This window comes from Acidimicrobiales bacterium, from assembly GCA_041394185.1.
In the GTDB taxonomy this organism is placed as follows: Bacteria; Actinomycetota; Acidimicrobiia; order Acidimicrobiales; family Poriferisodalaceae; genus JAAETH01.
In genome coordinates this window covers 115,343-171,691 of record JAWKIQ010000005.1, presented here as the reverse complement: position 1 = coordinate 171,691, position 56,349 = coordinate 115,343, and the positions used below count along the sequence as shown (strand labels likewise).

At 65.3% G+C, this 56,349-nt stretch carries 56 protein-coding genes, 1 tRNA gene and 2 pseudogenes (2 of these 59 only partly in view); 39 read left to right on the top strand and 20 right to left on the bottom strand.

Annotated elements, in window-relative coordinates; translation table 11 throughout:
• The 3 genes in view from R2770_20905 to R2770_20895 are tightly spaced (at most 11 nt apart) and all read right to left on the bottom strand, a layout consistent with a single transcriptional unit that may run on beyond the window.
• Positions 1–1,252, bottom strand: the 5' portion of a protein-coding gene (locus R2770_20905) for a flavohemoglobin expression-modulating QEGLA motif protein (GenBank protein MEZ5282924.1). The gene continues 32 nt to the left of window position 1, outside the view; 1,252 of the gene's 1,284 nt are visible here — the first part of the coding sequence; its start codon is at positions 1,250–1,252; the stop codon falls past the left edge of the window.
• 11 nt (positions 1,253–1,263) lie between these two features.
• A complete protein-coding gene (gene trpS / locus R2770_20900) occupies positions 1,264–2,253 on the bottom strand; it encodes a tryptophan--tRNA ligase (GenBank protein ID MEZ5282923.1) in 990 nt (329 codons plus the stop codon).
• A complete protein-coding gene (locus R2770_20895) occupies positions 2,250–2,834 on the bottom strand; it encodes a hypothetical protein (protein ID MEZ5282922.1) in 585 nt (194 codons plus the stop codon). Before R2770_20895 ends, trpS begins: the two co-directional genes overlap by 4 nt.
• An 84-nt stretch (positions 2,835–2,918) precedes the next feature.
• Between R2770_20895 and R2770_20890 the strand changes: the two genes are divergently transcribed.
• Genes R2770_20890 through R2770_20855 form a run of 8 tightly spaced genes read left to right on the top strand, consistent with a single transcriptional unit; the run spans position 2,919 to position 9,314 of the window.
• Positions 2,919–3,713 carry a ScpA family protein gene (locus R2770_20890; GenBank protein ID MEZ5282921.1) on the top strand — a complete coding sequence of 265 codons (795 nt, stop codon included), beginning with the start codon at positions 2,919–2,921 and terminating at the stop codon, positions 3,711–3,713.
• 4 nt (positions 3,714–3,717) lie between these two features.
• A complete protein-coding gene (gene scpB, locus R2770_20885; GenBank protein ID MEZ5282920.1) occupies positions 3,718–4,353 on the top strand; it encodes an SMC-Scp complex subunit ScpB in 636 nt (211 codons plus the stop codon).
• A complete protein-coding gene (locus R2770_20880; GenBank protein ID MEZ5282919.1) occupies positions 4,350–4,883 on the top strand; it encodes a pseudouridine synthase in 534 nt (177 codons plus the stop codon). The genes scpB and R2770_20880 overlap by 4 nt, the downstream gene beginning before the upstream one ends.
• On the top strand, positions 4,846–5,079 hold the full coding sequence (locus R2770_20875; GenBank protein ID MEZ5282918.1) for a hypothetical protein: 234 nt from the start codon (positions 4,846–4,848) through the stop codon (positions 5,077–5,079). Before R2770_20880 ends, R2770_20875 begins: the two co-directional genes overlap by 38 nt.
• 17 nt (positions 5,080–5,096) lie before the next feature.
• Positions 5,097–5,480 (top strand): chorismate mutase, encoded by a 384-nt coding sequence (gene aroH, locus R2770_20870; GenBank protein MEZ5282917.1) that lies wholly within the window; start codon positions 5,097–5,099, stop codon positions 5,478–5,480.
• Complete coding sequence (locus R2770_20865; protein ID MEZ5282916.1) at positions 5,477–6,553, top strand: prephenate dehydrogenase/arogenate dehydrogenase family protein; 1,077 nt, start codon at positions 5,477–5,479, stop codon at positions 6,551–6,553. Before aroH ends, R2770_20865 begins: the two co-directional genes overlap by 4 nt.
• The gene (aroA, locus tag R2770_20860) at positions 6,550–8,571 is read left to right on the top strand and encodes a 3-phosphoshikimate 1-carboxyvinyltransferase (GenBank protein MEZ5282915.1); all 2,022 of its coding nucleotides are present in this window, start codon (positions 6,550–6,552) and stop codon (positions 8,569–8,571) included. The genes R2770_20865 and aroA overlap by 4 nt, the downstream gene beginning before the upstream one ends.
• A complete protein-coding gene (locus R2770_20855; protein MEZ5282914.1) occupies positions 8,568–9,314 on the top strand; it encodes a lysophospholipid acyltransferase family protein in 747 nt (248 codons plus the stop codon). The genes aroA and R2770_20855 overlap by 4 nt, the downstream gene beginning before the upstream one ends.
• Here R2770_20855 and R2770_20850 read toward each other — a convergent pair.
• Positions 9,311–9,754: a hypothetical protein gene (locus R2770_20850; GenBank protein MEZ5282913.1), complete on the bottom strand. Its 444-nt coding sequence runs from the start codon at positions 9,752–9,754 to the stop codon at positions 9,311–9,313. The two genes, R2770_20855 and R2770_20850, sit on opposite strands and share 4 nt — an antisense overlap.
• A 110-nt stretch (positions 9,755–9,864) precedes the next feature.
• Here R2770_20850 and R2770_20845 point away from each other — a divergent pair, with 110 nt between their 5' ends.
• From R2770_20845 to R2770_20835, 3 genes are all read left to right on the top strand, one after another.
• Positions 9,865–10,353, top strand: coding sequence for an HTH domain-containing protein (locus tag R2770_20845; protein ID MEZ5282912.1), 489 nt, complete (start codon positions 9,865–9,867; stop codon positions 10,351–10,353).
• On the top strand, positions 10,350–11,309 hold the full coding sequence (locus R2770_20840; GenBank protein ID MEZ5282911.1) for an amidohydrolase family protein: 960 nt from the start codon (positions 10,350–10,352) through the stop codon (positions 11,307–11,309). The genes R2770_20845 and R2770_20840 overlap by 4 nt, the downstream gene beginning before the upstream one ends.
• Positions 11,310–11,393: 84 nt before the next feature.
• The gene (locus R2770_20835; protein ID MEZ5282910.1) at positions 11,394–12,383 is read left to right on the top strand and encodes a M48 family metallopeptidase; all 990 of its coding nucleotides are present in this window, start codon (positions 11,394–11,396) and stop codon (positions 12,381–12,383) included.
• A gap of 32 nt (positions 12,384–12,415) precedes the next feature.
• Here R2770_20835 and ispH read toward each other — a convergent pair whose 3' ends face one another.
• A complete protein-coding gene (ispH, locus tag R2770_20830; protein ID MEZ5282909.1) occupies positions 12,416–13,444 on the bottom strand; it encodes a 4-hydroxy-3-methylbut-2-enyl diphosphate reductase in 1,029 nt (342 codons plus the stop codon).
• Positions 13,445–13,483: 39 nt separating this feature from the next.
• Between ispH and R2770_20825 the strand changes: the two genes are divergently transcribed.
• The gene (locus R2770_20825; protein ID MEZ5282908.1) at positions 13,484–14,977 is read left to right on the top strand and encodes a DUF512 domain-containing protein; all 1,494 of its coding nucleotides are present in this window, start codon (positions 13,484–13,486) and stop codon (positions 14,975–14,977) included.
• On the opposite strand, the gene R2770_20820 is transcribed toward R2770_20825, so the two are convergent.
• Together R2770_20820 and R2770_20815 are read right to left on the bottom strand one after the other, a co-directional pair.
• Positions 14,954–15,622: an RES family NAD+ phosphorylase gene (locus R2770_20820; protein ID MEZ5282907.1), complete on the bottom strand. Its 669-nt coding sequence runs from the start codon at positions 15,620–15,622 to the stop codon at positions 14,954–14,956. The two genes, R2770_20825 and R2770_20820, sit on opposite strands and share 24 nt — an antisense overlap.
• A gap of 94 nt (positions 15,623–15,716) precedes the next feature.
• Positions 15,717–16,307, bottom strand: a complete 591-nt coding sequence (locus R2770_20815) for a hypothetical protein (protein MEZ5282906.1) — start codon at positions 16,305–16,307, stop codon at positions 15,717–15,719.
• A 112-nt stretch (positions 16,308–16,419) separates the two neighbouring features.
• Between R2770_20815 and der the strand changes: the two genes are divergently transcribed.
• Positions 16,420–17,763: a ribosome biogenesis GTPase Der gene (gene der, locus R2770_20810; GenBank protein ID MEZ5282905.1), complete on the top strand. Its 1,344-nt coding sequence runs from the start codon at positions 16,420–16,422 to the stop codon at positions 17,761–17,763.
• A 25-nt stretch (positions 17,764–17,788) separates the two neighbouring features.
• On the opposite strand, the gene R2770_20805 is transcribed toward der, so the two are convergent.
• The gene (locus R2770_20805) at positions 17,789–19,117 is read right to left on the bottom strand and encodes an EAL domain-containing protein (GenBank protein MEZ5282904.1); all 1,329 of its coding nucleotides are present in this window, start codon (positions 19,115–19,117) and stop codon (positions 17,789–17,791) included.
• A gap of 73 nt (positions 19,118–19,190) precedes the next feature.
• Between R2770_20805 and R2770_20800 the strand changes: the two genes are divergently transcribed.
• On the top strand, positions 19,191–19,415 hold the full coding sequence (locus R2770_20800) for a hypothetical protein (protein MEZ5282903.1): 225 nt from the start codon (positions 19,191–19,193) through the stop codon (positions 19,413–19,415).
• Between the two features lie 49 nt (positions 19,416–19,464).
• Entirely contained in the window at positions 19,465–21,084 is a 1,620-nt protein-coding gene (locus R2770_20795; GenBank protein MEZ5282902.1) for a long-chain fatty acid--CoA ligase, read from the top strand.
• 19 nt (positions 21,085–21,103) lie between these two features.
• Here R2770_20795 and R2770_20790 read toward each other — a convergent pair whose 3' ends face one another.
• From R2770_20790 to R2770_20780, 3 genes are read right to left on the bottom strand one after another with little or no spacing between them, the layout of a single operon-like run.
• Positions 21,104–22,612 carry a cryptochrome/photolyase family protein gene (locus tag R2770_20790; GenBank protein ID MEZ5282901.1) on the bottom strand — a complete coding sequence of 503 codons (1,509 nt, stop codon included), beginning with the start codon at positions 22,610–22,612 and terminating at the stop codon, positions 21,104–21,106.
• Complete coding sequence (locus R2770_20785; GenBank protein MEZ5282900.1) at positions 22,605–23,090, bottom strand: SRPBCC family protein; 486 nt, start codon at positions 23,088–23,090, stop codon at positions 22,605–22,607. The genes R2770_20790 and R2770_20785 overlap by 8 nt, the downstream gene beginning before the upstream one ends.
• A gap of 36 nt (positions 23,091–23,126) precedes the next feature.
• Positions 23,127–23,570, bottom strand: a complete 444-nt coding sequence (locus tag R2770_20780; GenBank protein MEZ5282899.1) for a hypothetical protein — start codon at positions 23,568–23,570, stop codon at positions 23,127–23,129.
• Positions 23,571–23,694: 124 nt separating this feature from the next.
• On the opposite strand from R2770_20780, the gene R2770_20775 reads away from it, so the two are divergent.
• Positions 23,695–23,772, top strand: a tRNA-Pro gene (locus R2770_20775).
• A 117-nt stretch (positions 23,773–23,889) separates the two neighbouring features.
• Entirely contained in the window at positions 23,890–24,333 is a 444-nt protein-coding gene (locus tag R2770_20770) for a hypothetical protein (protein MEZ5282898.1), read from the top strand.
• Between the two features lie 540 nt (positions 24,334–24,873).
• Here R2770_20770 and R2770_20765 read toward each other — a convergent pair.
• The 4 genes from R2770_20765 to R2770_20750 form a co-directional block, all read right to left on the bottom strand.
• Complete coding sequence (locus tag R2770_20765) at positions 24,874–26,208, bottom strand: HNH endonuclease signature motif containing protein (protein ID MEZ5282897.1); 1,335 nt, start codon at positions 26,206–26,208, stop codon at positions 24,874–24,876.
• A 69-nt stretch (positions 26,209–26,277) separates the two neighbouring features.
• Complete coding sequence (locus R2770_20760; GenBank protein MEZ5282896.1) at positions 26,278–27,852, bottom strand: ATP-binding cassette domain-containing protein; 1,575 nt, start codon at positions 27,850–27,852, stop codon at positions 26,278–26,280.
• Between the two features lie 730 nt (positions 27,853–28,582).
• The gene (locus tag R2770_20755; GenBank protein MEZ5282895.1) at positions 28,583–29,092 is read right to left on the bottom strand and encodes an iron-containing alcohol dehydrogenase; all 510 of its coding nucleotides are present in this window, start codon (positions 29,090–29,092) and stop codon (positions 28,583–28,585) included.
• A gap of 65 nt (positions 29,093–29,157) precedes the next feature.
• On the bottom strand, positions 29,158–30,555 hold the full coding sequence (locus tag R2770_20750; GenBank protein MEZ5282894.1) for an NAD(P)/FAD-dependent oxidoreductase: 1,398 nt from the start codon (positions 30,553–30,555) through the stop codon (positions 29,158–29,160).
• Positions 30,556–30,632: 77 nt separating this feature from the next.
• Here R2770_20750 and R2770_20745 point away from each other — a divergent pair, with 77 nt between their 5' ends.
• From R2770_20745 to R2770_20720, 6 genes are read left to right on the top strand one after another with little or no spacing between them, the layout of a single operon-like run.
• Positions 30,633–31,481: a fumarylacetoacetate hydrolase family protein gene (locus R2770_20745; protein ID MEZ5282893.1), complete on the top strand. Its 849-nt coding sequence runs from the start codon at positions 30,633–30,635 to the stop codon at positions 31,479–31,481.
• The gene (locus R2770_20740) at positions 31,481–32,257 is read left to right on the top strand and encodes a fumarylacetoacetate hydrolase family protein (GenBank protein MEZ5282892.1); all 777 of its coding nucleotides are present in this window, start codon (positions 31,481–31,483) and stop codon (positions 32,255–32,257) included. Before R2770_20745 ends, R2770_20740 begins: the two co-directional genes overlap by 1 nt.
• Positions 32,258–32,272: 15 nt before the next feature.
• On the top strand, positions 32,273–33,265 hold the full coding sequence (locus R2770_20735) for a D-2-hydroxyacid dehydrogenase (protein ID MEZ5282891.1): 993 nt from the start codon (positions 32,273–32,275) through the stop codon (positions 33,263–33,265).
• 59 nt (positions 33,266–33,324) lie between these two features.
• On the top strand, positions 33,325–34,446 hold the full coding sequence (locus R2770_20730; GenBank protein MEZ5282890.1) for an amidohydrolase family protein: 1,122 nt from the start codon (positions 33,325–33,327) through the stop codon (positions 34,444–34,446).
• A 45-nt stretch (positions 34,447–34,491) separates the two neighbouring features.
• The gene (locus R2770_20725; GenBank protein ID MEZ5282889.1) at positions 34,492–35,328 is read left to right on the top strand and encodes an isocitrate lyase/phosphoenolpyruvate mutase family protein; all 837 of its coding nucleotides are present in this window, start codon (positions 34,492–34,494) and stop codon (positions 35,326–35,328) included.
• A 33-nt stretch (positions 35,329–35,361) separates the two neighbouring features.
• On the top strand, positions 35,362–36,309 hold the full coding sequence (locus tag R2770_20720; protein ID MEZ5282888.1) for a DUF1214 domain-containing protein: 948 nt from the start codon (positions 35,362–35,364) through the stop codon (positions 36,307–36,309).
• A gap of 12 nt (positions 36,310–36,321) precedes the next feature.
• Here R2770_20720 and R2770_20715 read toward each other — a convergent pair whose 3' ends face one another.
• The 3 genes from R2770_20715 to R2770_20705 are packed head-to-tail and all read right to left on the bottom strand — an operon-like array spanning position 36,322 to position 39,121.
• On the bottom strand, positions 36,322–37,308 hold the full coding sequence (locus R2770_20715; GenBank protein MEZ5282887.1) for an NAD(P)-dependent oxidoreductase: 987 nt from the start codon (positions 37,306–37,308) through the stop codon (positions 36,322–36,324).
• Positions 37,305–37,940: a phosphohydrolase gene (locus R2770_20710; protein MEZ5282886.1), complete on the bottom strand. Its 636-nt coding sequence runs from the start codon at positions 37,938–37,940 to the stop codon at positions 37,305–37,307. Before R2770_20710 ends, R2770_20715 begins: the two co-directional genes overlap by 4 nt.
• Positions 37,937–39,121 (bottom strand): TauD/TfdA family dioxygenase, encoded by a 1,185-nt coding sequence (locus R2770_20705; protein ID MEZ5282885.1) that lies wholly within the window; start codon positions 39,119–39,121, stop codon positions 37,937–37,939. The genes R2770_20710 and R2770_20705 overlap by 4 nt, the downstream gene beginning before the upstream one ends.
• Before the next feature lie 98 nt (positions 39,122–39,219).
• Between R2770_20705 and R2770_20700 the strand changes: the two genes are divergently transcribed.
• The 7 genes from R2770_20700 (at position 39,220) to R2770_20670 (ending at position 45,320) form a co-directional block, all read left to right on the top strand.
• Complete coding sequence (locus R2770_20700) at positions 39,220–40,116, top strand: LysR substrate-binding domain-containing protein (protein MEZ5282884.1); 897 nt, start codon at positions 39,220–39,222, stop codon at positions 40,114–40,116.
• Between the two features lie 133 nt (positions 40,117–40,249).
• A complete protein-coding gene (locus R2770_20695; GenBank protein ID MEZ5282883.1) occupies positions 40,250–41,344 on the top strand; it encodes a Zn-dependent alcohol dehydrogenase in 1,095 nt (364 codons plus the stop codon).
• Positions 41,345–41,419: 75 nt separating this feature from the next.
• Positions 41,420–42,661, top strand: a complete 1,242-nt coding sequence (locus tag R2770_20690) for a thiamine pyrophosphate-dependent dehydrogenase E1 component subunit alpha (protein MEZ5282882.1) — start codon at positions 41,420–41,422, stop codon at positions 42,659–42,661.
• 28 nt (positions 42,662–42,689) lie between these two features.
• Positions 42,690–43,694 (top strand): alpha-ketoacid dehydrogenase subunit beta, encoded by a 1,005-nt coding sequence (locus R2770_20685; GenBank protein MEZ5282881.1) that lies wholly within the window; start codon positions 42,690–42,692, stop codon positions 43,692–43,694.
• A 13-nt stretch (positions 43,695–43,707) separates the two neighbouring features.
• Positions 43,708–44,151, top strand: a complete 444-nt coding sequence (locus R2770_20680; protein ID MEZ5282880.1) for a biotin/lipoyl-containing protein — start codon at positions 43,708–43,710, stop codon at positions 44,149–44,151.
• Between the two features lie 5 nt (positions 44,152–44,156).
• Entirely contained in the window at positions 44,157–44,930 is a 774-nt protein-coding gene (locus R2770_20675; GenBank protein ID MEZ5282879.1) for a dihydrolipoamide acetyltransferase family protein, read from the top strand.
• A gap of 63 nt (positions 44,931–44,993) precedes the next feature.
• On the top strand, positions 44,994–45,320 hold the full coding sequence (locus R2770_20670; GenBank protein ID MEZ5282878.1) for a hypothetical protein: 327 nt from the start codon (positions 44,994–44,996) through the stop codon (positions 45,318–45,320).
• 375 nt (positions 45,321–45,695) lie between these two features.
• On the opposite strand, the gene R2770_20665 is transcribed toward R2770_20670, so the two are convergent.
• Positions 45,696–46,433: an ABC transporter permease gene (locus R2770_20665; protein MEZ5282877.1), complete on the bottom strand. Its 738-nt coding sequence runs from the start codon at positions 46,431–46,433 to the stop codon at positions 45,696–45,698.
• The gene (locus R2770_20660) at positions 46,430–47,386 is read right to left on the bottom strand and encodes an ATP-binding cassette domain-containing protein (GenBank protein MEZ5282876.1); all 957 of its coding nucleotides are present in this window, start codon (positions 47,384–47,386) and stop codon (positions 46,430–46,432) included. The genes R2770_20665 and R2770_20660 overlap by 4 nt, the downstream gene beginning before the upstream one ends.
• 132 nt (positions 47,387–47,518) lie before the next feature.
• Here R2770_20660 and R2770_20655 point away from each other — a divergent pair, with 132 nt between their 5' ends.
• The 9 genes and pseudogenes from R2770_20655 to R2770_20615 all read left to right on the top strand — a co-directional run.
• Positions 47,519–48,673 (top strand): sensor histidine kinase, encoded by a 1,155-nt coding sequence (locus tag R2770_20655; protein MEZ5282875.1) that lies wholly within the window; start codon positions 47,519–47,521, stop codon positions 48,671–48,673.
• 31 nt (positions 48,674–48,704) lie between these two features.
• Positions 48,705–49,370: a response regulator transcription factor gene (locus tag R2770_20650; GenBank protein MEZ5282874.1), complete on the top strand. Its 666-nt coding sequence runs from the start codon at positions 48,705–48,707 to the stop codon at positions 49,368–49,370.
• Between the two features lie 81 nt (positions 49,371–49,451).
• Complete coding sequence (gene gnd / locus R2770_20645; GenBank protein ID MEZ5282873.1) at positions 49,452–50,327, top strand: decarboxylating 6-phosphogluconate dehydrogenase; 876 nt, start codon at positions 49,452–49,454, stop codon at positions 50,325–50,327.
• Between the two features lies 1 nt (position 50,328).
• The gene (gene zwf / locus R2770_20640) at positions 50,329–51,705 is read left to right on the top strand and encodes a glucose-6-phosphate dehydrogenase (GenBank protein MEZ5282872.1); all 1,377 of its coding nucleotides are present in this window, start codon (positions 50,329–50,331) and stop codon (positions 51,703–51,705) included.
• Positions 51,702–52,367: a 6-phosphogluconolactonase gene (gene pgl / locus R2770_20635; GenBank protein MEZ5282871.1), complete on the top strand. Its 666-nt coding sequence runs from the start codon at positions 51,702–51,704 to the stop codon at positions 52,365–52,367. Before zwf ends, pgl begins: the two co-directional genes overlap by 4 nt.
• A gap of 88 nt (positions 52,368–52,455) precedes the next feature.
• On the top strand, positions 52,456–53,937 hold the full coding sequence (locus tag R2770_20630) for a hypothetical protein (GenBank protein ID MEZ5282870.1): 1,482 nt from the start codon (positions 52,456–52,458) through the stop codon (positions 53,935–53,937).
• Between the two features lie 250 nt (positions 53,938–54,187).
• Positions 54,188–54,502: pseudogene (locus tag R2770_20625) on the top strand (transposase).
• Positions 54,503–54,609: 107 nt separating this feature from the next.
• Positions 54,610–55,851: an ISL3 family transposase gene (locus R2770_20620; GenBank protein MEZ5282869.1), complete on the top strand. Its 1,242-nt coding sequence runs from the start codon at positions 54,610–54,612 to the stop codon at positions 55,849–55,851.
• 16 nt (positions 55,852–55,867) lie between these two features.
• Positions 55,868–56,349, top strand: a pseudogene (locus R2770_20615) (transposase) (it continues 433 nt past the right edge of the window).

Below are 56,349 nucleotides of genomic sequence, written 5' to 3'. Positions count from 1 at the left end.
TCGCAGCCAGGTCTATCCGGTTCAGCAGGTTCGAGAAGGCCAGCCACGCGGCCAGCGCCGAAACATCGGAGACGTTGGGCGGCAGGATCGCCGGCCTGGCGACCACACCTTGTTCGGTTAGCCGCGAGAAGAGGCCCAGCTCGCGGATGGCCAGCTTGCCCACCCACAACAGCGGCAGCCGGTCGAGCAGACCTTTCCTGACTGCGAGGCGCATCGCGTCGTAGACCTCGAGAAAGCCGCGGATGTAGACCAGGTCCTTGGTGAAGGGGCCGCCGGTGGGGGTGCTGCCCCTGAACACGCGCACAGCCGAGGTCCAAGCGTTGGCGTCGTCGAGGCCCTCGTCGATGAACCATCGATAGACGTCGAGGAAGGTCGCCCCCGAGGCCGCCATGCCGATGGCGTGCATGCGTCGCGTGATCTTGGCGAGGCGGCTGGGGGTAGACGAAAGGGTGGTTATCTCGGAGAAAACGGCCAGCCCCTCCTGGGTGACCGTGGTGGACGGGGTTCCCTTGCCCAGGAACGTGCACCACGGCTGGCGCCGGCCGTTCAGCGAGGTGGCCACGTGCACCCACCCTTCGTGAACCTCGAGCACCCGCAGGTCTCGGTCTGTGAACTCGGCGTCGGCCCGCAGCTTGATGTAATCGGAGCCCGCAGCCGCGTCGGCGACGATGCCGTCGTCGAGGATCACGCTTATCTGTTCGTCTCCCCAGACCGAGGACAGGCGCCGGCCCAGGATCTTGACGGCCACCGACGCGTCGAAGCTGCGCCCTTCGGGGGCTTCCCAAGGTCCGTCGGCGATGCTGGTGAGGGCGTCGTCCATGATCTCGCCGAGTTCGAGCAGGGAGGGGCCACCGGGGTGCGTCAGGTCGTTGACGCCGCCGTACAACCCGGTCGACAGGGGAGTGAAGGCCGTGGTTCCACGAGCGCCCAGCATCTCGATGACCGTCATGTACTCGTCGACCCGGCTGGTCATCAGCGAACCCACCGCTGAATCGCCCATCTGGTTCGTGATGCGCGCCCTCAGTGCCTCGAATCCGGCGATCTGGGATTGCGGGTCGAACCCCAGAGCCCGGTTCTGCAGGTAGTAGTCGCGGTCTACCTGGGGTTGAGAGCCGGCCCCAGCGGCGAAGAACCTGGCCCGCACCGAGTCGTCCCACGCCACCGCGTCCAACACCCGGATTGGCCTCTGAAGCTCGACCAGAGCATCCGAGAGTTCTCTGATGGTCTCGAGCGGAACCTCGGTGGGGTCCATCGCCGTCTTGTTCAGCCCCGGGGAAGGAAACCCATGGCGTCGCGTGCCCGGTCCATCGCCCCGGCGGCGACCTCTTGGGCCTTCGCAGCGCCGATCTCGATGAGCCGAGAGAGCTCGGCAGGGTCGGCCAGCAGCTCGGCCCGTCGAGCCTGTATCGGTTCGAGCACGGCCACGACGGCGTCGGCGGTTGCGACCTTGAGGTCTCCGTAACGCGTGTATTCGGCGGCTGCGGCCTGGGGTTCGGTGCCGGTGGCGGCCGCCAGGATCGACAGCAGGTTGGAGACGCCCGGCTTGGTCTCGGGGTCGAAGCGCACCTCGGTGTCAGAGTCGGTGACCGCCCGCTTGAACTTCTTGGTGATGGCCGAAGGTTCCTCGAACACCAGCACACATCCGGCCATGGTGTCTGCAGACTTGGACATCTTGTTCTCGGGGGCCTGGAGGTCCATGACCCGCGCTGCGGTCTTGGGGATTGTGGCCTCGGGCACCACGAACGTGTCGCCGTATCTCGAGTTGAATCGAATGGCGACGTCGCGCGCCAGCTCGAGGTGTTGGCGCTGGTCGTCGCCCACCGGCACGAAGTTGGTGTCGTAGAGCAGGATGTCGGCGGCCATCAAAGCCGGGTAGGTGAACAGGCCGGCCGATACGAAGTCGCCCGACTGGCGAGCCGACTTGTCCTTGAACTGGGTCATGCGGCTGAGTTCGCCGAACGACACGGTGCACTCGAGCAGCCAAGCCAGGTCGGTGTGCTCGTGCACGTGGCTCTGGACGAACAGGATGCAGACCTCGGGGTCGAGGCCGGCTGCAATGAGGCCGGCGACGGTCTCGAGCGTCTTGGTACGAAGCTCGGCCGGGTCTTGCTGGGTGGTCACTGCGTGAAGGTCGACGGCGCAGAAGATCGAGTCGTGAACGTGCTGATCGACCACCCACTGGCGAACGGCCCCGAGATAGTTGCCCAGATGCATTTCGCCCGTTGGTTGTATGCCAGAGAACACTCGAGTCATGAGGCGTCACCGTAGCGAAGTGAGGCGGCCATGACGTCCAGTTTCTTGCGGTCGGGCACCAACAGCCAGAGCTGGTCGTCGTGGGTGCCGGTGATGGTCATGCCGGCTCCGTGGCGGCCCAGATCGACCAGCTCGATGTCGACGATGTCTGTTGCGGGCATTCGGGCCACATCGACGGAGGTGCTTGATCGCCCGGGCCCCTCCGGTGTCGGCTGCCAAAGGACCTCGACGGTCGACATGCGCAGCCAGCCGTCGGGGAATCCGGTGACGAACTCGGTCTTCAAGAGCTTGCGGTGCAGGGGCTGACCTGCCCTCAGCCCTGGTGAGGTCTTTGCCACCACCATCTTCGCCTGACCCGCCCACTCGAAGTCGGTCACCTGGCTGTGCCTCTCGAGGCGCTCGGGCGGTCCATCTCGGCCGGCGATGCGGGCAACCGCCTTTCGGGCCAGGCGCGCCTGAACCCTGAAGACCGCTATTGCGCGATCGGCGCGTATGATGCGGTCCCACGCCTGAGCGGTCTCGTTTGTGGCGTTCAGTCGTTGGTCGGCTGGGAAGGGCTTTCGGAACCGGTCGAGCACCATTCCATCCACTGTCCCATGCAGCCGGCCCGCCAGCCCTAATTACAGGGGTGGAATTCGGTCCTGGGGCGGAGATAGGGTGTTTCGATGCCGTATGCGGTCCAAACAGAGGTCTTCGAGGGACCGTTCGATCTGCTTCTTCACCTGATCTTGCGTGAAGAGGTCGATCTGTACGAGATCCAGCTCTCGGCTGTTGTCGACGCGTACCTGGTCGAACTCGACAAGATGACCGAGGCCAGCACCGAACTAGACCTCGAGATCGCCACCGAGTTCTTGTTGATCGCCGCCACCCTCGTCGAGCTCAAGACCCGCCGTTTGTTGCCGTCGGCCGCCGACATCGATCTCGACGACGAGTTGATGCTTTGGGAGGAACGAGATCTCCTTCTGGCGCGCCTCATCGAGTGCAAGACGTTCAAGAACGCGGCCGCGGCCATGCGAGCCATCGCCGACGACGCGTCGCTTTGTTTCCCCAGAGTGGCGGGCCCAGACGAGCGTTTCCACGAGCTCACCCCCGATCTGTTGGCCAACGTCGTTCCAGACGATCTGCGCCGGGCATTCGTACGGGCTATCACTCCAAAGCCTGTAGCGAAGGTGGAGACCGATCACATCGCACCCATCCGTGTATCGGTCACCGATGCTGTGCGCGAGCTCGCCGACGAGTTGCCCAGACTGGGCCGGGTGACGTTTCGCACCCTCACCGACAGCCTCGTTGCCCGCCTCGACATCGTGGTGAGGTTCCTCGCTGTGCTCGAGCTGTTCAAAGCCGGGCTGGTCGAGCTCGCCCAGGTGCGCAACTTCGGAGACCTCGAAATCGAATGGACCGGCAAGTCCGATGACGACCCCGCCGACCTATCGTTCGATGTCGATGTCTACAGCGGATAGTCACATGAACATGCCCAATCAGCCGCCCCTCGAGATTCGGGCGGCTCTCGAGGCGGTGCTCATCGCCGCAGACCAGCCAGTCGATCCCAACCTGTTGGCCCAGTTGCTCGAGGTGTCGACGGCCACCGTCGAGCAGATGTGCCGCGATCTCGCCGCCGAGTATCGCCAGCAGGGCAGGGGTTTCACGATCGCCCGGGTGGCGGGCGGCTACCGATATCAGACGTCGGCCGAGCAGGTTGCATACGTAGAGCGCTTCGTGCTGGAGGGACAGTCGGCACGGCTCTCGGCCGCTGCGATGGAGACCCTCGCCATCGTGGCCTACAAGCAGCCGATCTCGCGGGCCCAGGTGGCCGCCATCCGGGGAGTCAACGTCGACGGCGTCATGCGCTCGCTCGAGACCAGGGGATATGTCGCCGAGGTCGGCCGCGACGCCGGCCCGGGCCAGGCGGTGCTGTACGGCACCACCGCCCTGTTCCTCGAGAAGCTGGGCCTCGACACCCCAGACGACCTGCCGCCGCTGGGCGGGTTCGTGCCAGAGGGCGACATCGTGGAGGCCCTCGAGAAGGGTCTTCGTACCCCCGACGAGCAGCAAGCGGCTCGCGAGGCGGTCACCAAGGGCCTCGACGGCCACCGGACATGACCGATTCGCACGATCCGCAGGGCGAGCGACTTCAAAAGGTGCTGGCCCGGTTGGGCATCGGCAGCCGGCGGGTTTGCGAAGACCTGATCGCCGCCGAGCGCGTCACCGTCAATGGAGGCGTCGCGAGCCTGGGCCAACGCATCGATCTCGAGACAGCCGTGGTCGAGATCGACGGCAACCGGGTACCTGTGAAACCCGACCTGGTCTACCGGCTCTTGAACAAGCCGGCCAAGGTCGTGTCGACCGCGAACGATCCCGAGGGTCGCAAGACCGTTGTCGATCTGGTTCCCGCCGAACCTCGCGTCTTTCCGGTCGGTCGCCTCGACTTCGAAACCGAAGGTCTGATCATCATGACCAACGACGGCGACCTAACCCATCGCCTGACCCACCCGTCGTTCGGCGTCGACAAGGAGTATCTGGCCCACGTCGAGGGAACGCCGTCCAGGGGTGTGGTTGCGGCGTCTGCGCGAGGGCGTCGAACTCGACGACGGCATGACCGCTCCGGCAAAGGTCTCACAGCCCGGCCCTGACCTGCTGAAGCTGGTCATCCACGAAGGCCGCAACCGCCAGGTCAGGCGGATGTGCGAGTCGGTCGGTCATCCTGTCAAGCGGCTGGTGCGCACGCGTATAGGCCCCCTGACCGACCCCAAACTCAAGCCAGGCCAGTGGCGCGAGCTGACCTCAGAAGAGGTGCGCAGCTTGTACGCCGCCGCCCAGCCACGTTGACACTACGATCGTCGGCCGTGAGATCTGTCAGAGCCGCCCGAGGGGCGACGACCGTCGATGCCGACACCGCCGCCGATCTGAGCGAGCGCGTACCCGAGTTGGTGATGGAGGTCATGCGCCGCAACGACATCGCCAACCCCGACATCGTGTCGATCCTGTTCACCGCCACACCCGACATTTCGAGCATGCACCCCGCAACGGCTGCACGCCACGGCGTCGATCTGGCGGGTGTGCCCATGACGGGCGCCCAAGAGCTCGACGTCGACGGCTCGGTTCCGCTGTGTGTCAGGTTGATGATGCACTTCGAGACCGACCTAACCCGTGACCAGGTCAGCCACGTGTATCTCCACGGAGCGCAGGTCCTGCGGCCCGATCTGGTGGTCGAGGATCAGGCCAGGTGACGCTCGATCCGGGAGCAGACAGGTCGGCCAACGTCGTCGGTTTGGGGCTGATCGGCGGCTCGGTCGCTTTGGCGCTGGCCCAGTCGGGTTGGCGTGTGCACGGAACCGACGCGGTAGACGCTCGTGAGTCAGAAGCCGTCGAGCGAGGCATCGTCTCGGCGGTGGGTCTCGACCCCGATGCCCGGATCACGTTCATCGCCACTCCGGCTTCGTCCGTGCCGTCGGTGGCCGCGGACGTGCTGGCTTCGACCCGGGGCCTGGTGACCGATGTGGCGTCGGTCAAGGGGCGCATCGTCACGGCCATCGACGACCCGAGGTTCGTCGGTGGCCACCCGATGGCCGGCAGCGAGCAGGAGGGCCTCAGCGGCAGCCGCTCCGACATGTTCAACGGCGCCGTGTGGGTGCTGACACCCAACCCCACAACCGCAGACGACACAGTCGCCGATGTGGCCTCGGTGGTGCGTGCCTTCGGGTCTGATGTGCTGGCCATCGAGGCGTCGCGCCACGACGAGATAGTCGCAGTCGTCAGCCACGTGCCGCACTTGACCGCCGCCGCGCTGATGCGTCTGGCCGACGCTCGCTCTGTCGACCACGCGGCCCTGTTGCGTTTGGCCGCTGGCGGTTTCCGAGACATGACCCGCATCGCGGCCGGGCACCCGGCCATCTGGCCGGACATCTGTGTCGAGAACCAGTCGGCCATCGTGGGTGTCATCGATGCGCTGGTGGGCGAACTGCAGGCGCTCAAGCTCAGCGTCGCCCAGTCCGATCGCAACGCGATCTTCGAGTCGCTGAACAAGGCCAGGGCGGCCCGCACCAACCTGCCTTCTTCGGCCCCGCCGGCCGAGAACCTGGCCGAGATGCGCATTCCCATTCCGGATCGACCAGGCGCAGCTGCCGAGGTGTTCACCCTGGCCGGCGAGCTGCTGGTGAACGTCTACGACTTCGAGGTTGCCCACTCACCCGAGGGCGACTTCGGCGTGATGGTGATGGTGATCGCCCTCGATCAGGTCGATCTGTTCAGGGGTGGCCTGATCGCCCGTGGGTTCCGCCCGGGCGTGCGGAGCCTGGCATGACGGGTACTCGAGGTCTGCCTACAGGCGGGCCAGGTACCTATCGGGTGCTGCCTGTCTTCCGGCCAATCGACACGGTGGCCCACCTGCCCGGCTCGAAGAGCATCACCAACCGGGCCCTGTTGCTGGCGGCGCTGGCCGAGGGCACAAGCGTGCTGAAAGGGGTGCTGTTCGCCGACGACACCGAGGCCATGCTCGACGCCGTCGCCAGGCTGGGTGCAGATCTCGACATAGACCGCGCCGGCTGCACGGTGAGCGTCACCGGCATCGGAGGTTTGGCGTCGTCGCGGCCCCAGCACGCCGAGCTGTTCGCCAACCAGAGCGGCACCACCAGCCGGTTCTTATTGCCGGTGCTGGCCGCGTTGCCCGGCGTGTGGACATTGGACGGTGACCCCCAGCTACGGGCCAGGCCATTCGACGATCAGATAGTTGCACTCGAGCGTCTGGGTGGCAGGGTCGAAGCGCTCGGCGAACCAGGGCGGCTGCCCATGTCGATTCCTGGCGCATCGCTGGGCGGTGGTGTGGTCGAGGTCGCCGGAGATGCGTCCAGCCAGTTCTTGTCCGGCCTACTGATGGCTGGTCCGCTGTTCTCCCAGGGGTTGGTGCTGCGCGTCGGCACCGAGTTGGTCAGCCGTCCGTACGTGGATATGACCGTGGCGGTGATGAGAGCCTTCGGCGCCGATGTGACCGATTCGGGCCCGCATGGCACCGAGTGGATCGTGGCTGCCGGCGGTTACTGCGGCACCGACTACGAGGTCGAGCCAGACGCATCGGCCGCGTCGTACGCTTTCGCTGCCGCTGCGGTCACCAGGGGACGGGTAGCTGTGCCCGGGCTGTCGCACCGGTCGTTGCAGGGCGATGTCGGCTTCGTCGACGTGTTGGCCCAGATGGGTGCAACCGTCATCGACGACGGCACATCGATAGTGGTCGATTGCAGTGACGAGGACGCCGCCTATCTGGAGGGTGTGGACGTCGACATGTCGCAGGTGTCCGACACCGCTCAGACCCTGGCCGTGGTGGCGGCGACGGCCGAAGGGCCGACCTGTATGTCGGGCATCGGGTTCATCAGGCGCAAGGAGACCGACCGCATCTCTGCGGTGGTCACGGAGTTGAACCGTTTGGGTGTCGAGGCCACAGACGATGGTGACGGGCTCACCGTGGTGCCGGGTGACGTCACGCCGGGTGTGGTTCAGACCTACGACGACCACCGCATGGCCATGAGCTTTGCCCTCCTGGGCTTGGTGAACAGCGGTATCGAGATCGCAAACCCCGACTGCGTGCGCAAGACCTTCCCGGGCTATTGGGGTTTCCTCGAAGGGCTCGGCGTGTCGACCTCGCGCATCGTCGCCGTTGACGGACCAGCGGGGTCGGGCAAGTCGACGGTGTCGCGAGCGGTGGCCCAGGCGCTGGGCGTCGACCACTTCGACACCGGAGCCATGTATCGAGCGGTCGCATGGGCCACCCTCGACCGGGGGATAGACCCCAACGATTCCGAGGTGGTTGCGGCAATGGCGCGCACCCTGGTCATCGACGTAGGGCAAACGGTCACCGTCGACGGCGTCGACGTGACCAGGGCCATTCGAACACCTGAGGTCACCGCTGTGGTCTCGACCGTTTCGGCGGTGCCAGCCGTACGGCGAGAGCTGGTGCAGCTGCAACGCCGCTTTGCCCTCGACCGCGACGGCTGTGTGCTGGAGGGTCGAGACATCGGCACGGTGGTGTTTCCCGACGCTCCGATCAAGATCTACCTGACCGCCCGTGTGGACGTGCGGGCCAGCCGTCGCCTGGCCGAGATGCAGGCCAAGGGCCTCACCGGCCCCGACGCAGCCACTCTCGACGAGATCGCGGCCGACATCGAGCGCCGCGACCTGGCCGACAGCAGTCGCAAGGACAGCCCGCTGCGCGCCGCCGACGACGCGGTCACGATCGACACCAGCGATCGCACGGTGGAAGATCTGGTGTCAGAGATCGCCAGCCGCGCCCGGGCTATCTGGGCCGAGCAAGAGGAGCCGAACCAGTGAAGGTCGATTCCGACGGTGTGTACCGTCCCTCGGGCGAGGGGTTCTTCTCGGGCGAAGGGCTGCCCGCCCGGGCGCTTTACCGCTTCTGCCAGGCGTTTGTGTGGGTTGCGTTCAAGCTGTGGTTCAGGCTGACCATCGAGGGCACCCACAACATTCCCAAGCACGGTGCGTTCGTGCTTGCACCGGTTCATCGCTCGTACCTCGACACCCCGCTGCAGGCCGTGTTCCCGCGTCGGCTTCGCTTCATGGGAAAGGACTCGATGTGGAAGAACAAGTACGCAGCATGGGCCCTGTCGGCGCTCGGCGGGTTCCCGGTCAGCCGCGAACAGGCCGATCGTGAGGCCCTTCAGACCACCATCGATGTCATCGAGCGTGGCGAACCGGCCGTGTTGTTTCCCGAGGGCGAACGCAAGCGGGGGCCCAGGGTCTATCCGTTGAAGGACGGAGCGGTCTATGTCGCCGCCCGCTGCGGTGTGCCGATTGTGCCGATGGGCATCGGCGGGTCCGAGAACGCAATGCCCAAGGGCCGCAACTTCATCTACCCGGTGAAGGTGCACCTGGTGGTCGGCGAGCCGATAATGCCGCCCGCCCGCAAGGAATCTGGCAGGGTGTCGCGCAAGGCGGTGCAGCAGACCACCCTCGAACTGCGAGAGGTCCTGCAGGACCTCTACGACAAGGCGCAGGTTCGCGCCGGCAACCAGAACCAGTACGACCGGGCGGTCGAGCCGCCCCCGATGGACTAGGTCAACTGGGCACCATCTGGCGACGCGATGGCCCTCATTCGGTTGTTGCGGGCGTTGTGCTCGACCTCGGCAAGACCCAACGCCTCCAACACCGGCGGCACATAGTTGCCGAATCGACCCCGATAGCCCTTGCGCAGGCCATACCAGCCGCCAACCGGGTTGTCGTCTGACCGTGCCCATTCTTCGACGGTTCCGGGCTTGGCGGCCTTCTGTTCGTCGGCGTTGCCCAGCGGCATCCAGTCGCCGTGTTCGGTCAGCATCTGGTGGAGGTCGGCGATGCAACGCAAGTGGTAGCTCAGCTTGGTGGACCCGACCCTTATCACCAGCGCCGGTGGATCGGCCTGCTCGTCGCGCCAGGCATCGAACTCGGACTGACCTGGTGGGGTGGTGAGGATCCAGGGGTCGTCCTCGGTTCCGGCTCCTTCGATGTGGTGTTGCATGACGTCTCCAGCGATCGGATGTGGGTTGCGTGAACTGTCGCATCCAATTCCTGACACCATATGTCGTGAATGTTTGAGACGTCGCTGTGAGGGCCGGCCGGCTTTTGAACTTGCTGTTGCTCCTGCGCAACGGCGGCCGGTTGACCGCGCGCGAGTTGGCAGAGCGACTGGAGGTGTCTCAGCGCACGGTTCTGCGCGATATCGAGGCCTTGAGTGGTTCGGGTGTGCCCGTGTTTGCGGTGCGCGGCCCGGGTGGCGGATTCGAGTTGCTCGACACATTCGACCAGCAAATCCCGAGTCTGCCGTCGGGGATGGCCGAGGGTCGGGGTCGGCTGCGTCGGGTTCGTGTGCGCGTTTCGCCCGCGGCGCTGCAGACCGCGCTGGTGGTCGGGCGGCCCAGCGGCTGGCGGCAGCGGCCCACATTCGAACCTCCTGCCGACCGAGCCGATTGGCTCGAGGGGTCGTTCCGGTTCGAGTCCTACGATGCGGCCGTGCGAGAGTTGATGGCGCTGGGTCCAGAGTTCGAGGTCTTGTTGCCCGTCGAGCTCAGGAACGCACTAGCCGAAATCGGAACGAGGCTTGCGGAGATGCACCGATGACGAACCACAGTGCGGTCGAGGAAATCGTCGATGCCCACCATCATCTCTGGGACTATGACTCGCCCTATGGCCGCTACGACCTGCCCGAGCTTCTGGCCGACACGGCCGGTGTCGACGGTGTGACCGAAACCGTGTTCATCGACTGTGGATCGAACTATCGAACCGAGGGGCCCGAGGCTCTGAAGCCCGTCGGTGAAACCGAGTGGGTCGCCGGTCGGTGCGACGCCAGCGACGGCGGCGGCGCAGCTCGCATCGCCGCAATCGTCGGCCACGCCAACCTGATGCTGGGCGCGGCGGTCGGCCAGGTGCTCGACGCCCACATCGACGCAGGTGGCGGGCGCTTCAGGGGCATCCGCCATTCCGGTGCCCGTTCTGGAACACCCGAAGTGGTCTCGAATCGAGGCGAACCTCCGGCCGATCTGTACCGCCGCGACGAGTTTGTCGCCGGGGCGCGGCAACTGTGCGACCGTGGGCTGAGCTTCGAGGCCTGGCAGTATCACCACCAGCTGGGCGAGGTGGTTGCGCTCGCACGCGAGGTTCCCGACCTCCAGATCGTCGTCAACCACCTGGGAGGCCCCATCGGAGTTGGCGTGTGGGCCGGCCGTTGGGACGAAGTGCACAGCGATCTGCGCCGCTCGTATGTCGATCTGGCCGCATGCCCCAACGTGTGGATGAAGCTGGGCGGCATCGGCATGAGCCGGTTCGGTGCCGTCTATCGCTCGGGGCGTCCCGGTGCCGAGGAGGTCGCAGAGGTTTGGGGCGACACCATCAGGGCGGCAATCGATGCGTTGGGGCCGGATCGTTGCCTGTTCGAGTCGAACTATCCCGTCGACGGCCAGACCATCGACTATGCGGTGTTGTGGCAGGCGTTCGACTTGGTGTCGGCCGACTATTCACCCTCCGAGCGGGCCGATCTGTTCGCCGGGTCGGCCCGCAGGGTCTATCGCCTGGGCTGACCCCCGCCGCGATCTGGAGGCGACCTTGCCCCGAAAACCGGCGCAAACCAGCCTCCAAATCGCAACGGACTATCGTCAGCGTCGATGTCAGGTGGATCCAATCATGACCGCCAGTTGATGGCGCGCCTGGTGGCCGTGGCAGTGTTGTCGATGTGGCTGTTGTTGGCTGCCAGCTCGCTCCTTCTGCTGGCGGTGGCCTGGCCCGACTGGTTGGGCGTCCTGTTGGCTGCAGCGCTCGCGTGGTTCGTGTTCGCCAGCCGACCACGATTCGACGGCCTGCCACCGGGCGTGGACCTCGCTCCTGCCGAGGCGCCGCATCTCTTTGCCCTATTGGAACGATTGGCGCGAGAAATGGACGCGCCACTGCCAGACTCGATTCTGATCACCTCCGACTTCAACGCGTTTGCCCGCATGTCACCTTGGCGACGCCGTCGGGTCGTCGGATTCGGCTGGCCTGCGTGGGTCGCCCTCGACCGCGACCAGCGCGTTGCGGTTCTGGCCCATGAGCTGGCCCATCTGCACTCTGACGTCGAGCGGTCGATACCACTCCAGTTGTCGATGGCGACCTTGTATCGGTGGCACGAAACGCTCAAGCCAGCCCCCTGGCAGACGCTCGGCGCCAGAACCGGGTTGGCCGCCGTCATCGGCTGGTTGTACGGGGTACAGGCCAGGTCCTACCTGAGGGCGAGTCAACCGGCCGAAATCAGTGCGAATCGCCGAGCCGCCGAAGTTGTCGGGTCGCGAACCGTGATCTCTGCGCTCGAAACCATGACCCTCGGCGAGGTGGCAACCGGGGCGATGTCTCGTGCCAGGATGCAAAGGACCGATCTCTGGGAGGGCGTGTCCGAAGCGTTCGACCGTCTCGATCCACGACGCCGCCAATCAATCGCCACAGAGGCTGTTCGAGTGGGCGGACACGTCTTATCGACCCACCCGCCCCTCGGAATGGTGTTGTCAGATCTCGCCAAGCTCGGGTCGTCGGCGTCGTTTGAGGTTGCCGACGAGGATTGGAAGGCTCTCGAGACCGAGTTTCGTACCCACGCTGGCAAGCTCTGGCGAAGCGATCAGCCCTGAGGTGAAAGCGCCACAGCAGCGCCACCGTGGCGTCAGGCCAGCGCTTCGAGAACGGCTGACGCGGCTACGTCGCGGTCGATGTGTGGGGCGCCGGCGCCCGTTGCGCCCAGGGTCACCGAAGCTGCCAGCTCGATGGCCGCAAGCAGATCGCGAAGCTCGCGCGGGGGAGGGAAGTATTCGTCCTCGGTGGTGATGGAGACCTCGGTGACGCCGTTGGCCGGCGCCAGGCGCGAGATGACCTCGGCGACGAGCTCCTCGGGGGCCGATGCGCCCGCGGTGACCCCCACCACGCCGGCGAGATCGTCTGGCAGCTCACCAGCAGAGTTGACCCGGAACACTCTGGGGGCTCCGGCTTCGACGGCCAACCGCTCGAGCGCCCGGGTGTTGGACGAATTGGCGCTGCCGATGACCACGACCACATCGCACTTCTCGGCAATCTCGGCCAGGGCGCTCTGCCGGTTCGTGGTGGCGAAACACAGGTCGCTGCGCCCGGGTGTCCACACGTCGGGGAAGCGGTTGCGAACCTCGTCGAGAATGTCGCTCCAGTCGCGGTGCGACAGCGTGGTCTGGGCCAACAGAGCGGTGGGTGTGTCGAAGTCGGGCAGCTCGGCCACCTGCTGCGTGGTCTCGACCAGGTGGATGGCGTCGGGTGCCACGGCCATCGTGCCGACGGCTTCCTCGTGGCCCTCGTGGCCGATGTAGACGATCTGGTAACCCTTGCCGGCCCTTACCCGCACTTCGTGATGAACCTTGGTGACCAGGGGGCACACCGCATTGACGACATAGCCACCCTGGTCTTTGGCGGCCTGAACGACCTCGGGTGCAGAACCGTGGGCGCTGAGCATGATGGGGCGCCCTGCCGGCACCTCGGCGATGTCGTCGACGAACACCACACCGAGCTGTTCGAAGCGGCCCACCACGATCTGGTTGTGGACGATCTCGTGATAGCAGTAGACAGGCGGCTCGAACGTGCGCACCATCCACGCCAGCGCCTTGATGGCCATCTCGACCCCGGCGCAAAAGCCCCGCGGTGCGGCCAGCAGTACCCGGTCGACGTTCACGATGGTTGATGCTAGCGACGGGCTCGTATCGTTTGCGGTGTGCAATCTCGTCCTCGCATAGTTGCGGTAACTCCCGGCTCGGCCGCCGAACGCGCCGATCTGCAGGTGGGCGACGAGATCGTATCGATCGACGGTGAGGTGCCCCGAGACGTGATCCGCTGGCAGCACCTCGTCGACGAGCCCGACATCGAGGTCGAGATAGATCGGGGCGGCATGGTTTTCACCACCGTCGTCGAGAAGCTCGCGGGCGAGGTGTTGGGTGCCGAGGTCGATGCGGCCCTGTTCGACAGGGTGCGCACATGCGACAACCACTGCCCGTTCTGTTTCATCTACCAACTGCCGAAGGGCATGCGCCGCAGCCTGTACCTCAAAGACGACGACTACAGGCTGTCGTTCCTCTACGGCAACTTCACCACCCTCACCCGGTTCACCGAAGCCGACCTCGAGCGGGTGATCACAGAGGGCCTGTCGCCGCTGTACGTGTCGATCCACGCGACCGACCCCCAGGTGCGGGCCGAGTTGCTCCGCAACAGGCGTGGGGCCATGAGCCTGCGCTGGCTGCGCGCCCTGCTCGACCATGGGGTCGAAGTGCACGGGCAGCTGGTGATATGCCCTGGTATCAACGACGGCGACGTGCTTGAGCAGACGTTGCGCGACATCCTCGACGTCTATCCCGAGATGGCTTCGGTGGCCGCCGTGCCGCTGGGTATCTCGAAGTTCTCGAACGAACCCACCATGAGGCCCCACACACTGCAAGAGGCGGCGGCCGTCGTAGACACCGTCGAGTCGTGGCAGCCGCTGTTCATGGAGCTGTTGGGCAGGCCGATGATCTTCGCCGCCGACGAGTACTACCTGCTCGCCGGTCGGCCGTTTCCGGATGGGTCAGTGTACGGCGCCTTCGACATGCACGAGGACGGCATCGGCATGGCGCGGGCGTTCGAGCGCGAGTTCCGGGGCCAAACCGACGACACCATCGGAGTTCAGAGCGGGTTCTTCCACTGGGTCGACGGCGCGCCGGCCGAGGGCTACCGGGCGCCGCGCACAGCCGGTGGTCACCTTGGCGGGTGCGACGTGGCGCCAGGCCTGCTGGAAGGTCTAGACGACGACGCGTTCGGTGGCAGCGACAAGGGCTCGGTGCAGCCGGTGGATATCTCGCCCAGGCGGCCCACCCCATCCGTTGCGGCCGACGACGCCCCAACCGCCATCCTCACCGGCGAATACGGGGCGATGGTGTTGGCACCATTGGTCGACGAGTTGGGTCGCTCCGACGTTCGTGTGCTGCCGGTGCCCAACGAGTTCTTCGGTGGCAACATCGCCGTCACCGGCCTGATGACAGGTGCCGATCTGTGCCGCGTGCTCGACGGCGAGCCGGCGGATCACCGCTATCTGCTGCCCGATGTGTGTCTCACCGGCGGCCGATTCCTCGACGGGTTGACACCAGATGACCTGCCCAGGCCAGTGCAGGTCGTGGCCACCGACGGGGTGTCGCTGCGCCGGGCGCTCGAACGGTCAGTCGTCGACGAGACCGCCTAGCTGGTTGACCACCAGATCTCTTACGAGGTCGAGGCCACTGCCCGCGGCCAGCGTCGCATGCAAATCGACGACGCTGTAGTCGAGGCCCACGCCGCCCTTGCCGCCACGCTCGATCCGGTCGGCCCACAGCACACAGACCTCGCTGGCGTCGCTGTCGAGCAGAGCAGCGACGGTCGGACGGGCCAGATCTCCCGCCAGCTCGGCAACCCGCGAGTTCCATAGGATCCCGGCCAACGGTCGACCCCCGGGACGCATGGCCCTGACCCGCACGGCCCATTCGCGGGTGCACGGGTAGTGAGCGGCTGAGGTGCTGGCGATCTGGTCTCTGGACAGCCCGATTCGTTCGAGCGCAGTGTCGCGGAGATCTGCGAGCAGGAGGCGCTTTGGCGCCTCGAATCGGCGCAGTCCGCGGCCGGCCAGGTCGGACGAGCTCGAGACCCGCCTCGAAGCAGGCCGCAGCTCGTGGAGCGCCGTTTCGAGTAGAGCGCCGACAGGGTTGCGCGCACCGTACAGGTGGGCCACCGGTGTGCCGTCGTCGAATATGGGCGAGAAGCGGGCGTCGCCACCTCCGGACCCGTTGAAGAGGTGATGACTCCATGCGAGCCCGTAGACGGTGTACAGCGAAGTGCCTGGCTCTAGAGCCACGGTAGGCAGGAGCGTCGAGCCGACCGGGTCGGGTACCGGGCAATGATTGCGGTTCTGACAGTTTGGCGCGGTCACGGGAGGGTGGATCGCGATGTCAGGTCTGTTCGGCAGCGTTGGCCCGGCGGGTGGCCGCGGTGAGCACCGCCTGCGGGTCGTCGTTGATGACGTCAACAGGAGCGCGATCGTCGAGCCACGTGCTGGGAAGCATGGCCCACGCCAGCATGCCCCACCCCTTCTCACCGGCCCGGTCGAGCCGTTCTATGACAGGCTGCCACTCGGGTCTCGGGTCGAAGGCTTCGTCCAGCAGGAAGCCCGGCACCAGGACCTTGTTCGACTCGCTCTCGTTCACGCTGAAGAGACGATGAGCGGTTCGGTTGCGGTTGAGCCATGCCCGCACGGCACCAGGTGTGGTGCGGCGTCCTCTGACCAGATGATCGATGTCGAGTGCCATCGATCGGGTGATCAGTTCGCTGCGCAGCTGGTTGACTCTTACGGCGTTGACCACGACTGCTTCGATGGCCGGGTCGGTTCGGTATTCGACCTGCGAGATGCGGTCGGCGACCCTCAGCGCACGATGTTTGGCCAGAGCGCTCGCGAGCACCTGTTCTAAGTCGTAAGGAGTGTCTGGGTCGCCTGGTCTGACGTCGAACACCTTGCCGTCGACTGTGACCTGAAGACCGCTCATGCTCTGAGTGTAATAACCATACTGTGGTGCTACAACCTATACGGGTGATACGAATCGTCCTGAGGGGAGAAGCGAGCAGCCCGTCCTTCGACGCCTCCGTTAGCCTTGTGAGGTGCCCACCCCTACCAGCGAGCTGCCGACCATAGCCATCGTCGGCCGACCCAACGTCGGCAAGTCGACCCTGTTCAACCGCATTGTCGGCAGACGGGTCGCCATCGTCGAAGAGAGGCCCGGCGTCACCCGCGACCGCAAGCAGGTCGAGGCAGAGTGGCAAGGGCGTCCGTTTGTGCTGGTCGACACCGGCGGCTGGATGCCCGGAGGCACCGCACTCGACTCGAAGGTTTCGCAACAGTCCGAGCGGGCCATGGCCGAGGCCGACCTGGTGGTGATGGTCGTCGACGCAACCACTGGTGTCACCGAGGAGGACGACCAGTTCGCCGCGTTGTTGCGCCGCCTCGATGTGCCCCACCTGCTGTTGGTGAACAAGGTCGACAACTCCGACCGCGAACACCTGATCTGGGACTTCCTGGGCCTGGGGCTGGGCGAACCGGTACCGGCCTCGGCATTGCACGGGCGAGCCACCGGTGACCTGCTCGACCTCATGATGTCGATGCTGCCCCCCGAGCCCGAAGCCGATCCGCTCGACGGCCAAGGCGACGAAGATGGCGTCGACGGCACGAGCGACGACGATGTGCCCTCGGTGGCCATTGTCGGGCGTCCCAACGTTGGCAAGTCGACCCTGTTCAACCGCCTCATCGGCGACGAGCGTTCGGTTGTACACGACATGGCCGGAACCACCCGCGACTCGGTCGACACCATCGTCGAGACCGAGTGGGGCAAGATCCGCTTCGTCGACACCGCCGGCATGCGCCGCAAGTCGCGCATCGACGAGGGAACCGAGTACTACTCGATGGTCAGGGCGCTGCAATCGGTCGACTCGGCCGACGTCGCACTGTTGGTCATCGATGCAACAGAGGGTGTCACCCACCAAGACCAGCGCCTGGCCGAGCGGGTCGATGCTGCGGGCTCGCCCATCGTCGTGCTGCTCAACAAATGGGAGCTGCTCGACGCCGACCAGAAAGAAGACGTCACCTATCAGATGCAGCACAAGCTGCACTTCTTGGGCGAGTCGCCGGTGTTGCGAATCTCGGCCATGTCGGGGCGTGGCGTTCACCGCTTGTTGCCCGCCATCGCAGACTCGATCGACGCCTATCGTCGGCGCATCCCGACCCGCCAGGTCAACCAGGTGATCCAGCTGGCCCAATCGGCCCAACCTGCCCCTCACGGCGGCCGGGTGCTGTACGCAACCCAGGGCGCCACCGACCCGCCCACGTTCACCCTGTTCGTCAACAAGGAGATCCCGGCGTCTTACCTTCGCTACCTCGAGCGGCGGCTTCGCGAAGAGTTCGAGCTGGGTAATGCGCCGGTGAAGATGAGGGTTCGCCGCCGCGGCTAGCCGCCGGTGCGGGTGAACCCGTGGGTCACCAGTCCAGAATCACCGCTGCCGGCGCCTCGATACGCCAGCTCTGGGCGATGGCCTGGGCCAACAGGGCGTCGGCCGCGGCCGCGGTCATGGGGCGGGCGAACAGGTGCCCCGGGGCATAGTCGAAGCCGTAGGGCGTCAACAGCGCGGCCTGCGATGGCCGCTCGACCCCTTCGGCCACCAGCGGCACGCCCAGCAGCTTGCCCAGCTCGACGATCGACCCTGCGACGTTCTCGTCGTCGCTCCTGTCGAGCTTGGCCATGACGGCCCTGTCGATCTTGATGAGGTCGATGGGCATTTCCTGCAGCTCGGCCAGCGATCGGCTGCCGGTTCCGAAGTCGTCTAGCGCGATGTGGGCGCCCGTTCTGGACAGGGCGGCAAGCAGGGGAGCGGCCGCGTCGGTTATCGACCGTTCGGAAACCTCCAACACGAAGCGCTCGGGGCTTACCGAACGACGTCGGCAGATACGTTCGATCGAGTTGGCCAGACCGTGGTCGTTCAACTCGGCCTTCGAGATGTTGACGGCCATGTTCAGCTTCGAGGAGGGATAGTCCAGGTCCCACATCCGCAGCTGGGCCGCAGCGCGGTCGATGAGCCATCTGCCCATGTCGGGCACCAACCCCAACTCGTCGGCTATCGGCAGGAACGTCATGGGGCCGATGACACCCCTGGTCGGGTGATGCCAGCGCATCAGGGCTTCGAACCCCACCATCTCGCCGCTGTGTACGTCCAGAACCGGCTGGTAGACGACATCGAGTTGGTCGTCGCGCAGGGCACGGACCAGGTCTGCCTTCAGCTCTGACCTGTTGATGCGGGTGGAATGCTCGTCGCCGCAATAGATCTCGAGCGCACCCGCAGGTGTCAGGCCCAGGGTCATCCGCGCTTGGCGCATCAGCAGGGTCGCCGACCGAGTCTTCGAGTCGGCGAAGGCCAGCGCGATGCGGACGTTGAACGCCTCGGGTGTGCCCGTGACCAGGTGAGGGCGCGCAATGGCGTCGCCGAGTGCAGCCACCTGACCCACCAGGGCGGTCTTCGACTCGACGTTCTCGATCAGGATCATGAACCTGCCGGTCGCCGACACAGCGATGGTGTCTGCGATGTCGAGCATCGAAGCCATGCGCTCGACTATCGACGTGCCTAGTGCTTCGTGTTGTGACGCGCTCAAGGGCGAATCTTCGGTGCGGGTGGCCTCGATCATGGCCGAGGCCACGATGTCGGTGCTCGACGGCTTGCGGACCAGCATGTGATCGAGCCGGGCGATGTATTCGGCAACGGTGTTCAGCCGAGGGTGGCTGGGAGAGGTCGGGTCGTCCGAGCTTGCGATCACAGAATCGAACATGGCCGTGTCATCGGCGGCTTGGTGGTTGTCACTGAAGCGAAAGCTCCGTAGCTTTCCGGCGATGGCCTGGTGCGAGCAGTGCGACCGCTACCTGACCCCGACGTCGCTGTCCGACCAGGGTCACTGCCCTTTCTGCGACGGGCAGGTTGTGCCTGGCGAGGGTGACCCGCCGCTGCCATCTGGCGAGCCGGCCCGCAAGGCACCTTGGCACTTCAAGATGATCGTGCTGCTCACCGCGGCCTACCTGCTGTGGCGCCTGGTTCAGCTGATCATGTGGCTGTTCTGATAGGCCGGTCGTTGGGTCCGTCGCTCGGCAGGTGCGTATTGTCGGAGCCATGACGGCGCCATTTACTCCCAGCACCATGCAGGACTTCCCGCTGACGGTGCAGCACATCTTCGCTTTCGGACGGCGGGTCCATTCTGGATCGAAGGTGCTGACCTACACGGGTGACTCGATCGAGGAGGCCACCTTCGCCGAGGTTGCCGAACGCGCCGACCGTCTGGCAGCGGCCCTGGCCCGCCTGGGAGTGCAGCCAGGCGACCGGGTCGGCACCTTCATGTGGAACAACCAGCGCCACCTCGAGGCCTATTTCGCCATTCCGTGTATGGGAGGCGTGTTGCACACGCTGAACATCCGGCTGTTCCCAGAACACCTCGAGTTCATCATCAACCACGCCTCCGACAAGGTGATCATCATCGATGCGTCCCTGGCGCCTCTGCTGGCCGTGGTGAGAGACAAGATTCCGACGGTCGAACACATCATCGTTTGCGGCGAGGGTGACACGTCTGCGCTGGGTGACACCCTCGACTACGAAGAGTTGATCGCCGCCGAGCCGGGCGCGTTCGATTATCCCGAACTCGACGAGCGGGCAGGTGCGGGCCTTTGCTACACCTCGGGCACAACGGGCGACCCGAAGGGCGTCATGTACAGCCAGCGCTCGACCTACCTGCACAGCCTGGCGGCGCTGGGGGCGGGAATGCTCGGCATGACCGACCGCGACCGGCTGCTGGTGATAGTTCCGATGTTCCACGCGATGGCCTGGGGTATGCCCTATGCGGGATGGTGGGCGGGGGCCGACTTCGTCTTCCCCCAGCAGTATCTGCAGGCCGGGCCGTTGAGCGGTGTCATCGAGGCCACCCGTCCGACCATCTCGGGTGCGGTGCCCACCGTTCTCAACGACATCTTGCACAACGCGGCCGACGCCGATCTGTCTTCGCTGCGCCATGTCGTGTGTGGTGGTTCTGCGGTGCCGATGTCGCTCATCCAGGCATACCGCGACCACTTCGACGTCGATGTGGTGCAGGGCTGGGGCATGACCGAGACCTCGCCGCTGTGCGCCCTGTCGTGGACTCCTGCCGACGGCAGCGACGACGATGTGGTCATGTGGCGTGCCCGCACGGGGCGTGTGTTGCCCGGTGTCGAGCTGCGCATCTGCGACGACGACGGCAACGAGATGCCTTGGGACGGCCAAGCGGTGGGCGAGATCGAGGTTCGTGGCCCTTGGATCACCGGCGCCTACTTCAATGTCGACACACCCGAGAAGTTCCACGACGGCTGGCTGCGCACCGGCGACGTCGGGTCGGTCGAGCCCAACGGGTTCGTCCAGATCACCGACCGGGCCAAGGACGTCATCAAGTCGGGCGGCGAGTGGATCTCGTCGGTCGATCTCGAGAACACGCTGATGGCGCATCCCGACGTCATGGAAGCTGCGGTGGTGGGCGTGCCCGACGAACGTTGGGACGAGCGGCCGCTCGCATGTCTGGTGCCTCGCGCCGGGGCCCAGGTAGACCCCGCCGACATCAAGGCCTGGCTCGAGGACAAGGTCGTCAAGTGGTGGCTGCCCGAGCGGTGGACTGTCATCGAAGAGGTTCCCAAGACCAGCGTCGGCAAGTTCGACAAGAAGGTGCTGCGAGCCCGCTACGGCGATGGCGACCTGACGGTCGTCGAACCCTAGGAACCTTCCTTTCGCCGGTTTACAGGGTGCCGGCGTCGAGCTTGCTGAGCACCTCGGCGGCGCGACCGCGCACCTGGTCCAGGTCGCTCAGGCGGCGCATGCCCGCGACCTGGCGGGCCATGCGGTGGTTCTGGCCCAGGCGTTCGGCGTGGCGGGCGATGAAGTCCCAATACAGGGTGGTGAACGGGCACGCATCGTCTCCCACCCGCTTCTTGGGATCGAACCGGCATCCCCTGCAATAGTCGCTCATCTTGTTGATGTAGGCGCCGCCCGAGGCGTAGGGCTTGGTGGCCATCATCCCGCCGTCGGCGTGCAACGCCATGCCTACAACGTTGGGCAGCATCACCCATTCGGCACCGTCGACGAAGCCCGCCCACATCCAGTCGACCATCGCCTGTGGGTCGACTCCAGACGTGAGGGCCAGGTTGCCCAGCACCATCAGGCGTTCGATGTGGTGGGCCCACCCGTTGTGGTGCACGTGGTCTACGACTCCTCTCACACAGGCCATTTCGGTGGACGCGCCGGTGAACGCCGGTGGGATCGGCCGGGTCGCCTCCAGATGGTTCATGTCGCGATAGTTCGGCATCCACAGCCAGTAGACGCCCCAGACGTATTCGCGCCAGCCGATCACCTGGCGGATGAAGCCTTCGACGCTGTTGATGGGTGCTCTGCCGTCGAAGTATGCGGCCTCGGCTGCTCGTGCGACCTCGTCTGGGTGCAGCAGCCCCAGGTTCAGCGATGAGCTGAGGGTCGAGTGCGCCAGCTTCCACTCGGCAGCCAACATCGCATCCTCATGAGGCCCGAACGGCCCCAGGCCGTGTTCGACGAACTCGTCGAGGCGTTGGAGGGCCTGAGCGCGGGTCACGGGCCACAGTCCGTGCGGTTTGGCTCCCCATGTATCGAGGTCGCCGAGGTCGTCTAGAACTCGGGTGTCGATTTCGTCGAGTTCGAATCGGCTGACTTCGGGCCACGATCGCCCGTCGCCGGGCGGGGGTTCGCGGTTGTCGTGGTCGAAGTTCCACTGGCCGCCGATGGGGTCGTCGCCATCCATCAACAGGCCCAGCCGCTGGCGCTGCCAGCGGTAGAAGTCCTCCATCTTGAAGCTCTTGCGTCCGTCGGCCCATTCGGCGAAGTCTTCGTGATGGCAGGTGAACTGATCGTTGCGGACGATGTCGATGCCGAGTTGTTCCATCAGCCGTCGACCGTCCCAGCTCATCGGCTCCATGGCGATCACGCGGTCGATGCCGTGCTGGTCGCAGTGGTCTCGCACGCCCTGCGACAACGTTGGGGCGTGGCGATAGTCGACGTCGAAGCCCTCGGCGGCCAGTTCGGCGGCGAAGTGGCGCATTGCCGAGATGACCATATGGGCCCTCTGGACGTGCCAGCGCTTGGACGTCAGCTTCGTGCGGCTCTCGACGAAAAGCACCCGACAGTCGCCGGGTTGGAAGTGTGCCAGCGAGGCGATGTTTCGGTTCAGTTGGTCGGCGAGGATCCAGACGGTCTTGTCGGGTCCGCCGTTGTCAACCACCCTGTTCGATGCGGGCCTTCAGGCGGGCGAGGTTGCGTTTCCAGATCGCCTTCAGCACCGGGCGGGCGGCGAACGCCCCGACCGGGCCACCCATGAAGATGGGGAACTTCAGGTCTTCTTCCCAGCGAAACTCGGTTTGGTTGGGGCCAACCGGGGTCAAGGTGAATACGCCAGAGCCCTCGACCAGCCCGACATGGCGTACGCCCATGCGCCGCTCGTCGACCCATTCGGTGATCTCCATCACGTCTGTCAGCTTGAACGGGCCGACCTTGGTGTCGCATTCGAACTTCGTGCCCACGCCCTCGATGTGGTCGGTGAGGAAGCGGATCTCTTCGGCGTCTTGCATCCAGGCCGTATGCGATTGGATGTCGCGCACGTCGGCCCAGATGTCTTCGGCCGACCTGTTGATCATTGTGCGGACCACGACGGCGTGGTCGCCGATGTCGTCTACGGGGGTGGTGACAGTCTTGTCGTCCATGGCTGATGCAACGCCGCCGATGCGCAGATTATGCCCTCAGCTGGCCACGTAGATCATCGCCGCCGCAACGGCGACCCGGGCTGTCCAGCCGAGGGTGCGGATCCAGTTGGTGCGGACGAGGCGTTCTGCAGTGGCGGGGCAGAAGCCCTTCTCGAGGCGGTTGTGTGCCGGCACCTGCAAGAACACGGTGCTGGCGTGGATGACCGCCAGCAGCAGAAGACCTGCCAGCACCAGGCCCCAGCCCAACGACTCGCGTTCGCCCGCAGCGATCAGCAGTGCGGTGATGCCCTCGATGGCCATGAAGGGGCCGACGACCCAAGTCGTCAGCGACATGTGGCGTTGCTCGTATGGGGCGAACCGTTCTTCGCCCACCAATGCGAACAGGGGATAGTGAACGACCTGGACGAACCAGATGAGCCCGGCCATCGCGGCCGTCGCCACCAGGTGGATTGTCAGCAGCAGAGCCGTTTCGTCGGTCACGTGAGGCCACCGTATCGGCGCCGACATTGCAAGCGGTTGCGGACCCGTTTCGGTTCGTTGACGTTTCGTGACCCCACCGGCGGCCCGATCGTGTAGAGTTCTCAACTCGGTGCTCACGCATCTACGGGCTGTGGCGCAGTTTGGTTAGCGCACTGGTCTGGGGGACCAGGGGTCGGAGGTTCAAATCCTCTCAGCCCGACCATTTCGATCGGACCGGCGGCTGCCACGTCTTCGCTTCGGACGGAGATGGGTGTCGAGCCCGTCAGCGAGACGGTGAACTCAATCCGGTGTGGGGCGCGGGTCTTGGTAGGAGCTACTGTTGATCGCCTCGCGGATGGATTCCTCACGCATCTTGATAGGTGTACTAGCCCTTGGCTCGATGGGCGTCGCGATGGCCTTCGACTTCCTGACCCATCCCCCCGCAACGTGGATCTCGTTGGATGGGCTGATACAGAGCGTGGTGGTGGCCACTCTGGTCGGGTTGGCTTGTTGGGTAATCCTCAGAAGTTTGCTCCGCAACATCGTTCTTGAGGGCAATCGGCTGCTGGTTCGGACGATGTTCAGAACTCACCGTCTTGAGGCGCATGAGGTTTCCTCGATCGAATGCGGAAGGAAGGTCATGCTGCGCGCCCCGGAGGTCAGGGTGCTGACGACTTCTGGAAGGACTGTTAGGACATATGCGTATGGGGAGTGGGAGACGGATCCTGAGCGGCTCGTCGAGGAACTCCGATCGGGGCTAGCCTCTCGAGAAATGCGTCCCTGAGCCTGCGTCTTGTTGGTCAACTCTGACCAGTGCTTCAGACCGATCGAAGAAGCAAGCAACCGGCTATGGTGGTTGCGGTGGCGAAGAGAGTTGAACTTCGGCGTGGCCGGCTCGTAGTGGCCGAGTCGCCGGTCGTCCTGCTGTTCGCCTTGGTCACCGTGTCTTTGACAGCGTTTTCAATGGCACTGGCCCTCTTTGCAGGGGAAGTGGGTGACGCGCTTTTAGCAGCTTCGCTGGCTTCACCTCTCTGGTTTGGTGTAGCCGTCTCTTTCGCCGGCGCTTCCTGTTATATCCGAGACGGCGCTGTGCGGTCTTGTTTGCCTCGGTCTGGATGGATTCGGAGTGCCGCGTCTTTGAACGTGGCATCGAAGGGGCATTCGCTGTTCTTGATGGGTCGTACAGAGGACGGTTCAGAGCATCGTCTGGTGTCCGTGTCGGGATTGTTTGATGCCGCCCGGGCGGCGCTCGAGCTTCAGCGAGTCCAGGCTCTTCTCTTATTAGATCTGGCTCAATCCGGTGAATCGAATTAGTGGTGCTTGCCTACGGGTCTATCTCGGTTCCGTCGGGTCGCAACACACGCCACCGGCCGCCATCGTCGCGGTAGGTCGAGAACCCCTTCGCCTGTTTCAGTCGGTTGTGTTTTGCGCACAGTGGACCGGCGTTTTTCTGGTCGGTGCCCCCGCCCTCGGAACCGTCTGTCGGATTGAATTGGTGTAGGTGGTCTACCTGGCATTGGCTGGCGCGTACCCAGCAGCCTGGCCAATAGCAGGTGTCGCTGCCGATCTTGGCGGCAATGGCGGCCGGTCCCGAGAACAGGCGACTCTTGCGGCCCATGTTGATGACCACACCAGCGGAATCGACAACGATTCGGCGCACATGGCCCAGCAAGCTCGCGGCAGCAACCTCGGCTGGGTTCAGTGGGGTTCCGTCGAGGGTGCGGCACTGATAGTCGGCACGGTTCGGGTCGTCGGGAAGGACCAAACCGCCGGCGAGGCGCGTGAGCTGTCGTTCGTAGGTCGTGTGATCCATCACCACGTTGAGCACGAACTGAGGCCCGATACTGCCCGGCGGCATCGATGCCGCCTGATCGAAGATGGCGGCCAAGGCGTCCATGCGGCGCTGAGCATCGGTCCGTTCGAGCATGGCAGCGGTCACGTTGCCCTCGCCATGCTTCTCGATAGCAGCGGCCCAGTCGAGCTCGAACTCGGCCTGGGTGAAGCGGCTCCAGATCTCGCGCATCATCGCTCCCTGGAGAGATCCGCACTGGCCCTCGAAGGTGAAGCCCCGGTCGAAGTTCTCGACCATCGAGGCCTTGCGCTTGTCGTGGGTGGTCTCGTCGTCGCGCCTGGCACCATCTTCGTCTGCCAAACGCACCCAGCCGGTCATGAATTGGCAGAAGTGTGGATGGTTGAGCGTGAGAGCACGCTCGAGGATCTGTGATTCGGATTCGATGAGCTTGGCCCTGATCCGCTCGTTGCACCACGCGTTCGCAATACGTCGCATGTTCGGCTCGGCGATCAGGCCTCGGCGGTAGGTGCGCTGCATCTCTGGCAGGTCGCGCAGACAGCGCATGACGTTGTTTCGGGCCGTCGCCTCGCCTGACGACAGCTTGGCCCGGTGGCGCATCATGATCTTGGCCGACATCGCCAGATCTTCGGTTTGGAGGTCGCGGGCGTCGGTGTCGGCTAGCACGTCGATTTGGCAGGCATGCAGGCGCCTGCTGAGCTGCTCGATCTGGCCCATCATGGTCGCAGCATCTCTGCAGCCGGTAGGCGATAGTCCCGCGGACCTCAATGCCGCTATGCCCGCTGAAATCTGGTCTATTGCAGCCTTAGTGGCCGGATCTGCAACCTCGGCTTTTGCTGGCGCCACCATGATCCGATTGTATCAGAACAAACGTTCGATATCCAATCGAAATACACCAGAACTTTAGATGCTGCAACATCAGGCGAATAGCGGCTCGTCTAGTTCGACGACGCTGCCGTCGCGGTCGAACACCAGGAACCGGTCGAACGATTTCAAGAACCAGCGGTCGTGCGACACAGAGATGACGGTGCCCTCGAATGCTGCCAGGCCACGCTCGAGCGCCTCGGCCGATTCGAGGTCGAGGTTGTCGGTCGGCTCGTCGAGCAGCAGCAGGGTCGAACCTGCCAGCTCCAGCAGCAGGATCTGCAGGCGGGCCTGCTGACCTCCGCTGAGGGTGTCGAAGGTGCGGTCGGCCGCCTGGGCCAGCTCGTATCGTCGCAGCGCGCCGATGGCGCGGTTGCGATCGCCAGGTCCCTTTGCGATCAGGTCAACGATGGGTATCCCGGCCCACTCGGGGTGCTGGTGAGTCTGGTTGAAGTGTCCCGGTGTCACGTTTGCGCCGAGCTTGAGCTCACCACTGTGTTCGACCGGCTCGCCCGCAAGCAGCCGTAGGAAGTGACTCTTGCCCGTGCCATTCGGACCGACGACGGCAACACGTTCGCCGGCGTCGATCTCGATCGAGAACTCGTCTGTCAGGCCCGCGATCTCGAGATCGGAGATGCGAAGGGCTCTCTTGCCGGTCCGCCCGCCGACCAGCCGCACGTCGATGTTCTGGTCGCGCACACGTTGTGGGGGAGGAGCGCCCTCGTGGCGCTCGATGCGCTTTTGGGTTTCACGAATACGTGGTGCGAACTTTTCGGAGATGGTGGCCCTCACCCGGTACTCGACCAGCAGCTTCTTGAGGCGTTTGCGCTCTTCTTCGTGCCTGGCGAACTCCTCGTCGAGGCGCGTTCGCCTGGCTTCGCGCTCGTCGTCGTAGGTGTCGAAGCCCGCGCCGTGCGTCCAGGCAGTTCCGCCTTCGATGGTCACGATCTTTGTCGCCACTTCGCTGAGCAGCTGGCGGTCGTGGGTGACCAGCAGAACCGTCTTGGGGCACGAGCGGATCGCGTCGGCCAACCACTCTTTCGCGGGGATGTCCAGGTAGTTGTCGGGCTCGTCCAGCACCAGAACGTCGTCGTCGCCTCGCAGCAGCGCCTCCAGTGCCAGACGCTTCTGTTCGCCACCGCTGAGCTGCGAGAGCGGTCGGTCTCTGGCCTGGTTGAAGGTCTGGCGCAGAGCGCCCGACGTGCAGATGTCCCACGTCACCTCGGCGTCCCAGCCCCCCGCATCGCCCCACGCTTGATGGGCGTTCGCCAGACGCAGCATCGCTTCGTCATCGCCACCTTCGGCGTTGGCCTCGGCGCGGGCCAGGCGCTCGGCCGCGGCACGAAGGTCGGGCGCCGACAGCTCCAGCAGCAAATCGCCCACAGTGCGCCCATCGCGGATAGACCCGATGAACTGGCGCATTACACCCAGGCGGCCCTCGATGTGGACGGCTCCTGCCGTGGGCTTTTCGTCGCCCGCGACTATGCGCAGCAAGGTGGTCTTGCCGGCTCCGTTGGCCCCCACCAGCGCAACCTTGTCGCCATCGCCGATTCGAAAAGAGGCGTCGCTGAACAGGGTGCGACCGTCTGGCAGGTCGAAGCCGAGCCCGCGTACGTCTAGAGCTCCCATCAGGGCAGTATCGCGGTTTCAGCAGCCGGGCAGCGCAAAATTGTCGCGGCCGGGCCCGAAGCAGGGGCGGCTCGACGACCTCAGCGGTCGGAGCGAACGAGATCGATGATTGTTCGGCAATCGTCGGCGTCGGCGGTTCGGGGTTGTTGTGGATCATCACCATCCGCATCGAGTCTTCGACGGCCGCGTTCCAGTCGACCCCACGCGACTCGGCCCCTGCGGCACCGATGAAGGTCGGCAGTGACAGGCGGTTCAACAGGCTGTCGATCGACTCGACCAGGCGATCACCGGCCTGTGTCGTCGATACTGCGAACAGCGAATCGAGGCGGCGCAGCCTGTGCTCGTCTACGTCGGGCAGGTTGAAGGCAGCCACGTGGGGCAGCAGCATGGCCACGGCCATGCCGTGGTGCAGGTGTACATGGCCGCCGAGCCCGCCGGCGATGGCGTGCACCAGCCCCAACCCGGCCTGATCCATGGCGATGCCGCCGTACACGGCTGCCAGCATCATGTCGTGCCTGGCATCCAGGTCGGTGCCATCGGCCGTCGCCCGCTCGACTGCGCCGAGCACCAGTCGCATCGCCTCGATCGCGAACAGGTCGCTGATTGGGTTGGCATTGCGCCCCACGTAGGCCTCGAACGTGGACGAAGGCGTCGATTCCGGTCGCGGCGGTCAGCAGCGGTGGCAGCCCAACCGTCAGTTCGGGGTCGAGCACGGCGGCGTGGGCCGCCATCAGCGGGCTCGAACGCCCTTCTTGAACGGTTGCGACGGGTCGGAGATGACGGCGACCTTGCTGACCTCGCTGCCCGTACCGGAAGTGGTGGGAACAGCCACGAAAGCGATGCTTGGAACCTCGATCGGCTTTCCGTCCCACTGATAGTGCGAGTACTGCCCGCCGTTGGCCAGCAGCATCGCTGTGGCCTTGCCCACGTCGATGGCCGACCCGCCGCCGACGGCCACCACGGCCTGAGCGTCTTGGGTTTCGGCGGCCAGCCGGGCGGCGGCTACATCGTCGGTGGTGGGGTTCGGGTGCACCTCGGTGCAAACGGCCACGGCAACACCCGCTGCCTCGAGGGCAGACGCGATGCTGCCGGGTATCGGTGTTGCGGCCAGGCCGGGGTCGGTTACCAACAGCGCACGGCTGATACCCATCGCCGAAAGCTCGGACACCACGGCTTCGGCCGCCGGTGTGTGCCAAACGATCCGAGTCGACAGGTGGAAAGCGAAAGCAGACCCGCTCATGCGGTGATCGTACGCCCACCGGGCCTCTGGCGCCCCGGTCGTTGGACCCTGTCGAAGATTCAGACCTACAGAACCTCCTCGGCGGCTCGGAGGCCGCTGAGGTGGGCTCCGTGAACCGTCGAGAAATAGGCGCGGCTGGTGTGTTCGCCCGCGAAGTGGATTCGGCCCACGGGCGCCGCGAGCGCATCGAAATGTCGCATCCGTGTTTGGGCCGAAACGAACGAATACGCACCACCGAAGAGGGGGTTGTTCGTCCAACCGCTGCGTCGCAACCCTGTGGGCTCGCCAACGCCGCTGCCATACATCGACCGCAAGTTGGCGGCGATGGCCGAACCCAACTGGTCGTCGGAAAGGCCGGCGGCCATCCTGGCCCCGTCTGCGTAGGCGAAGGTCATCAAGGCGTTCGATCCGGGAATCAGACGGTTCATGTTGACGAACAGGCTGAAGGCGTCTGGCTGGGCCGCGGCCAGGCCGAGGAAGTCGGCATCGTCCCAGAACGCCTCCTCGAAGGTCACCAGGAACTTCTCGACGGCATTGAACCCGACGGCGTCGATCGCCTCGGCCTTGTCGCCGGCCAGGGCGGGGGACAAGTCGATGTTTCCGCCCTTCAGCACGCCCAGGGGAACTGCAACGATTGCACGGCCCGCTACGAACGCCCGGTCGCCGGACCAGACGGTCGCCATCGGGCCTTCGTCGACCACTCGGTCGACCTGCACTCTCAGCCGCACGTCCAAGTCGGCGGCCAGCAGGTCGACGATGCGGTCGTAGCCGTCGGTCATCACAACCTCGGGACCGTCGAACTCGTCGCCCTCGTCGGCCAGTTCGCCCGACAGGCGGTCGAGATCTCCGGTGTCGAACTCGAGGTAGTTGATGGCGAAGAAGCGCAGCAGGGGATCGTCGGCCCAGGCCGGCTCGAGACGCTCGAGAACCTCGACGAAGGTCTCGCCGCTGTCGGCGTCGTCGACCACTGCACGGGTGAGGTCTTCGAGCCTTGCTGCGGCGAATGCGACCTGCTCGCCTGGCACCTTGCGCCCCCGGGCGTCGAACAAGACGATGTCTTCGAAGTCGAGTTCGATGGCCGACGCCCCGGCCGCATCGGCCAGGTCGGTGACAGGGTTGCCGTCGGTGCCGTGAATCCAGCTGGCACCTAGATCGAAGGACACCCCCAGGCTGCGGTCGGTGCGCACCCGGCCGCCGGCGATTGCGTCGGCCTCCAGAACCACGACGCCCAGGCCCTCTTCGGCCAATGCCCTGGCGGCGGTAAGGCCTGCAACGCCTGCACCCACGACCACGACATCGAAGCGCTCTGCGTCGTCGAAGGTCGCGGTCTCGTCGGACGGTTCGGTCTCATCGAACGGCTCGGCGCATCCGGTGCTGACCGCCAGCGCGGCGAGCGCGCCGATACCCAGGAACCGCCGCCGGCCGATGCTGGCATCGCGATGCGGGTGGTGGTGCTCGATCATCGTCGCGAATCGTAGGTGTTCGTGGTCGATCGAGGCCCGCCTGAGCGTCGGCGGCCGGGCGCGCGTAGTGTCGCCTCATGCGCGTGCTCGAGTTCATCGCCCCAGGTCAACGGGCCGGCGTCGGGGTGCTGTTGGGCGACGGTGTGTACGACCTCACCACCCGGCATCCAGACCGGGCCCGGTCGATGCACCATCTGCTGAACCTGCCCGACTGGCGCGATCTGGTTGCGTCCGCCAAGGCCGTCGATTTCGCGCTCGACGACATCGAGTTCTCACCGCTTTTGGCCCAGTCGGGACGGGTCTTCGCCATCGGCCTCAACTATGCGAAGAAGTATCCGGCCGGAGGCACACCACCGCCTACGCCCCAGTTCCCACCGTGGTTCACGAAGGTGCCAGGCACCCTCGTGGGGCACCTTCAGCCCCTGGTTGCCCCACGCGTCTCGCCGACGTTCGACCATGAGTCTGAACTGGCCGCGGTCATTGGTCGGCGCGCTCGGCACGTGCCTGTCGAGTCGGCTCTGGACGTCGTCGCGGGCTGGACCATCGTCAACGACGGATCGGTTCGGGAATGGCAGCGGCACTCGGTCAGCGCCGGAAAGAACTTCGAGCGGTCGGGTTCGATCGGACCCTGGATGGTCACCTCTGACGAGATCGCCGACCCGCAGGCCCTGCGCCTGGTGGCCAGGGTCGATGGCGAGGTGCGCCAGGACGCCAGCACGGGCGAGATGATCAAGTCGGTGGCCCAGATCATCTCGTACCTGTCGACGGCCCTCGAACTGTTGCCCGGCGACGTCATCGCCACCGGTTCGCCCGAGGGGTCGGGTGGTGGTTTCGATCCGCCACGCTGGCTGATGCCTGGCCAAGTGGTCGAGTGCGAGGTCGAGGGCATCGGAGTTCTCCGCAATCCGGTGATCGGCGAGAGCTGATGGACACCGATCTGACCCAGCGGCTCATCGCGTCCAGGGCGAACGGCGACTTCGCTCCCGCCTGGCTGGTTGGCGCAATAGACCTTCATCAGGCGCTCGACCTGCAACTGGCAGTGCTGGACGACCTGCTCGAGCGCGGCGCCACGATCGGTGGCTGGAAGGTCGGGCTCACATCCGAGTCATCCCGGCAGAAGTTGGGCGCAGACGAGCGGCCCTTCGGTTTCGTGCTGGCCGACAAGGTGTTAGCGTCGGGCGAATCCGTGGCTGCTGCTGCAATCCGCGACCTGTCGATCGAGGCCGAGATGTGCTTCACCATGGGGGCCGACATCGCCGACCCAGACATCGGTCCCGATCGGATTCTCGACTTCGTCGCCGAGGTGAGCGCCGGGCTCGAGCTGAACGAGGCCAGGCCCGGGTCGGCCAGGCCGGACTTTCCGGTTCTGGTGACCGACTGCCTGACCAACTGGGGGATAGTGCACGGCACAGGCATCGCCCCGGGGCCAGATCACGCGCGGACGGCGGCAACACTGTCGGCCACCACGGTGCGCATGTTCCGCAACGGCACCCAGGTCTTCGAGGGTGTGTCCAGCGACCACCTCGACGATCACGCCGTTTCGTTGTGTCGCCTCGTAGAGCAACTGGCGCGGCATGGGCGCGGTTTGCGGGCGGGCCAACGCGTCATCACCGGCGCGTTCGCGCGGTTTGCGGCCAGGCCCGGCGAGCGCTGGGCGTGTGATTTCGACGGCATCGGTCGAGTCGAGATACAAGTCGTCTGACAGGGGAGGGGTGCCATGACAAGCATCGAGCTGAACGGGCCGGTGAACATCCTGGTCGTCGAGGGATTGACGATGATGGACGCGTCGCCATTCATCGACGACATCCGCGCCGCCGCGCCCCCGGGCAGCACCGTCGAGGTCGTGTCGGGGCTTCGCGACGCGTTCGCCCACGCTGGCGACGTCGAGGTGATGCTCGGCATCCTCAACGAGGACTTCTTCGCCGCTGCGCCCAACCTCAGATGGATCCACGCCACAGCGTCGGGCGTCGACATGTTCATGTTCGAACGGTTCGTCGAAAGCGACGTCGTGCTGACCGGCGAGAAAGGCCTCGTGGGCGGCCATCTGGCCGACACCGGCTGGGGATTGCTGCTGGCCCTCACCCGTCAGATCCACACTGCGGTGCGGCTGGGGCCAGACGCCTGGAATCACCGGGTCGAGATGAGGCGCAACGAGATCGAGCTGGCCGGCCTGACGATGGGCCTGGTCGGGTTTGGTGGCACCGGCAGGGAGATGGCGAGACGAGCGGTTGCCTTCGGCATGAAGACCATCGCCGTCGACTGGTTTCCCGCCGCGCCCGACCACGGTGTTGTCGAGGTATGGGGGCCCGACCGTCTCGACGACCTACTCGCACAGGCCGACGTCGTGTCGGTCAACCTGCCCCTGACCGACCAGACCCATGCCATGTTCGACTCGGACCTGTTCGCCAAGATGAAGCCGGGCAGCTATCTGGTGAACGTCACCAGGGGCGAGATCGTCGACGGCGACGCCCTCGTCGCCGCGCTCCGATCGGGTCACCTTGCCGGGGCGGCGCTAGACGTTGCGCCCGGCGAACCGCTGCCGCCCGAGCATCCTCTGTTCCATCTGCCGAACGTGGCCATGACACCCCACACCGCCGGGGCCAGCCAGCTGCGGGCTCCACGCAACGTGGCCAGATTCGTCCGCAACCTGGTCAACGCACAGTCTGGCTTGCCCTTCGAGGGTGTGGTCGACAAGCGGGCAGGCTTCTGAACACCAGCCCATGTGTGACAGAGTGAGCGGATAGCAACCGACCGTCGAGGGGGACGAAGATGCGGTTCTATTCATGCGACTCACACGTCGTCGAGGGGGCCGAGGTGTTCGAGGGCCTGGCCGAACACTTCGGCGAACTGGCCCCGCACATCGTCGATGTGCCCGAGAAGGGTCTGATGTTGACCGTGAACGGCCAGCCCAGGGTCTCGGTCGGACGGTTCGGCATAGCCGGCCACAAGCTCGATGACCCCGAAACCGAGGCCCTCATCGCAGCGGGTTATGAGGGGCTCAACCCCGGAGTGGTCGACTCGACCAAACGCCTTGCGGAACAAGAGCAGGACGGCATCGCGGGCGAGGTGATGTATCCCAGCCTGTCGATGTTCACCTTCGCCGTCACCGACGACGACATTCGTGCCGCGGCGTTTCGCCAACACAACGACTGGATCCTCGACTACTGCGCACCCAACCGCGACCGCCTGATCGGCATCGGCTGTCTGCCGGTTCCCGATGTCGAGGCCTCGGTAGCCGAGGCCAAGCGCGCCGGATCGCTGGGTGTGCGCGGCTTTTCGATCCCTTCGCACGCCCCGCTCGACAAGCCGTACAGCGACCCCATGTACGACCCGTTGTGGGCGGTGCTCGAAGAGATGAACCTGCCGGTGACGATGCACATCTTCACCGGGTCGTCTTTCGACTGTGGCCTGCCGGCCCATTTCGGCACCCCGGGCGGCACCACCAAGGGCTACACCATGGCCCACATCACGGTCGTCAACTCGATCATGGACCTGATCATGAGCGGGGTCGTCGAACGCTTCGCCGGCCTGAGGTTCATCTCGGCCGAGTTCGAGACCGGCTGGGTTGCGCACTGGAAGCAGCGTTTCGACCATGCCGCCTACCGCACGCCGTGGGAGCTCTCCGACGACCTCACGATGAAGCCGTCGGAGTATTTCGATCGCAACTTCTACGTCACCTTCGAAGACGACGCCCAGGGCGTCGCCACCCGCCACGAAATCGGCATCGGCAACCTGTTGTGGGGCAACGACTACCCGCACCACGACTCGATCTGGCCCAACTCGATGTCGGTGTTGGAGGACATCTTCGCCGGGGTGCCCGAAGACGAGGTCGAGCAGATGGTTTGGGGCAACGTCATCGACCTGTACGGCATCGACGTCGCGAACCTGTGAGAAATGGGCTCGCGGCGGGTGCGCCCTGCTGCGAAGCTGTGTGACATGACAGGCGAACGACAGACCCAATCCGCTGGTGCCCGGCTGCGCGAGTTGCACCGACCAGGCGACCCGTTCGTGCTGGCCAACGCCTGGGACGCGGGTTCGGCGCGGGTTCTGGCGGCGCTGGGTGCCCAGGCGATAGGCACCTCGTCGGCGGCGCACGCGTTCACCCTGGGCCGTCCAGACATGGGTCATGTGTCCCGAGACGAAGCCCTAGCCCATGCCGAGATGCTGGTGAAGGCCACGCCGCTTCCCGTGTCGGGCGACTTCGAGAACGGGTTCGCCAGAGATGCCGAGGCAGTGGCAACCACCGTTCGCCTGGCTGCCGCGGCCGGGCTCGGCGGAATATCGATCGAGGACACCGACCTGCCGGGCTCGGGTGCCTACGAGTTCGATTTGGCCGTCGATCGCATCGCTGCGGCGGTTCAAGCTGCCCGCTCGCTTCCCGACGATTTCGTGTTGCTGGCCCGTGCAGATGGTGTTCTCAACAGGTCCTACGACCTCGACGAAGGCATCCGGCGTCTTCAGGCTTTCGAGGCTGCGGGCGCCGACGCGGTGTATCTGCCGATGCCGGCCGACCTCGACGCCGTCGCACGTATCTGTGCCACGGTGAGCGTGCCCGTGAACGCGCTGGCGGCCGGACCGTTCACCCGGGTTACGCACCAGCAGTTCGCAGACGCGGGTGTGGCGCGCATCTCGCTGGGTTCGGCGCTGGCGCGCACCACCCACCGCGCCATCGTCGACGCGGCCAGGGCGATCTTCGACGACGGCGACTTCAGCCGACTCGGCAACGGCATCTCGGGCACAGACATCGACGCCATGCTGACCGCCTTCGATTGAGGTCGCCCGACACCACTCTGCGATGCTCGAACCATGCACACAGGCCGCAGAGTCACCCTCGACGACTTCCCCAGAGCAGAGTCCGACATCAACTTCGCTCGCTTGGTCGACAAGGTCGGCATCGGGAACTTCTCGAAAGATCCGCGGCCGCTGGAACCCGCCGACGCAGTCATCGTGCGCCAGTGCTACGACTTCATGTACGCCCTGGGTGTGTTCGACCTGACCAACCCCATCACGCTCAGCCTGCCCCAGACCGACCGGTACCTCTCGCTCACCGCGATCAGCCAAGACCACTACGTCAAGCTGTTGACCACCCAGCCGGGCAGTTACTCGCTCAGCGAGGCCGACATCGGCACCCGCTATGTGTGGATCATGTACCGCATCTTCGTCAACGCCCTCGACGAGGCCGACATCGCCGCGGTCAACGACCTGCAAGACGCGATCACGGTCGAACAGGCCGATAAGGGGAGCTTCGAGATTCCCGACTGGTCACACGACGACCTCGACGCCATCAGGTCCCATCTAGCGGCTTTGCGCGCGTGGGGTAACGGGCCTGTGGGTTCGTTCGGTGACGAGGGCGAACTCGACCCCGTGAGGCGATTGCTCGGCGTGGCCAACGGCTGGGCCGGTATTCCCGACCACCACGTGCGCTATGTCGGCATCTTCAACCCGGCCGAGTACCCGACGCACTGCGCGCTGACGGTCGGCGACGTACCGGTGCGCGATTTCTGGTCGATAACCGTCTATGACGCCGATGGGTATGTGCAGCCCAACGATGCCAAGGTCTATTCGATCAACAATCAGACGGCGCTTCGCAACCCGGACGGCACGATCACCGTGAACTTCGGTGGGCCCGAGGGGCTTGCCAACCGGCTCGCCACCATGCCTGGCTGGAACGCGGCGGTGCGTCTGTATGGGCCCTCGGACGAGATTCGCAATGGCACCTGGAAATTCCCTATGCCAGAGCCGGTGGTCGACTGAGACCCGCGATCGTCAGCGCTTGGCGACGATCTCGGCGCCGCGCTGCTCTGGCTCGTCGTCGGTCATCTCGGCCGGGAAGCCGTGCCCCAGTACCGACAACCCGGTGGCGTCCTCCAGACGGCGAATGATGTTGGGCGACCACTCGCGCATGCCATAGCGGGTCGCGCCGTCCTCGAAGATGCGGATCATCTCGGGGTTCAGCTCCAGCGGCACACCGTGGCGATCGGCGATGGCCTGGAACAAGCCGATGTCTTTCAGCACCAGATCCATGGTGAAGCTGATGTCGCGCGAACCGTTCAGGATCACCTGGCTCTCGGTCTCGTGGACGAACGAATTGCCTGACGAGATACGTATGGCCTCGTAGGTGGTGTTCATGTCCATGCCCGCGGCTTTGGCGGTTACCAGCGCCTCGGTGATGCTCAATAGGTTCGCGGTGGCCAGATAGTTGGTCACCACCTTCAGCACCGACGCCGACCCCAGCGGGCCGGTGTGAAGGACCTGGCGCCCCAGGATGGTCAGAATCGGCAGGATCCGTTCGAAGACCGGACGATCGCAGCCGGCCAGGATCGCTATGTTGCCGGTGGCGGCTCGGTGGCATCCACCCGATACCGGGCAGTCGACCGGGTGGCCGCCGCTTTGTTGCACCAGAGCGCCCAACCGCTTGACCTCGGCCTCGTCGGTTGTCGACATCTCCATCCAAACCGAGCCCGGCTGCATGGCCGACAACAACCCGTCCGGCGCCTCCATGACAAGCGCCGAGGCGGCGGGCGAAGGCAGGCAGGTGATGACGAATTGGCAAGCGGCGGCCAAGGCGGCGGGCGATTCGGCTGCGGCGGCTCCGCCATCGACGAACGGTTGCATCGCGGCCGGGTCGAGATCCAGAACCACCAGGTCGGCGCCGTTGCGCAGCAACGAGCCGGCCAGCTTTGCGCCCACATTGCCGAGGCCGATGAAACCGACCCGTCCGTCGATTGGGCTGGTTTGGCTGGTGGTTGTCATGTCAACCTCTCGGAGCCGACGGCCACGACGGCAGGGTCCCAGGCGACTCGGCCGAACACCTCGCGTACGTCGTCCTCGAACGCCTCGAGCGGAAGGGTGTCAAAGGCGGGGTCGAACGAGTTCTGGTCCCAGCGGGCGCAGAACTCGGCGCACAGGGGTGCCCACGGGTGGTCGGCGAACCTGTCGCGGCCGTTGCGGTCGCCGCCGAGGTGATGTGCGTAGTAGTAGCTCTGGAACACGCCGTGGTGCAGGATCACCCAGTGGACCTCCTGGGCCACGTAGGGCTGCAGCACCGTGGCGGCCAGCTCGCTGTGGTTGAACGGCGCCAGTTCGTCTCCGATGTCGTGCACCAGTGCCGCCGCCACCCAGTCGACCGAGGCGCCGTCGAGCCTGGCCCTGGTGGCCGATTGCAGCGAATGCTGCAGCCGGCTGATCTGATAGCCGCCCATCGAGCCATCCAGGGCTCTCAGCGCCTCGAGGATGCGATCGGGCAGCGCGGAGGCATATGCCCGCTCGTAGCGGTCGAGCAGGGCGTAATCGTCGGTGGTTCCATCGGCCATGGCTGTGAACGACACGACCCCTGTGGGAATGTCGCCGGTGAACGCATGTCGTTCGATGATGGGCTCGGTCATTGCGCGAGCTTTGCACGTCGACGCAGAGCGAGGCGGTACATCGTGTCGGGACCGTTGTGCTCTATGTAGCAACCCTGCAGATGGCGGCGGCCCTTGGCAGCGTCGAACTCATTGCGTCCATGCATCGCCCTGTGGTTGTCCATGAACAGCAGGTCGCCTGGCTCGAGGCGAAACGTCGTCTGGTGTTGTGGGTGGTTGGCCCACTGTGTCAGCCAACGTCGGCCGGCGTACCAGCCGGCGATGTCGGCGCCGGGCCTGGGCAGCGCCACGTCGAGCTTGGTGTTGAACCTGATGGAGCGGTAGCGCCCGGCGTCGTCGTATTCGAGGATGCGGCCGCGGTTGACGACGGTGTCGGTGCCCATGTCATAGCGGAACTCGACGTCGGTCTGCGTCAGAGCGCGGTGCCATGCGGGGTGTTCGGCTTCGAGCGCCAGCGCTGCGGCCAACCCGTCGGTCAGGGTCGATTCGCCGCCGGGTGCCTCGTTGGCGATGCAGTGCAGTAGCTGGATGCCCGGAGGCTCGCGGCGGTATGGCTCATCGGTGTGGGCCAGCAACTCGATGGAGGTGTAGGCCAGATCGGTGGGGTTGGCTTCGGTCCGCACGTCGAACACCCAGCCGAAGTTCTGGCCCGAGATATAGCCGATGCGGTTGGCGACCCTGGCCGCCGTTCCCTCATCGGTGGTGACGTTGCGGAACACCACGTAACCGTGCCGATAGAACGCTTCGAGGAACGCGATCACCGCGTCGACATCTGCCTCGTCGTCGCCCCAGCCGATGCCGGCCCAATCGAAATAGGGGATGGGGTCAAGCGGCTCGCTCCAGGGTTCGGCGGCCGGCGGGTCTTCGGCATCGGCAACCCAGCCCAGGTCGCGGGTGATGGTGGCGATCGACAGGTTGGCGCTGTGGCCGTCGGAGAACTCGACCGTCATCACGTCGCCCGCCAGTGCGCATCCGATCACCCGAGTTGTCGGGTCGATATCGGCGGGCGTGAACAGCCGTTGCCGGTTTGTGCTGTCTATCTGGCCCGGTTCGGTCGTGCGGTCGCGCAGCCACAGCGGGTGGAGCTGGGCCGACATGTCACCCCAACTCAGGCGAATGCCACCATCGGCGGCTGTGGCAGTGACAGAGGTCCGATGCAGCGATAGGTCTTCCGAGGTCTGCAGCTCGTCGGTTGCGGTCATGGGTGACAACTGTGCTGGAACGTCGCGCCTGTCGATACCCGCCAGTTTTGTGGGGCGACCATAAGCTGTAGTTATGGCCAAGGCGAAGGTGGTGCATCGTGCGACAGCTGGTTGAACGTATCGACCGACTTCAGCGCCTTGCCGTGTTCGAGGCGGCCGGTCGTCTGGGCAGCTTCTCGGCTGCGGCCGCCGAGTTGGGTATGACCCAGCCGGCGGTGACCACACAGATACGCGCGCTCGAGGCGCGCCTGGGCGTCGAACTGTTCACCCGCACATCCAACCGCAGCAGCCTCACCGACATAGGCGCCCGGTTCCATGCTCATGTCGCTGCGGGCTTCGACACCGTCGAGGCCGGCTTGGCCGAACTGGCAGACCACGCGGGCACGTTCGTGCTGGCCGCTCACCCCGGCATCGCCCAGCTGTGGCTGGTTCCGAGGCTCGACGGCCTAACCGGGGCGCTGGGTGCGCTCGAGCTGAGGCTGTGGCTGTTCGGGCGCCAGAGCGAACTTGCGGCGGGCGGATTCGACGCGTCGGTTCAGGTGGGCGACGGTCGGTTCGCCGGCCAGAGCAGCCGGCTGTTGTTCGGCGAGTCGGTGGTGCCGGTTGCGTCGCCTGCGTTTGCCGCCGAGTGGGGTCTCGATGCCAACAGCACTGCCGAGCAGGTCTATTCGGCTCCGTTTGTTCACATGGACGACGGCGATCATCCGTGGATGACCTGGGCCGACTGGCTCGCTCACTTCGGGCTGACGCTGCGCCGCGAACCGGGCCGGGTGCTGTTCCAGAACTATCCGATGGTGCTGCAACAGGCGCTGGCCGGTAGGGGTGTGGCGCTGGGTTGGCGTCATCTGATCGACGATCTGGTGGCTGGCGATGCTCTCACCGTCGTTGGTCCAGAGGTCCAGTCGACGCGGGGCTATTACGTCACCTGGCCCCTGGGCGAGCCCTCGGCCGCGGTGGCTGCGCTGATCGGCTGGCTCGAGCAGCAGGTCGGGTGAGCCGATTCGGTCAGCCAGATTCACGCAACGCTGCACTGGCCTCGCCGGCCGCGGCCGTGGACCGGCTTCTGGCCACTGTGCGCCCCGACGCGTTGGCACCTACTGTTTGCACAGCCGAAACAGGGGGAACCAGATGAGAGCAGCAGTACTTCACCAGATTCCTGGCGATCTACAAATCGACGACATCAGGGTCGACAAGCCCGCGGCGAACGAGGTGCTCATCCAGACCACCCACGCGGGCCTGTGTCACAGCGACCTGCACTTCATGGACGGTCTGTGGCAGACCGGCCTGCCGTGTGTGATGGGTCACGAGTCGGCGGGCGTCGTGCAGGCCGTCGGCAGCGACGTCACCTACGTGAAACCCGGCGATCACGTCATCAGCTGCCTGTCGGTCTTCTGCGGTCACTGCAACCACTGCCTCACCGGTCACCCGAACCGGTGCTCGAACAACGCCGCAACCGCTCGACCGGCCGATGGCGGCTCGCGCCTGCAGACCCCAGACGGCCAGGCCGTGGCCCAGTTCGCCCGGCTGGGTGGCTTCGCCGAGGAGATGCTGGTCCACCAGAACGCAATCGTGAAGATCCGCGACGACATGCCCCTCGACCGGGCCGCCCTGATCGGATGTGGTGTCACGACCGGCGTTGGCGCCGTGTTCAAGACCGCCAAGATCGAACCGGGCTCTGTCTGCGCGGTGATCGGTGCGGGCGGCATCGGCCTGTCGGCGATCCAGGGCTGTCGCATCGCCGGCGCCGGGCGCACCATCGCTATCGACATCTCCGATGCCAAGCTCGAGGTCGCCCGCCAGATGGGCGCAACCGACACCATCAACGCCACCGAGGTCGACCCGGTAGAAGCGGTGAGGGAGATGACCGGAGGCGGCGTCGACTATTCCTTCGAGGCCATCGGGCGCAAGGAGACCTACGAGCAGGCCTGGAAGATGACCGGCATCGGGGGCACCGCGGTGGGCATAGGGATGATGCCCTTCGGCGAAAAGATCGAGATCACCGGCTACGAGATCTTCATGATGGAGAAGACGTTGAAGGGCTCGATGATGGGCTCCAACGCGTTCAGGGTCGACATGCCCAAGTACGTCGACATGTACCTCGACGGCAGGCTGATGCTCGACGAGATGATCTCGGGCGTCATCTCGCTCGACGACATCAACGAGGGCTACGAGTGGCTTCGCAAGGGTGAGGCCACACGCACGGTCATCGACTTCAGCCGCTGAGAGGCTCGAGCCGCCACCGGCTCGGCCCGCGCACCCGCTGTTGACTTCGGACGTGAACCAAGTCACATTCGATACATGACCGAAGTGCCTGACAGCGGCGAGCCCCGCCTCAGGCTCCAGATTCCCGAACCGGCGCGAGGCGACCATCCGGCCGACCGGGTGCAATACATCAGCAAGGCGGGCGAGATGCGCAAGCCCGCGCTCGACGAGAAGGTCGAGCGTGTTGCCCTGATGCGCAAGCAACTGGTGCGCGTGATCGCAGCCGACGGCGAGGCGGTTGGCGAGTGGGCGCCTGACCTGACCGTCGAGGCCAAAGTCCGCGGCCTTCGTGACATGGTCTTGTTGCGAACCTTCGACGCCCGCATGCTCAGGTCGCACCGCCAAGGGAAGATCTCGTTCTACATGCGCTCGCTTGGCGAAGAGGCCATAGCGTGCGCCCAGCAGCGGGCGCTGCGTCCGGGCGACATGCACTTTCCGACCTACCGCCAGGCGGGCTTGCTGATTGCGGCGGGCTACCCGCTGGTGACGATGATGAACCAGATCCTGTCCAACACCGAGGATCCGCTGAAGGGCAGGCAGCTGCCGATCCTGTACTCGGCCAAGGAATATGGCTTCTTCTCGATCTCGGGCAACCTCGCCACCCAATACATTCAGGCCGTGGGCTGGGCGATGGCGTCGGCCATGCGTGGCGGAACCGAGATCGCTTCGGCGTGGATCGGCGAGGGTGCCACCGCCGAGTCCGACTTCCATGCCGGGTTGGTGTACGCCTCGACCTACCGGGCGCCGGTGATCTTGAACATCGTCAACAACCAGTGGGCCATCTCGACGCCCGAGGATTTCGCCCGCGGATCGTCCGCCACGTTCGCCGACCGAGGTTATGGCTTCAGCATCCCGGCCATCCGGGTCGACGGCAACGACTATCTGGCCGTGTACGCCGCTTCTCAGTGGGCGGCCCAGCGGGCCAGGACAAACCTGGGGCCCACGCTCATCGAGTGGATCACCCTGCGGCGAGGCGCACACTCGACCTCAGACGACCCAACCGTGTATGTGCCCGCCGACGAGGGCGACAAGTTTCCGCTGGGCGACCCAGTCGATCGGCTCAAGCGCCACTTGATCTGGCTTGGCGAATGGGACGAATCCCGTCACGCCGATCTCGAGGCCGAGGTTGCTGGCGAGGTCGAGGCCGCGTTCGTCGAGGCCGATTCGCACGGCTCGGTCAAAGACGGGCACATCAGCGACCCCCGCACCATGTTCGACGACGTCTATCACGAGCTGCCGCGTCATCTGATCGAGCAGCGCGATCAGATCGGGGGCTGACATGTCGTCGGTTGGAGCTTCTCGTTCGATGACCATGATCGAGGCCATCCGCGATGCCCACGTGGTGGCCATGGAGCGCGATGACCGGGTGGTCGTGTTCGGTGAGGACGTCGGGTACTTCGGTGGCGTGTTTCGCTGCACCCAGGGTTTGCAGCAGCGGTTTGGCAGCCACCGGTGTTTCGATGCCCCCATCAACGAGTCGGGCATTGTCGGCGCGGCCATCGGTATGGCCGCCTATGGCTTGCGCCCCTGTGTCGAGATCCAGTTCGCCGACTACATGTACCCGGCCTACGACCAGATCGTGTCCGAGGCCGCCCGGCTGAGGCACCGGTCGGCGGGCGACTTCTCGGCCCCGCTGGTGGTTCGTATGCCCACAGGCGGCGGCATCTTCGGAGGCCAGACCCATTCGCAGAGCCCCGAGGCGTTGTTCACCCATGTCGCTGGTCTGACCACCGTGGTGGTGTCGAACCCCTACGACGCCAAGGGACTGCTGCTTGCGGCCATCGAAGACGAAGACCCGGTGATGTTCCTCGAGCCCAAGCGGCTCTACAACGGTCCCTTCGACGGTCACCACGACCGGCCGATCGTGGCGTGGTCCAAGCATCCACTTGGCGAGGTACCCGAGGGTTACTACACCGTCGAGTTGGGAAAGGCGCGGGTGCATCGCCGGGGCGACGCGCTGACCGTGCTGACCTATGGCACACATGTTCACGTGGCCGAAGCTGCTGCGGCCGAATACGAGATCGATGCGGAGATAATCGATCTGCGCACCTTGGTGCCGCTGGATCTCGACACCATCGTCGAGTCGGTTTCCAAGACCGGTCGATGTGTGATAGTTCACGAGGCCACGCGCACCTCGGGTTTCGGCGCCGAACTCAGTGCCACGGTGCAGGAGCGATGCTTCTATCACCTGGAGGCGCCCATAGAGAGGGTCTGCGGATGGGACACGCCCTATCCACACGCCCACGAATGGTTCTATTTCCCTGGCCCCAAGCGTGTTGGCGAGGCCATGCTTCGCGCCCTTCGCTCATAAAGGTGGTGTGCCGGTGAGCGTGTTCCAGATGAGGCTGCCCGACGTGGGCGAGGGAGTTGCCGAGGCCGAGCTGATCGAGTGGCTGGTGGCCGTCGGCGACGAGGTGACGACCGAATCGGCACTGGCAGAGGTGCTCACCGACAAGGCCAATGTCGAGGTCAGTTCACCTGTGGCCGGCAGGGTGGCGGCCCTTCATGGGCAGCCTGGCGACATCCTGGCCGTCGGCGGACCACTGATCGACATCGAGACCGAGGGTGGTGGTTCTGGTTCCGACTCTGCAGATTTGCCGCGTTCGGTGGTCGAGCCTGAATCTCGAGTTGAGGTTGAGACAGCCGCAGCCTCGCCTGCCGCGGTCGCTACACCGCTCGACGAGGGCATCGACACGGCCCGTACGGCACGAGTTCTTGCAGCACCCGCAGTGCGAGCGCGCCAAGGACCTGGGCATCGAGCTTGGTGAGGTGAATGGCACCGGGCCGGCTGGCCGGGTCACCCACGACGATCTCGATATGCGCCGGGGGCTCTGCTGTCCACAGTGTTGGCGGCTCCGAGGTGGTTGCCGTGCGCGGCGTCAGGCGCCAGATAGCCAAGCGGATGGCCCAGACGTGGTCGGACGTTCCACACATCACCTATGTCGAATCGGTTGACGTTTCCGAACTCGAGCGCACCAGGGCCGAGCTGAATCGTTCGATCGACGACGCATCGTCGCGGATGACGCTGCTGCCTTTCATCGCCAGGGCCATCGTGGTGGCCTTGCGCGACCAGCCCCAGCTGAATGCTCACTATGACCACGAGGCCGAGACACTGACCGTTTTCGGGTCGGTCGACATCGGCATAGCCACCCAGACCGACGATGGGCTTCGGGTGGCGGTTGCCAGGCATTGCGAAACGCTGGGGCTGCGAGCACTGGCCGACGAGATCGCCGCGGTCGCGGGTGCGGCCCGCGACGGCTCGGCGACCCGCGATCAGCTGACGGGTTCCACCATCACCATCACATCGCTGGGTGCGATGGGTGGGGTTGTTACAACACCGATCATCAATGCGCCCGAGGTGGCCATCATCGGCGTCAACAAGATCGAGGTGCGGCCCGTATGGGTCGACGACGCGTTTGTGCCGCGAAAGATGATGAACCTCTCGTCGAGCTTCGATCACCGCATGGTCGATGGCTGGGACGCCGCTGTGTTCATACAGCGGATCAAGTCGCTTCTGGAGACTCCGGCGTTGTTGTTCGTCGACTGAGGCGCTTGTTCTGTCTGGTGTGTGGCCCATGACCAGCCGGGTGTTCTTGGCGTGTAAGCGGTCGTGGTGGTGTGGGCACAACAGGGCGAGGTTGTCGAGGTCGGTCGTTCCGCCGTGTTCGCGATGCTGCAGATGGTGGGCCTCACATCCCCGCCTGCTTCTGCGTTGACGGGCCAGGCGTTCTTCGGGGTTTTCGCGGGTTTGTTCGCGTTCTGCTTCACGAACCGCCGCTTTGGTTTCGTCCGCCGACTGACCTTTCGCTTCTGCCAAGAGTCGGGACCTGACTTCTTCGGGCAGATCAGATTGCGTCAGGTAGTCGGCCTGCTCGGAGTTGATGTCCCCACCCTCCAATGCCTCGGCGACATCGGGATTGGCTGTCAGCCGCCGTGACCTGGCCTCGCCCTCGCGTTGGGCCTTACGCGACGGCGCAGGCGGCCCAGGAACCGGCTTGGTTCCACCCTCCGACTGCTTGCCCTTGCGGTTGGCAGCACGTTGACGGGCCTTGGTCAGGGCGTTCAGCAAACGGGCTTCGTGGCCGTCCAAACGGGCGCGCACACGGCGAATGCCGCCGAGCTCAGCTTCGAGCCCGGCGACATCCATCACCTCTAGTTGATCGGCGCCGCTGAGCACCACCAGCACCTCTGTCACGCCTCAAACCCTAAACAGGGGGTGGGACAGTGAATCCAACCTGGCCGCAACAAAGGGCCCACCCACCAAGTTGCCGCAAAGATGCGGGCAGAGGTGCGTGCCATCACCCGAGCGGCATCACACGTCCGAGCGAGCGAACCGGGCCACGCCCGCACCCACCAGCACAGCGAGCCACAAGGCTACGGTGACCGCCGCGGCCCCGAGCCCCAGCTGGGCCGACCCGGGCAACGGGTCTGCAACAGCCGAACCCAACCCCTCGATCTCGGTGGACACGACGGCCATCGCCGACCCGAGGGTGTACTTGCCGAACCTGGGTATCGCCGACAGCAGCGGATCGAGGATCAGCAACGTGCCGGTCGTGGCGACCATCGCGAACGCATCAGACCTGGTCAGCGCCGACAGCGCGAACGACATTGCCGCAGCGACCAGGGCCATCACGCCGGCAGCCAGCAGGTCTTGCCATATGAACTCGACGCCGACGTCGTTCATCTGGCCGACCAGCCACGCTGCCGACCAGCCGACCAGCGCAACTGTTGTCAGTGCGCTGCAAAGCACCGCGAAGCCGACGGCCGCCTTCGACCACAGGTTTCGCATGCGGCGAGGTTCGGCGGTGAGCATCCGCTTGACCGTGTCTTGCCGGTACTCGGTGCCGAGCACCCAGCCTCCGAACACCACCGCTAACAGAACGGCAAAGACCGAATAGGTCAGTTGGAATGCCTGCACATAGACATCGGTTGCCGACGGTGTGTAGAACACGAGCACCAACGAAGGTGCCAGGGACGCGGCCAGCATCGCGCCGAACACCGCGTAGGGCGTGCGCTGGGTCTTGATCTTGTAGAACTCGGCGGCGATCACTTTTGTGCTCCTTGTGTCATGGCGAGGAAGGCTTCCTCTAGCGAAACGGTGTTGTGGACTATCTGGTCTGCGTAGACGCCGACCTCAGCGAGCAAGCGGTTGAGGTCGCGGCCGCGCCATCCGTCTGCCAGCGTCACGCTCAGCTGGTCGACCGACTCGGTGGTCGCGGCCACGCCGTGTGCCGACAGCGCGGCGATGGCGGACGAGAGCTCATTGGGGGCCAGCCGAATCTGGAACGAAGCCGACGTCTGCGACCCGATGATCTCGTCGGTCGTGCCGCAGGCGATGAGGCGGCCACGATCCAAGACCACCAGGCTGTCGGCTGCCTTCTGCACCTCGTTCAGCTGGTGGGACGACACCAGCACGGTGGTACCCATTTCGGGCAGGCGCCTCAGCAGGCGTCTGATCTCGACGATTCCGGCGGGATCCAGGCCATTGGCCGGCTCGTCCAGGATGATCAGTTCTGGCTTGCCCACCATCGCCACGGCTATTCCCAGCCGCTGCTTCATTCCCAACGAGTACGAGCGGGCGCGATCGTCGGCTCGATCGGCAAGGTCGACCAGCTCGAGCAGCTCGTCGACCAGCGACGGCGTCGCCTCGACACCAAGCGCCTTGGCCTGAAGCTGCAGGTTCTGGCGGGCCGACAGGTTGCGGTACAGCGCCGGCGACTCGATGAGGCTGCCGACCCTGCGCAGCGCGTGGCCGAAGGCCGGCTCGTCGCTCGACACGCCGAGCAGCTCGGCCCGTCCGGAGGTGGGCTTGACCAGGCCGACGATCATCTTCATCGCAGTGGTCTTTCCCGCGCCGTTCGGGCCGAGAAGTCCGATGACCTGGCCGGTCGGCACTTCGAAAGACAGCGAATCGACCGCCACGTGATCGTCGTATCTCTTCGTGAGCGATTCGACCCTGACGACCGGCAGGGTCGCTGCGTTGGGTTTGGTGTGTGACTTCATGCCCAAACCCTGTTCGACCGAGGCGGCGGCCGCATCGGCACTGAGGCTGATCTGAGCCCGGCCGATAGGCCGGTTGGCAACTCGTACTTTCGGCCGATACGAACAGCGCTCCCGCTTTCGTACTCTTGGGATGTGATCGTCGACTACCTACACGAGGCGTTGGTCGAGCCTCGCGTCGCCGAACAACCGACCTGGCGGCGGCGGTCGTGGGCCTTCGTCGCCCTGATAGCGGCCTTCGGGGTGGCCTCGTACCTGCCCGAGCGTCCGGGCTCGCCCTGGTTGTTCGTGGCTATTGCACTGGCGACGGCCGCAGCGCTGCGGTTTCGTTTCGTCCAGCCGGTTGCCACCGTGGCCTTCGTGTTCGGAGCTCCGGTCGTGGTTTCGTTTGTCGCCGAGCTGGCCGGGCGCGATGTCGCGATCGTCGAGGCGACCTCGTTCGCCGCCATCGTTGCCGCTTGGGCACTGTGCAGATGGGCCTCGGGCCGCGAGGTGTTGGTGGGCATCGCCCTGGTGGTCGCCGCGTCGTTCACGTCCGAGGTCGCCTTCACCAGCCGCGGGCGGCCGTTGGTCGCGCTCGGTTCGCTGGTGCCGTGGCTGCTGCTCGCAGCAGCAGCGCTGGTGGTGAGGTATCGCTCGTCGCTCAGGCGCCGGGCGGTGGACGACGCCAGATCGACCGAGCGCGAGATGCTGGCCCGCGAACTGCACGACACCGTCGCCCATCACGTTTCGGCCATCGCGATACAGGCCCAGGCCGGCCAACTGATGGTCGACACCGACCCAGCCGCAGCTCTGGAGACCTTGAAGACAATCGAGCGCTCGGCCAGCGAAACCCTCGCCGAGATGAGGCGTATGGTCGGGGCTCTGCGCGAAACCGGGTTGGCGCCGCAAGCAACAATGGCTGACGTGGAAAGCCTGGCAGACCCTCTGGCGCGACCGCGGGTCGAGGTCGACACCGCCGGCCTGGGAGAAACGAGAGACCGCCTGAGCACCGCCGTACAGGCATCCGTCTATCGCATAGCCCAAGAAGCGGTCACCAACGCCAGGCGCCATGCGCGCAATGCAACCCGGGTGTCTGTGTCGATCGGAGCCGACACCAACTGGTTGACGATGCGCGTCTGCGACGACGGCGACAGACCATCGGGCTCATCCGGTGCGGCCGGTTCGGGTGGGTTCGGTCTGGTCGGAATGGCCGAACGTACCGAGTTGTTGGGCGGCACGTTCGCGGCCGGGCCCGCCCCAGGGCGAGGTTGGGTGGTCGACGTGCGGCTGCCTCTGGGCAGGGCGTGACCTGTTGACGACGAACGATCGAGGAGATCCGATGCTGCGTGTGCTGGTGGCCGACGACCAGGAACTCATACGCACAGGATTCAGGTTGATCCTCCAAGCCAAGGGCTATGAGGTGGTTGGAGAGGCGGCCAACGGACGCCAGGCGATCGAAGCAGCGCGGCGGCTGAGACCAGACGTGTGCCTGTTCGACATCCGAATGCCAGAGATGGACGGCATCGAGGCCACCAAGGTCCTGGCCGGCCCAGACGTCGAAGACCCGATGCCCATCGTCATCATCACCACCTTCGATCTCGACGAGTACGTCCACGGCGCCCTGAAAGCCGGTGCTCGTGGGTTCCTCCTCAAAGATGCCGGTCCGGACCTGCTGGTTCAGGCGATCGAGGCCGCGGCCCACGGCGACGCCCTGATCGCGCCGAGCATCACGGCTCGCCTGCTGGGCCATTTCTCTGCCATCCAAGAGCCGTCTTCGGTCCCCCAGCCCATCGAGGCGCTTACCGACCGAGAAGAACAGGTGCTGTTGACCGTGGCCAGGGGTCGCACCAACAACGAGATCGCCGAGGAGCTGTTCATCAGCCTCAGCACCGTCAAGAGCCACCTGGCGAGCCTGATGAACAAGCTGCAGGTGCGCAACCGTGTCGAGATGGCGATGTGGGCGTACGAAACGGGCCGGGTGGGCGCCAACGGCAACAGCGGGTGAATGCTTGCAGGCAGCTGCGTTTGGAATCTCGGGACCGGGGTAGGTGTTGACACTGCCGAGCGAGTTCTTCTGGAGGAACTGATGCGAATCGGGATGATCGGTCTGGGACGGATGGGCGCCGGGATGACAGAGCGCTTGCGCAGAGACGGCCATGAAGTGGTGGGCTACGACCGAGACCCCGACAAGCGAGACGTGGCCAGCATCGACGAGCTGGTCGAGTCGCTCGAATCGCCAAGGGTGGTGTGGGTGATGGTTCCGGCGGGAGAGCCGACGCAGTTGGTGGTGGACGAACTGGTGCAGTTGCTCGACCAAGGCGACATCATCGTCGAGGGCGGCAACTCGAATGTTCACGACACCATGCGTCGCGCCGCACACGCCGACGAGGCCGGCATCGGGTTCGTAGATGCCGGTGTCAGTGGGGGAGTGTGGGGCCTGCAAGAGGGCTTCTGCCTGATGGTGGGCGGCGACCCTCAGCACTACCAGCACATCGAGCCGGTGCTGCGCAGCCTGGCACCACCAGACGGTCTGGCCCACGTTGGCCCCAGCGGTGCCGGCCACTTCACCAAGATGGTTCACAACGCCATCGAGTACGGCATGATGCAGGCGTTTGCCGAGGGCTACGAGTTGCTCGGCGCATCCGAGCTAGACATCGACATCAAGGCTGCAACGTCGGCCTGGCGAAACGGCAGCGTCATTCGGTCGTGGCTGCTCGATCTGCTGGTGAATGCGCTCGACGAAGACCCGGGCCTGCAGTCGATCCGCGGTTACGCCGACGACAGCGGCGAAGGCCGCTGGGCGGTCGAGGAGGCGGTGCGGCTGGCCGTGCCCGCGCCGGTCACCTCAGCTGCACTGTTCGCGCGCTTCGGCTCGCGCCAAGACGACAGCCCGGCGATGAAGGTCATAGCCGCACTCAGAAACCAGTTCGGTGGCCATGCTGTGAAGTCGGCAGAGGGCTGACATGGCCACGACGACCTATCCGAGGTCTCAGGCCCTGGTGCTGTTCGGCGCATCGGGCGACCTGGCCAAGAAGAAGTTGCTGCCGTCGCTGTACCGCCTCGAGTTGCGTGAGCATCTGTGCAGCACCGTCGTGGGTGTCGGGCGATCGCCCTGGGGCGCGGCCGAGTTCGCGGAGTTTGCCACCGAGGCCATCCGGGCGACCGAGGGCGACGTCGACCAACAGGTCCTCGACCGCCTCACGGCCAGGCTGACGTTCGTCGAGGGCGACTACACCGACCGATCGCTGTACTCGAAGATCGCCCAAGCCGTCGGCGATGCAGAGGCGCCGCTTTCGTATCTGGCGATACCCCCGTTTCTGTTCGACGACGTGATCGAGGGTTTGGCCAGTGCAGGTCTGAACCAGAACGGGGCCCGGGTAGTTGTCGAAAAGCCGTTCGGCCGGGACCTGGCGTCGGCCCGCGAGCTGAACCAGACGCTGCTGAACGCCTTCCCCGAGGCTCGGGTGTTTCGCATCGACCACTTCCTCGGAAAGCAGCCGATTCAGAACCTGCTGGCGTTTCGTTTCGCCAACTCGATGTTCGAGCCGATCTGGAACCGGCGTTACGTCCAGTCCGTGCAGATCTCGATGCTGGAGGACTTCGACGTAGAAGGTCGAGGCGGCTTTTACGACGACGTCGGCGCCCTGCGAGATGTGGTGCAGAACCATCTGCTCGAGATGGTTTCGCTGATGGCGATGGAACCGCCCGTCGCGGCCACCGAAGAGGCGCTGCGCGACGAGAAGGTGAAGGTGTTGGCCGCCACCAAGGCGATCCATCCGGCCACTGTCATTCGAGGACAATACGAGGGCTACCGCGACGAGGACGGCGTCGACCCCGACAGCAACACCGAGACCTACGTCGAGCTGACCCTGGAGATCGACAACTGGCGCTGGGCCGGGGTGCCCTGGAGGTTGCGCGCCGGAAAGGCGATGGCAACGACCGTCACCGAGGCGATCGTCGAGTTTCAGCAGCCGCCGATGGCGCTGTTCCACGGCGTCGGCGGCAGCAGACCTCACCCCAATCACCTGCGATTCCGCATGAAGCCAGACGACGAGATCTCGCTGCACATCCAGGCCAAGGAGCCCAACAACGACGAGGTGGCACCTGTCGAGTTGTCGGTGTCATCGTCTGAGATCCTGGGCGACGCCCCCGAGGCATACGAGCAACTGCTCGACGACGCCATGTCGGGCGACACCCGCCGGTTCGGCAGGGCCGACGGCGTGGATCACCAGTGGCGCGTGGTCGAGCCCATCCTCGAGCCATCCGAGCCGCCATACATCTACCGGCGCGGAACCTTCGGGCCACGGGTCGACCGCGACTTCGAGTGGCACCAGCCGTGAAAGGAGCCACGGTTCTGGCCGCCGCAGATGCGAATGACGCATCGGGGCTGGCCGCCGACCTTCTGGCCGCGCGCATCAGGGCGGCACTGGCAGGCCGCGGCGAGGCCGTCATGGCGTTGTCGGGCGGTTCGACGCCCTGGCCTGCATATCAGCGGCTGGCCGTAGCGGCCGACATCGACTGGGCTCGGGTGACGATTCTCCAAGTCGACGAGCGTGAGGTTCCGCCCGACCACCCCGACAGCAACCTCGGGGGCCTTATCGACGCATTGGGGAGGCGGGCTTCGGCCCAGATCGTTCCTCTTGCCGGCAGTGTTGAGGCGGCCAGCGCCGCCTACGGTCGAATAGTGCGCGAGCGCGGCGGCATCGACGTGGCCCTGCTGGGTGTCGGCGATGACGGGCACACCGCCTCGCTGGTTCCGGGCGACCCTGCGCTCGATAGCCGAGACGTGGTCGCCAGAACCCTGCCCTACCGCGGCCACACCAGGCTGACCCTCACCTTCACCAGCCTCGACCTTTGCGCCGTCAGGATTGTTCTGGCTCACGGCCCGACCAAGCGCAAAGCATTGCACAGTGCGTTGGCGGGAGAGGGTCCGGCGGGTCGGCTTCGTGGTGCGGCCACATGGTTGGTCACGACCACAGAATCCATCGGCCCACGCAACTGACTTATCGCGCCAGGGCTTGCCACGCAGGGTGGTCGACTATAGGTTTCGCAGCGTCACGTCGCGTTTCCAGTAGCGAAGAGGAAATTGGATGAGGTTCGTACCGAGAAGGGCGACGGTTGCCGTTCTGGCGGTTGTGGTGCTCTCGACGTTGTTGGCAGCGGTCGGAGCAACTGAGGCCGGAGCCTCGAGTGAGCCGGCGGCTCCCGATCGGTGTTGGGCCGAGGTCGGCGAATACAACGGCAACAGGGTCATATGGGTGCACTGGAGCCAGGTCGATGGCGCCTATGCCCATGCGATCAAGCTCGACGGTGTTTGGCTGACACGAACCAGCCAGAACCCAGCTGGTGAGGTCGTGTTCTCCTTCCCTCACCGAGGTGCCCCCGAGTCTGGGGCGCTGCAGTATTCGGTGCGGGCAATCACGGCCGAAGGCAAGTCGGGCTACACCGACTGTGCGCCTCTGGATCTCGATGAGCGCAATGAAGGCCCGCTGCCGCCCGCCGCGTGCGAGGCGGTTGTTTCGGTTGCCGCCGACGGCTCACGCTCGGCGAAGGTCACGTGGTCAGAGGTCGACGGTGCATGGGTCTATGCGATCAAACGTGATGGGGTCTGGCTGGATCGGGTAGCGGCGGCCGCATACTCCGACGCCGACATTCCGGCTTCGTCGGACACCCAGTATTCGGTCCGAGCCGTCACCGCGGTTGGCAAGACAGCGTATGTCGATTGCACGATCGCTCCCGACGATCCGCCGGTCGACCCGGCGCCCGACGGGCCCATCGAGTGCATCGCCGCTCGCTCCGCGGACGGCACTGTGCGACTGGCATGGCAAGGCGGTCGCGGCACCTACGCGATCGAGCGCAACGGCGCGTGGCTGACCCGTGTTGAGGTGACCGGCGGGAACTGGCTCGACGAGTCGGCGCCGGCAGGCACCGTTGAGTACGGCGTTCGATCCATCGCCGAGGACGGCCAGCGATCCGCGTACACACCGTGCCATCCGGCTACGCCCGAGTTCCCAGAGGTCGTGCCCGCCAGGTTCGGGTGTCCTATCGACTACCCGGGCTTCGGTGGCGGATTCCCCTATGTCGACTACGTGCTCGGCGAGCAATTCAGCTTCTACGAGATCCGCTACGACGGCGAGCTGTTGGCGTTCGATCTCTTCTGGCACAACCCCGAGAACCCATTCGGCCAGCCGCTTCTGGGTGGCCCGCGCAACGGAACCGTCCAAGTCGAGGTTCGCGGATGGGGTGACGGTGTCGTGTCGCCGTGGATCGATTGCGGCAGTGCCTTCTTCGAAGAAGAGCCACCTCCGGCGTCGTGCACCGTCTCGCCCCTCGCCGGTGGCGGCGTCTCGGTCGAGTGGGAACCGGCAGAGTTTCTGATCGCCCCATTCGAAGCGCGGCCGTCGTATTACCAGGTTCGTGAAGACGGCAAGTGGCGCACCAGGGTCAATGCCGAGACCTTCGCCTGGGTCGACTATTCGCCGACGGACACCTACACCCTCGAGGCCGTCTACATCTACGACGGCGATCTGGTCGAGTACAAGTCGCTTCAGCGAGAGTGCACCATCGGCTGATCCCCGCACCCACCCTAATGGGGGTGCTGGGTTCGTGAGATCCTGGCACCGAGCTGCTGGCCGGTGAGCACTGTTGCACCCTGGAGCCTTTTGGATTCCTAGGCCTAGATCGTGCCCCGGTTGGCTGGTTCGGGCTGCCCATTCAAGCGCTCATGGGGTGTCGTGCCGTCGAGCACTGATCCATTAGGTCGCCGCAGGGTGCGCCCGCTGCTCAACCCACCGATCAGATCTGAAGGAGCAACCGATGGCCTTGGTGTTCGTGGGCGATGATTGGGCCGAGGCTCATCATGACGTCCATGTGATGAACGAAGCGGGCGAACGGCTTGCGGCGAGACGACTACCCGAGGGCCTCGAGGGGATCGCCGGGTTCCACGCGATGGTCGCCGATCACGTCGACGATCCGTCCCAGGTGGTGGTTGGGATCGAGACCGAACGTGGTCTGTGGGTCCAAGCTCTGGTCGGAGCGGGCTATGAGGTGTACGCGATCAATCCGATGTCGGTGTCTCGCTATCGGGACCGCCACAGCGTGGCCGGCGCCAAGTCCGATGCCGGCGACGCGAAAGTGGGCTCTGCGCGTGGACGTGGGATGAGGTCGGCCGCGGGTTGTTGAAATGGGTCGAGGCCCCCGCTGGAATCGGTGATTGCTGAAGTCACCATCCCAAGGAGGCCTCGATGGCTCTCGATGTTATGCGGGTGCGTTTGCATCTGCGTCTTGTCCGTGTGTTGACGGTGTTGATCGATGAGATCGATCGTCTCGAGGTTGCCGTGTCCTCGACGAGGTCGTGGTCTCGTTGTCCTTGGTGCGGGTTCAAGTGTCGCCGCGTGCATGACCGCCGTCCCAAACGGGTTCGTGATCTGCCCGTGTCGGGTCGGCTGGTGACGCTGGTGTGGCAAAGACGCCGGTTCGCTTGCGGCAACTGTGGTGAGCGTCATCTCGAGACCCACCCCGAGTTCGAAGGCAAGCTCACGCGGCGTCTGGCCCGCCAGCTCGTCGCGGATGCCCGGGTGATGACGATCCGCTCTGTTGCCCGCCGGCACCGGTTGTCGTGGTGGCTGATCATGGGACTCGTCAACGACTGGGCCACCCTCGTTGGCGCTCACCGACGCTCGCAGCGCTGCCGGGTGCTGCTGGTGGACGAGACATCGATGCGTCGCCGCCACCGCTACGTCACCGTCCTGCAGAACGGCGAAACCGGCGAAGTGCTCGCCATGATCGCTCACCGCGACGCGGCTGCGCTCAACGGGTTCCTCGCCGGCCAGGGACACCGGTGGTGTCGTGGCGTGCGCATCGTCGTCTCCGACGGCTCCAAGTCCTACAAGACTGCGATCGACGCTCGGCTCGGGCACGCCACCCACGTCCTGGACCGCTTCCACGTCATCAGATGGTTCTCCACCGGGCTCACCCTCCTACGTCGAGACGTGCAACGCCGCGAACCGGTCGGCGTCGCCCGCCCGGCGTTCGAACCTGACGTGTTCCGAGCCCGGTTCGCTCTCCTACGCAAGGCCGACCTCGATGTCGAACTCGACCCGAAACTGGCCGCCCTGTTCGACACCCACCCCCGCCTCGCTCTCGGCTGGCGGGCCCTTCAAGAGCTCTACGGCATCTACCAGGCCGACGACATGGCAGCGGCCGAAGCAGCGATCAACCGGTTCGCCGACCTCTACGACACCCGCCAAATCCCCGAGTTCGACAACGTGGTCGACACGATCCTGGCCTGGTCCGACCAGATCCTCGCGTTCCACACATGCGGACGGATCTCCAACGGACGACTCGAAGGCACCAACAACAAACTCCAAACACTCCGACGAACCGCCTACGGGTTCGTCAACCGCGCCAACTACGAAGCCAGAGGCATCCTCGCATGCCCACCACTACCATCACCCCCACCGAAACCAGCAGCCCTCACCCCATGAAACCGCGCAGTCTCCGAAAGTGTTGGCCGATCTGGTCCGCACTGACCGCCACAACCATCGCCAGATCGCCGGCGACAGCGCCGAAGCGGCCGGGATCAAGGTGCTGGCCCGAGCCCATCAGAATCTGATCTGGGACCGAACCCGGCACACCAACCGGCTACGCAACGACCTACGCGAGTACTTCCCGGCTGCGCTCGACGCGTTCGACGATCTCGCCCACCCCGACGCACTCTCGGTCCTGGCCAAGGCCCCCAACCCTGCCGATGCCGCCCGGCTCAGCGTGGCCCAGATCCGCTCCGCGCTCAAGCGGGGCGGCCGCCGCCGCAACCTCGATACCCGAGCCGCCCAGATCCAGGTCGCACTGCGAACACCCCAGCTTGATGCACGCGACGCCATTGTCGCCGCGTTCGCCGCCACCACCCGAGCACTGGTCGAAGTGATCGCCGGCATCAACAACGCCATCGCCGAGCTCGAGACCGAACTGGCCTCATCTTTTGA

What these genes read in the sequence shown, in the direction of transcription:
- R2770_20695 (MEZ5282883.1), top strand. Translation starts at nt 40,250, where the DNA reads ATGAGAGCAGCAGTACTTCACCAGATTCCTGGCGATCTACAAATCGAC.
- R2770_20815 (MEZ5282906.1), bottom strand. Translation starts at nt 16,307, where the DNA reads ATGAGCGGTCTTCAGGTCACAGTCGACGGCAAGGTGTTCGACGTCAGA.
- R2770_20785 (MEZ5282900.1), bottom strand. Translation starts at nt 23,090, where the DNA reads ATGGACGACAAGACTGTCACCACCCCCGTAGACGACATCGGCGACCAC.
- R2770_20895 (MEZ5282922.1), bottom strand. Translation starts at nt 2,834, where the DNA reads ATGGTGCTCGACCGGTTCCGAAAGCCCTTCCCAGCCGACCAACGACTG.
- R2770_20875 (MEZ5282918.1), top strand. Translation starts at nt 4,846, where the DNA reads ATGACCGCTCCGGCAAAGGTCTCACAGCCCGGCCCTGACCTGCTGAAG.
- R2770_20760 (MEZ5282896.1), bottom strand. Translation starts at nt 27,852, where the DNA reads ATGGGAGCTCTAGACGTACGCGGGCTCGGCTTCGACCTGCCAGACGGT.
- R2770_20650 (MEZ5282874.1), top strand. Translation starts at nt 48,705, where the DNA reads ATGCTGCGTGTGCTGGTGGCCGACGACCAGGAACTCATACGCACAGGA.
- R2770_20765 (MEZ5282897.1), bottom strand. Translation starts at nt 26,208, where the DNA reads ATGGTGGCGCCAGCAAAAGCCGAGGTTGCAGATCCGGCCACTAAGGCT.
- R2770_20710 (MEZ5282886.1), bottom strand. Translation starts at nt 37,940, where the DNA reads ATGACCGAGCCCATCATCGAACGACATGCGTTCACCGGCGACATTCCC.
- scpB (MEZ5282920.1), top strand. Translation starts at nt 3,718, where the DNA reads ATGAACATGCCCAATCAGCCGCCCCTCGAGATTCGGGCGGCTCTCGAG.
- zwf (MEZ5282872.1), top strand. Translation starts at nt 50,329, where the DNA reads ATGGCCACGACGACCTATCCGAGGTCTCAGGCCCTGGTGCTGTTCGGC.
- R2770_20735 (MEZ5282891.1), top strand. Translation starts at nt 32,273, where the DNA reads ATGACAAGCATCGAGCTGAACGGGCCGGTGAACATCCTGGTCGTCGAG.
- R2770_20890 (MEZ5282921.1), top strand. Translation starts at nt 2,919, where the DNA reads ATGCCGTATGCGGTCCAAACAGAGGTCTTCGAGGGACCGTTCGATCTG.
- trpS (MEZ5282923.1), bottom strand. Translation starts at nt 2,253, where the DNA reads ATGACTCGAGTGTTCTCTGGCATACAACCAACGGGCGAAATGCATCTG.
- R2770_20750 (MEZ5282894.1), bottom strand. Translation starts at nt 30,555, where the DNA reads ATGATCGAGCACCACCACCCGCATCGCGATGCCAGCATCGGCCGGCGG.
- R2770_20720 (MEZ5282888.1), top strand. Translation starts at nt 35,362, where the DNA reads ATGCACACAGGCCGCAGAGTCACCCTCGACGACTTCCCCAGAGCAGAG.
- R2770_20755 (MEZ5282895.1), bottom strand. Translation starts at nt 29,092, where the DNA reads ATGAGCGGGTCTGCTTTCGCTTTCCACCTGTCGACTCGGATCGTTTGG.
- gnd (MEZ5282873.1), top strand. Translation starts at nt 49,452, where the DNA reads ATGCGAATCGGGATGATCGGTCTGGGACGGATGGGCGCCGGGATGACA.
- R2770_20630 (MEZ5282870.1), top strand. Translation starts at nt 52,456, where the DNA reads ATGAGGTTCGTACCGAGAAGGGCGACGGTTGCCGTTCTGGCGGTTGTG.
- R2770_20800 (MEZ5282903.1), top strand. Translation starts at nt 19,191, where the DNA reads ATGGCCTGGTGCGAGCAGTGCGACCGCTACCTGACCCCGACGTCGCTG.
- R2770_20880 (MEZ5282919.1), top strand. Translation starts at nt 4,350, where the DNA reads ATGACCGATTCGCACGATCCGCAGGGCGAGCGACTTCAAAAGGTGCTG.
- R2770_20705 (MEZ5282885.1), bottom strand. Translation starts at nt 39,121, where the DNA reads ATGACCGCAACCGACGAGCTGCAGACCTCGGAAGACCTATCGCTGCAT.
- R2770_20685 (MEZ5282881.1), top strand. Translation starts at nt 42,690, where the DNA reads ATGACCATGATCGAGGCCATCCGCGATGCCCACGTGGTGGCCATGGAG.
- R2770_20730 (MEZ5282890.1), top strand. Translation starts at nt 33,325, where the DNA reads ATGCGGTTCTATTCATGCGACTCACACGTCGTCGAGGGGGCCGAGGTG.
- R2770_20675 (MEZ5282879.1), top strand. Translation starts at nt 44,157, where the DNA reads ATGGCACCGGGCCGGCTGGCCGGGTCACCCACGACGATCTCGATATGC.
- R2770_20740 (MEZ5282892.1), top strand. Translation starts at nt 31,481, where the DNA reads ATGGACACCGATCTGACCCAGCGGCTCATCGCGTCCAGGGCGAACGGC.
- R2770_20795 (MEZ5282902.1), top strand. Translation starts at nt 19,465, where the DNA reads ATGACGGCGCCATTTACTCCCAGCACCATGCAGGACTTCCCGCTGACG.
- R2770_20715 (MEZ5282887.1), bottom strand. Translation starts at nt 37,308, where the DNA reads ATGACAACCACCAGCCAAACCAGCCCAATCGACGGACGGGTCGGTTTC.
- R2770_20835 (MEZ5282910.1), top strand. Translation starts at nt 11,394, where the DNA reads ATGTCAGGTGGATCCAATCATGACCGCCAGTTGATGGCGCGCCTGGTG.
- R2770_20850 (MEZ5282913.1), bottom strand. Translation starts at nt 9,754, where the DNA reads ATGCAACACCACATCGAAGGAGCCGGAACCGAGGACGACCCCTGGATC.
- R2770_20725 (MEZ5282889.1), top strand. Translation starts at nt 34,492, where the DNA reads ATGACAGGCGAACGACAGACCCAATCCGCTGGTGCCCGGCTGCGCGAG.
- aroA (MEZ5282915.1), top strand. Translation starts at nt 6,550, where the DNA reads ATGACGGGTACTCGAGGTCTGCCTACAGGCGGGCCAGGTACCTATCGG.
- R2770_20745 (MEZ5282893.1), top strand. Translation starts at nt 30,633, where the DNA reads ATGCGCGTGCTCGAGTTCATCGCCCCAGGTCAACGGGCCGGCGTCGGG.
- R2770_20660 (MEZ5282876.1), bottom strand. Translation starts at nt 47,386, where the DNA reads ATGAAGTCACACACCAAACCCAACGCAGCGACCCTGCCGGTCGTCAGG.
- R2770_20840 (MEZ5282911.1), top strand. Translation starts at nt 10,350, where the DNA reads ATGACGAACCACAGTGCGGTCGAGGAAATCGTCGATGCCCACCATCAT.
- R2770_20620 (MEZ5282869.1), top strand. Translation starts at nt 54,610, where the DNA reads ATGGCTCTCGATGTTATGCGGGTGCGTTTGCATCTGCGTCTTGTCCGT.
- R2770_20690 (MEZ5282882.1), top strand. Translation starts at nt 41,420, where the DNA reads ATGACCGAAGTGCCTGACAGCGGCGAGCCCCGCCTCAGGCTCCAGATT.